Raw genomic sequence first — 55,880 nt, 5'->3', positions numbered from 1 at the left:
GGCCGACTGGCAACGGCTGACCTCGTTCGAGCGGGAGGTCTACAACGAGACCCGCCAGGACTACCACGCCGCGTTGCTGCTGGTCGCGACCCCGGACATCAAGAAGATCATCCACACCGGCACCAAGCTGATCATCAACAACCGAGGCAAGCAGCTCGGCCGGCGCGGGCTGATCGTCTCCGGCGCCAGCGGCACCGGCAAGTCCACCTCGATCACCCAGCTCGGCAAGAAGTTCCAGATCGACCTGGAACGGCGCAGCCCCGGAGTCCGTGACCGCATCCCGGTCGTCTACATCGTGGTTCCGCCCGACGCCACGCCGAAGATGCTGGCTGTCGAGATGGCGATCTTCCTCGGGCTGCCGGTCGCCCGCACCGACGGACCGCAGGCGGTCGCGCACAGCGTCGCCGCGGTGATGCGCCGGGTCGGCACCGGGCTGGTCCTGGTCGACGAGATCCACCGACTCGACCTGTCCACCCGCCAGGGAAAGAACGCCTCCGACCAGCTCAAATACTTCTTCGACACGATCAGCGCCACGTTCGTCTACGCCGGGCTCGACCTGGCCGAGACCAGCCTGTTCGACGGCGTCCGAGGCCGGCAGATCGCAGGCCGGTTCATCCCGGTCAACACCGGCCCGTTCACCCACCGCACGATCGAGGCGAAACGCGACTGGGCCAAACTCGTCGCCGCGATGGAGCACGCGCTGCGACTGCACCGCCACCAGCCGGGCACCCTGATCGAGCTCGCGCCCTACCTGCACGACCGCACCGGCGGCATGATCGGCAGCCTCGACCAGCTCATCCACGAAGCAGCCAACGACGCGATCAGCGACGGCACCGAGCGCATCACCAAGAGCCACCTGGACGCGGTGATCCTCGACCTCGCCGCCCAGGAGCAGTTCGTCCCCCGCCAGCGCAGCAAGCAAGCGGGGCCGCGATGAAGACCTGGCAGCAGCCAGTCCACCAACTCCCACTCCAGGTCCGCCCGGTCCGCGGCGAGACGGTGGTCTCCTTCCTGATGCGCCTCGCCGCCGCCAACGAGTACCGCCGGCCCACAACCCTGCTCCGGGCGCTCGGCGAGCCGAACCGCCCACTGGGGACCGGGCAGCTGGCCGACTTCGACATCGTGCTCAACGAACCCGCCAAGCGCCGCCTGGAGACACTGACCGGCCGGACCGTCACTGAACTGCGCAAAAGCCTGTCGATCCTCTGGAACAAGCCCAGCGACCGCATCCCCACCGACATCCCCGCGACCGAGGTCCAGCGGTCCTGGATGCTGCGTGACCACTGCGATCACTGCGCCGCCAGACTGCCCGGCCGACCCACGATCCGCGTCTACCAGCTGTCGTTCCCGCACATCTGCAAGCGCCACCAGCGCTGGATCGCGACGGAGAAGGAACACAGCTGGCTGGAGTTCGAGCCCAAGCAGGTCGACCTCACCGGCGCACCCGAGATCCTCCGAGCCCACAGCCGTTACGCCCGGCTCCGCGCCGAGATCGACAACCACAGCTGGACGGCGGACCAGCTCCGGGCCGCGACCCACGTCGCGATCGGCTGGGGCCGGACCAACTACACCAAGAACCGGCCACTGCACGACCGCTGGGACGCCCGCAAGAAGGCGATCAAGTGCCGGGGCTACGCGTTCAAGCCGACCGCGCTGCTGGTGTTTCCCGAGGCCGTCGCCCTGACAGAAGTCCTGACCGACCTCGAATGGCGCCGACACGTCGCCATGGTCCGCGACGAACGCCACCTGGACCGCTTCTATCAGCACGTCGCCCGCCGCCTCGACCAGCCGAAGTCCTACATCGCCAACCTCGCCCTCACCGACCACCAACCGGTCCAGCCTCACCGGAGACGCTGGGACTGGATCACCCGCGACCCGCTCGTCAACTGGACCCGACAGCTTCGCCACCAGCACGAGAAACTCCGCACCGAGTTCTGGGCCGAACACACCCGGAGCGCAGCTAGCACCACGCCCTTCCCCGAAATCCGCCACTTTGAGTGAGAGACGATGACCAGTGACGAACGAATCGCAAAATGGCGAGCCGCAGCTCAGCCCCAGTCAGCCTCGCCACTTTCAACGGGAAACGACACGAGCCGCCGGAACCCGGTCCCGGGGAGGTCCTGGTCCGGGTCGCCGCCACCACCTTCAATCCGTCCGAGGCCGGGTTGCGCCGTGGTCTGCTGCGGTCGATCGTGCCGGTCGTCCTTCCGTACACCATGGGGCTGGACGTGGCCGGGACCCTCGCGCAGGGTGACCGCGTGATCGGGCGCCTGGACGGGGGTGCCGCCGCGGATTTCGCGGTGGCGCCCGCGAACGTGCTGGTCCCGGTTCCGGACGGGGTGCCGTTGGAGGACGCGGCGGCGCTGCCGATCGCCGGGCTCACCGCCTGGCAGGCCGTCTTCGAGCACGCGGCGGTCGCCGAAGGTCAGCGGGTGCTGGTGAACGGCGCCGGGGCGATCGGCCGGTACGCCATCCAGCTGGCCCGGCACGCGGGCGCCCACGTCGTGGCGGCCACCTCCGCGCGCGGCGCCGCGGCGGCCCACGGCGCCGGGGCGGATCGGGTGATCATCGGCTGGGAGGAGATCGAGCCGGTCGACGCGTACATCCACCTGGTCCCGGCCGATCCGGTGCACACCGGCCGGATCCGGCCGGGTGGTGTGCTGGTGTCGGCGACCACCCCGGCCGATCGGCTGCCGGTGGGCCCGTTCCGGGGCGTGCACTTCATCGTCCGCAACGACACCGCCGACCTGGCGGCGCTGCTCGCGCTGGTCGCCGACGGCACGGTCCGGATCGACATCGCCGGGCGGCGCCCGCTCACCGACCTGGACGCCGTCCACGCGGAGGCCGATGCCGGCAAGCTCACCGGGAAGACGCTGCTGCTGCCCTGACCGGCCAGGGACACCCCAATCGAAACGCTTCGCTACGGTGGGCCGGTGCACAACCGGATCCTCGCGATGTCGGCGCTCGCCGCGTCGGCCTTCTGCTACGTGGCCACCGAGACGATGCCCATCGGCCTCCTGTCGCTGATCGCGGATGACCTGGGCGTCTCCCGCGCGGCCGTGGGACTTCTCATCACCGGGTACGCCGTGACGGTCGCGATCGTGACGATCCCCCTGACCTACGGCACCCGGAACGTCCCGCGCCGCCGGCTCCTGGTCGTCCTGCTGCTCGCCCTCACGGCGGCGAACCTGCTGTCCGCCCTGGCGCCCACCTACGGGGTGCTGCTCGCCGCCCGGCTGGGCGCGGCCCTCTCCCAGGCGATCTTCTGGGCCGTGGTGGCGCCGGTCGTCGCCGCCATGTTCGACGTGACCGTCCGCGGCCGGGTCAGCGCCGTGGTCTTCGCGGGCGCCTCGCTCGGCCCGATGCTCGGTGTCCCGGCCGGCACCTGGCTGGGCCAGCAGTACGGCTGGCGGTCCGCGTTCCTGGCCCTCACCGGGCTCGCGCTGGCCGCCTTCGCCGCCCTGCTCGCCGGTATGCCCGACGTGCGCGTCGCGGAGACCCACGCGGCCACCGGCACCAACCCCGACGCCCGCCGGTACGCCGTGATCGTCGCGGTCACCGCCCTGTCGGTGGCCGGGCTCTACACGGCATTCACCTACACCGAGGTGTTCCTGACGGCGGTGACCGGTTTCGCGGCCGGCGCCGTCGCACCCCTGCTGCTGGCCCGCGGCGTCGCCGACTTCGCGGGCATCGCGGCGGGCGGCTACGCCGGCGACCGCTGGCAGCGCGGCGCCGTCACCGGATCGGTGCTGCTGGTCGCGGCGTCCCTGCTCGCCCAGTACGTGGCCGGTGGCTCCCGCCCGGCGACCGCGGTGCTGCTGGCCGTCAACGGGTTCGCCATCGGCTCGCTCACCCCGGCGCTGCAGAACCGGGTCATGGAGGTGGCGCCCGGCAGCACCGACATGGCGTCGGCCGGCAACTCGGTGGCCTTCAACATCGGCATCGCGGGCGGCTCGCTGACCGGCGCCGTGGTGCTCACCGAGGCCGGCGCCCGCGCCACCGCCCTGACCGGGGGACTGCTGGCCCTGCTGGCGTTGCTGGTCTTCGCGGCCGAGCCGCTGATCGTTCGCCGGACCCCGGTGACGATCCGCGGGTGATCGCCCTGGCAAGCTTCCGAGTCGTGGAAGCATTGAGGCTGACTCTTCTCTTCATTCACCTGGTCGGGTTCGCGCTGCTGCTCGGCGGCGCCATCACACAGTTCCTGTCCGGAAAGTTCCGGATCAACCCGGCGATCCTGTGGGGCTCCATCATCCAGCTGGCCAGCGGCCTCGCGCTCGCCACACCGTTGCGCGGCGGTGGCGACGACGAGCCGGACCCGATCAAGCTCGGCGTGAAGCTGCTCCTCGCCGTGATGATCTTCATCATGGTCTTCATCCCACGCAAGCGCGACGAGATCAACAAGGGTCACTTCATCGGGATCATCACGCTGACCCTGGTGAACGCGGCGGTCGCCGTCTTCTGGCACTAGGGTCACCGGCCCGCCGCCGCTCACGGCCGTGAGCGGCGGCAGACGGCGGTGGAGGCGACCGGGCCGGCCCGCCCGGCCACCGGTCCGAGCCCGGCGGGCGCGGCACGGGCGGGAGCGGGCAGTGGGCTCGCGCCGCACGGACGGGACGGTCCGGGTGGGGCGGGACGAGGTTCCGCGTACCGGAGATCAGGGTTTTGATTCTCGGCAGTACATGATGTAGCCGGCGTCGAAGCCGCGGTCGAAGCCGAGCGTGAACCCGCGGGTGTAGTCGGTGGCCTGGAACGTCGGGGCCCGGACCGGTTTCGTGCAGGCGACCTGAGCCGTCGTCAGACCCTTCGCGAAGCCGTCCTTGTAACCCTGGCGGAACTCCTTGCCGCCGGCGGGCGCGGCGGTGGCCGGGGCGGCCGGGGCGAGCGCGACCGCGACCAGGCAGAGCGCGATGCCGAATCGTCTGGCCCTCATCCTCGGGAATCTACGCCCGGAGGGCCGGTCGTGTCCGGGGAACGCGGGATCCGCCCTTACCATGATCCCCGCCGCCGGTGTGAGGCAACCTGGGAGTCTGCTCACCGCCCGCGAACTCCAGTGTGATGCGCACATCCGGGACGTGCGCGCTGCTGCGGGCGCCGGTAGTCTCGGTGGGATTTCGCGGGGCCCCAGCCTGCTTGATCATGCCCACGGCAGGGGCTCAGGGCCGTTGCGTAGGATTCCGGGCCGCACGACCCAAACGAGGGGAACCGAGGAGCACGATGCCGCTCACTCCAGCTGACATTCACAACGTGGCCTTCAAGAAGCCGCCGATCGGGAAGCGCGGATACGACGAGGAAGAGGTCGACGCCTTTCTGGACGAGGTGGAGGGCGAGCTGACCCGCCTCCTGGAGGAGAACGGCGCTCTCAAGGACCAGCTATCCCGCGGCGGTGGCGGTGGCGGCGGCAACCCGGCCGCGACCATGGTCCTCAACAACGAGTTCGCCGACCTGGCCGCCCAGCTGGAGCGGCTGCAGGAGGCCCGGGCCCGGGCCGAGCAGAACGCGCGGAACATGCAGGCCCAGCTCGAGCGGGCGCGCAGCCAGGCCCCGTCCGGCGCGATGCCGACCATCTCCGGCGACGACGACCGCAACTCGCGGGTGCTGATGATGGCCCAGCGCACCGCCGACGAGCACATGCGCGACGCGCAGCGCGAGTCCGAGACGGTGATCGCCAACGCCCGCGACAAGGCCGACCAGCTCACCAGCGAGGCGCAGCTCAAGGCGGCCACCATCGAGTCGGACGCCCGGCGCAACCACACCGAGGCGATGGACAGCCTGGTGGAGAAGCGGGCCGCCGCGCTCGACGAGATCGATCGGCTGGGCCAGCTCGCCACCTCCTACCAGGAGGCGCTGACCAACCACGTCCAGCAGCAGCTCATGGACCTGACCGCGGCGCCCGAGCCGGGCGGCCGCGACATGTGATCCACCGCGTGAGGAAGGCCCGCCCCGGCAACGGGACGGGCCTTCTCTCGTCAGTGCGTCACGCCTCCGGGTGGTCGGCGTGCTCGTCGCCGCCGTCACCGGTGTTGAACGTGCCCTGCGGGCCGGCCGGAGCCGGCAGCGTGATCGGCTTGCCCGGAACCTTCCTACCCGGCACCCCGTTCACCGACTCGGTCGAGAAGGCGTAGGTGAGCTGGGCGAACGCGATGAGATCGCTGTTGATCTCCAGCGCCTTCGGGTCCAGGTTCTCGATGTCGTCACACGCCTGGTGGTAGCACGGGTCGAACGACTCGCCCGCCGTGCCGCCCCAGATCGCCTGCTGCTCCTCGGTCTTGACCACCTCGGCGCCGGTGAACAGACCGCCGGACGGGATGCCCGCCTCGATGAACGCCTGGTAGTCGGAACGGCCGGAGAACTCGGCGTCGTCGTACGGCTGGCCCTTCCAGGTGTAGTACGACTCGTACAGGTCCTCGATCGCGGTCGAACCCTCCGGCACCACGACCGGCGCCGGGAACGACGACTGGTCCGCGTCGTACACCTGGAAGATGTAGTTCGGCGAGCCGACCATGTCGTAGTTCAGGTACAGCGCGATCTTGTCCTTCTCCGCCTGCGGCAGCTCCTCGACGTACGCCGTGGAACCGATCAGGCCCTCCTCCTCGGCGCCCCAGAAGGCGAACCGCAGGCTGTTCTGCGGCTTGCTCTTGGCCAGGGTCAGCGCGGTCTCCAGGATCGCGGCCGAGCCGGAACCGTTGTCGTTGATGCCCGGGCCCTCGGTCACGCTGTCCAGGTGGGAGCCGGCCATCACGATGTTGTTCTTGTTCTTGCCGGGCAGGTCGGCGATCACGTTGTAGTCGGTCCGGGTCTCCGACGGGAGCACCCGCACCCGCGCGGTCGAACCGGCCGCGGCCAGCGCCGAACCGTCGGCGAAGCTCGCGCCCACCACCGGGATGGTGACGCCCGACGCCTCACCCAGGGTGCCGACGATCAGGCCCTCACGGGTCGGGTCGTTGCCCTGGTTGAAGATGACCACGGCCTCCGCACCGGCCGCCTGTGCGTTCTGCGCCTTGACCGCGAAGGAACAGGCCGCGCCGTCCGGTGTGGTGCCGCCGCGCTGGATGAGAGCGATGTCGTTGGTGCCCGTGAAGTTCAGGCCGGTGAAGTCGTCGGCCGAGCAGCCGCTGGTGCTGGCCCGGTCGCCGGTCAGGTTCACGTCCACCGGGATCACCGTGCCGGTGACGTCACCCGGCAGGCTGTTGGTGAAGGCGCCGGTCGCGTACTTCGCGTTCACCGGGGTCAGCTGCTGCAGCAGCGCCGGGTAGTTGAAGGTGAACTCGAACGGGTCCAGAGTGACCTTGTAGCCGGCCTTGCGGAGCAGCCATGACACGTAGCGGACGCTGTTCGCGTACCCCTCGGTGCCGGCCGCGCGAGTGCCCGGGTAGTAGGCGTCGTCGTTCTTGTCCGCGATCCGCTGGAGCGCCTCCAGGTGGTCCATGACGCCGTCCAGCGTCACGCACTTCAGAACCTCGGCGTACGTGTCGTTGGCCTGCCTGGCGCACGAATCGTGCTTCCCACCGTGCCCGCTGCCGCCCGCCGACGCGGCGGTGGCCGGAGCGACGGTCAGCACCGCGGCGACGGCCGCCGCACCGATGACACGGAACGAACGACGCCGGGTTGGCGTCACGTCGTCGTGACTCATCTATGTGTTCCCCCTGTCCTTTTCGGAACTGGGATCACCGTAGAAGACAAGGGCGTCGATGGCCAGGCCCTTGCCACGTGGGCGAACAGCGGACCTCGCTCGAAAAGTGCACATGCTCCGAGTGTGACCGGACTTGATCGTGGCGAGGGCCGTTCGAGAGGCGGCCCGGAGAAACGGCGCCGGAGGAAGCGTGATGCTGCCGGGGTGGGCGGCCGCCGCCCACCCCGTGAGTGGTGGGCGGCGGCCGTCGACCCGGTGGCCGGTCAGCGGCGGCGGACCAGTTCCACCCGGTAGACGGTCTGACCGGCGCCGTCCTCACCGACGGTGGTGACGGTGTGGGTACGGCCGGAACGGGTGACCGAGACCTCCGCGTACGGGTCGGTGGCGACGGCGGTGACGCGGGCACGGGACGGGTCCCGGACCGCCACCCGGTAGGAGGTCACCGCCGGGTCGAAGCCCGCGATCGGCTTTCCGCCGACCAGGAGAGCCGCAACGGACGCGTCGGTTCCCAGGCCGGGCGCTTTCGCGTACACCTGGAGCTCGGAGACGGTGAGGTAGCCGTCGGGCGTGGGTGTCAGGCGCAAGCAGAACGGGCCGGGGGTGAGCGGGATGTCGACGGCGAGCGAGGTGACCGTGATGGGCGACCCGGTCGCCTCGCAGTCTCCGGAGACCGACGGCGTGCCGGCCTGGACGGTGGCGGCGATGCCGCCGCCGGACGCGTTGTCCCGGTAGAAGTGCAGCACCGCCCGCCCGGCCGACACCCCGGCGGGGAGGCCGGCGGTGAGCGTCTCGACCGGGTTGCGACCGGACGGTTTCCAGTTGGACCAGGCCTTGTCGGTGGTGTCGCCGTTGGTGAGCCCGGCTGTCGAGTAGCCGCCCTCGGTGTAGGAGGCGGTCACGGTGACGCCGTCGATCAGCCCTTCGGAGGGCGTGGTGACCTGGACACGGGCGGTGGCGGGCAAAGTCTGGCCGGGTACGACGGTCGCGGTTCCGCTGACGGTGACCACACCGACCGTGTCGAAGGCGCCGTTCTTCCAGGTCACCGGCAGGGTGGCGGTTCCGCCGTGGCGTCCGGTGGCGGTGACGGTGGCGGGCATGGCCGGGATGCCGCCGGCGTAGGCCTTGGCGCGTGCCGGTTCGGTGGCGGTCCACACGTCCACCGCGACCTTGGCGATGGCCGGAACCGCCCGGCCGAGGGTGCCGGTGGCGGTGCCGCGCACGATCACGGTGCCGGGCTTCCGCCACTTCGCGGCGGGCGGGACGGTCCAGGTGACCGGAAGGGCGCGGCTTTCGCCGCTGGGCAGGACGGTGGTCACCGTCGCGGGCAGGTCCGGCGCGCGTCCGGGCACGGTGTGGGCCAGAGCGATCCCGGTACGCCCGACGGTCTCGTCCTTGAGCGTCCACCGCTGATGGGCGCCCGAGCTGGGCTGCCAGATCCCGACCGGTGATCCGTCCGCGGTGGCCTCGCCACTCACGTCGAGGAGCCGCCGCGCGCCCAGGTTGATCAGCGTGTACGTCCCGTCGCCGGTGGTCGACACGGTCCACAGCGCGGCGTCGTCGGCGGTCCCGGCGGCTTCGGTGACCGGCTTCCCGTCCCGGACGGCGAGCCGCTGTCCGGTGCCCGCGTTGATGAGCTCGTAGCGTTCGCCTTCGACGTTGCGTGCCGTCCACAGTTGGTCGGTGGCGGCCGTGTCGTCGGTGCGGATGACGAGGCCGCCGCCGGACGGGGTGAGAGACCGTTTACTGGCGACGCCTTCGAACCGGTAGACGTGGTCGGCCCGCAGGTGCGCGGTGTCGGCGGCGCTGACCCGGTCGATCAGGAACGTGGTGACCGACTGGGCGGGCACGGTGAGGGTGGCCTGGTGGCCGTTCACCCGGACCGGGGCGCCGTGGACCAGTTTGCCGCCGGCGCTGGTCACCACCGGCGTCACCTTCGCGCCTCTTCTGACCTTGAATCCGGACAAGTCGAGGGTGACGCTCTCCTCGGCCGTGCCCGGGTTCGAGTGCACGACCGTGGCGCCCGTGGCGTTGACCGCCGCCACACTGCGCGTGCCGCTGACCTTGACCAGTTGATCACCGGGCCGGATGTAGTGGGTGAAGTTCCGGATCGTGTCGAACTTCGTGTTCATCCGGATCGGGCAGGTCGCCGGCGTGTCCGTCGCGGAGCAGTCGAACGGCACGTGGATGGCGCCCCATTGCAGGTTGCCCTCGGCCACCATGTTCTTCGCGTCCTCGACCGGCTGCCACAGCACCCACGCCGACGGCTCCAGCTCCCGCAGATCGTCGATGATCCGCTGAGCCATCCCGAGGCCCGAGTCCATGCCGGTGAAGTCCCTGCCCCAGCTGCCCTCGACCTCGCTCATCCACAGCGGCTTCCGCTCGGCCTTCGCGATGTCCCGCACGGCGGTCCGCTGCCCGGTTCCGTACGTGTGCACGTTGATCCGGTCGACCGCGTCCCGGGCGGCGGGCGTCAGCCCGTACCAGTCGGTGATGAGCCTTCCGGGATTGGTCTCGTCGGGAGCCGCGATGGCGCGGTCCGGGGCGGCCCGCCGCAGCGCCTCGATCACCGCGGCCTGGAGCGCCGGCCCGGCGTGCGCGCCCTCCTGCCGTCCGCCGGTGGGCTGCCCGTCGGGCCCCAGGGTGGTACGCCAGTAGTCGGTGTTCGGCTCGTTGAGCGGCTCGATGGTGTCGACCGTGATGCCGTGCGCCTGCTCCAGATGCTCGGTGACGCGGACCAGGTAGGTGGCGAAGTCGTCGAGCGTGTCGGCGCGGATCTGGTCGGTGTTGGCGTTGAAGCCGCCGCTGACATATCCGCTGACGGTCTGGAACCAGGGCGGCGAGTTGCTGAACGTCTCCCAGGAGGTGACCCGGTCCTTGACCCGGTCGACCCACCAGCGCTGATTCGGGTCGGCCGCCCAGTTCCAGTGTGCGGGGTCGTCCGGGTCCCACCAATCCTTGTCGGCGGGCCCGTAGGTGGCGGGCGCGTTCCACCAGCCGGGGACGTCACCGCCCGGGCGCAGGTAGGACCGTACGGTCGGCGCGTTGCCGCCGCCGATGTTGTAGCGGGCGATGTTGAGGTTCAGCCCGTCGGCCCCGAAGAGCAGGTCGGCGAGCCGGTTGCGGATCTCGTCGGGGTAGCCGCCGGTGGCGTGGGCGAGCCAGGCGAGGCTCGTGCCCCAGCCCTCCCACTCGGGTCCCCGGTATCCGGGATCGATGCTGATCGTGGTGGTGGCCGCGGCGGCGGTGGCTGCCGGTGGCGCGGCCAGGGGCGAGACGGCCAGAACCGTGGCCGTGAGGAGCGCTCGAATCTTCATCGCAGTCCTAGCGTTCGGTCGGCTGCTCTCAGCGCGGTTCCAATGCCGGTGGAGCAGCGCTGAGAGCCTGCCGGGGTGGAGCGGAAGCGAGGATGTTTACGTAAACATCAGGTGACGTGGATGTCAATGCGGGCGGGCCGGAGCAGGTGCTCCGACCCGCCCGTACGTCAGACGGTGATGCCGCCGCCGTCCAGGTGAGCGTCACGCACCTCGTGCACGATCGTGCCGGTGCGCGCCTCCCGGATCCGGATCAGGATCCGGTCCTTCCGGCCGTCCAGGACGGTGACCTGAAGCCGGTAGCCGCTCCTGCCGTCGATCGTGCCGGCGCCGAAGAACGTGGCGGTCGGCCCGAGGACGAGCGCCGGGGTGAGAGCCGACGAGGTGAAGACCCCCGCGGGGGAGCTGACCCATGCCGACCCGCCGCCGGGCTTGGCCAGGAAGGCGAAGTCGGTCGTCCCGCTCCAGCCGCTGCCGGCGACCTGCGCGGCGCGCGGCTGGTACACCGTCACGAACGGCAGCACCGCGGTGACCCGGGCGTCGCTGTCGTCGCGGACCGTGACCGACGGCCGGTAGACCCCGGCTTTCGCGTACCGGTGGCGCAGCGTGCACACGCCCCCGGCGAGCGTGCCGTCCGACGTGGCGCCGTCGCCCCACGCCGCGGTGCAGGTGAGGACGTCGCCGCTGCCCGGGTCGCTGACCGGGACGGTCCGGACCACCTCGGTCTTCGTGGCGACCGGCGCGTCGGGGGCGGGATGCCCGCTCGGCACGGTGACCACCGGGCCCGCGTTGACGACGGTGATCGTCGCCGAGTCCCGGCTGCGGCCCGCGGTCAGCGTGACCGTGTGGGCGCCCTCGTCGGCGCAGGTCACCGTGGTCGCCGCCGCGTGCGGGTCGGCGAACACGCAGCCTTCACCGCTGGCGGTCCACGTCGCCTGGTTGGCGTCGTTGGAGACGGTCCCGGCCAGCGTGACGGCGCTGCCCTCGGCCCCGCCGGCGTCCGGCCCGGCCGACACGATCGTCACCGGGTCGATGCTCTCCAGCGTCGGCACGACCGGCTTGATCGAGCCGTCCGCGGCGAACTCCAGCCGGTCGATCGTGGTCTCCCGGTGGGTGCCGTCACCGCCCGGCATGGCGAACCGGTGGTAGGCCACGTACCAGTCGCCGGGCGAGGAGGCGCCCGGGACCCGGACCACCGAGTGATGGCCGGTGCCGAGGATGCCCAGCGACGTGTCCTTCGAGAGGATCACGCCGACCCGGTCGCTCCACGGCCCGAGCGGGGAGGAGCCGGTCGCGTACGCCACCCGGTAGTCGGCGCTGCGGGTGTCGTTCTCCGACCACATGAAGTAGTAGACGCCGTCGCGCTTGATGACGAAGCCGCCCTCGTTGTAGTTCGTGGGTTTGTACGTCTTCACCAGCGACGGATCGAACGACACCATGTCGTCGTTCAGCGGCACCTGGTACGAGTTCCCGTTGCCCCAGTACAGGTACGACTTCCCGTCGTCGTCGGTGAACACCGCCGGGTCGATCATCTGCCCGGAGTAGGCGCCCGCGGCGACCAGCGGCTTGCCGAGCGCGTCGGTGAACGGCCCGGCGGGGGAGTCGGCCACCGCCACGCCCAGATGCTTGGCCGTGTTGCCGGTGGCCATGCCGCCCGAGAAGTAGAAGTAGTACTTCCCGTCCCTCTGGGCGATCGCCGGCGCCCACGCGCTGTCGTCGGCCCAGCTCACGTCCGGCCCGAGGTCCAGGATCACCCCGTGGTCGGTCCAGTCGACCAGGTTCTTCGACGACCACGCGTGGAACCGGGCCCCGGACCAGCCGGCGAATCCGTCGGTGGTGGCGTGGATCCAGAACGTGTCGCCGAAGACCGAGATGTTCGGGTCCGCGTTCAGCCCCGGGAGGATCGGCGACTTCATGACCAGCGCCTTGACCGTCCAGTCACGGGAGGTCCCGTCGGCGGCGGTCACCGTGTAGGTCACCGGCGAGGTGAAGTCCCGGGCGCCGGCCGGGCTGATGGCGCTTCCCTTCGCGAGTGTGAAGGCCGGGGCCAGAGACGTGACGTCGGTCCCGGGCTTGAGCGGCAGCGTGACCGTCGCCGCCGCGTCGTCGATGATCGCGCCGACCTTCAGCGAGTCAAGATCAACAGCGCCGATCGATACGGTACGCCCGGCGAGCTCCAGAATCTCCGACGGCGACAGGGCCACATCGTAGATCCGGAAGTCGTCCACCTCGCCGGCGAAGTACGGGTCCGCCGCGTAGAGCGACCGGCCCACGTAACCGCTGTACGCCTTCGTCGCGTCGTACAGGTCGGAGGGTTTGACCGTGACCCCGGTCGCCGAGGCGATCCGCGTGCCGTTGAGGTACATGCCGGCGTTCGCCCCGTCGACGGTGACCGCGATGTGCTGCCAGCTGCCGCCCGGGAGCGCCGCGTTGTGCGGCAGTTTCGACTCCGCCGACCAGGATCCGGTGGTGATCGCCGAGTAGAGCACGTTGCCGCCGTTGCGCGGCCCGGTGAACAGGTACTTGTCGCTGCCCGGGCCGAGGCCGTAGATCCACTGGTTGACCGTGGTGGACGCGGTCCACTTGGCCCACACCGAGACCGTCACCGCGCTCGCGCCCTTCAGCACACCGTTCGGGATGGTGACGTAGGGCGAGTTCGAACCGCCGGACATCTTGAACGAGCCGTCCTGCACGCCGGTCCCCCAGGCGGGCGTGCGCTCGTAGACGCCGTTGAAGTCGTTGCCGGAGGTGTCCCGGGCGACCGTGCCGCTCGTCTCGTCGAACTGATAGCGCAGCCGCAGGCCCACGGCCGGGGTGGGCGGCTCCTCGTACTTCGCGGAGATCCGGTCGTACTCGGCCTTGGTCACCGGAAGGACCGTGCCGTGGCGGGGACGCGACGGCAGGCTGTAGGTGGGCTCCGGGGTCCACACGCCCGAGTCCAGGTCGGTCGTGGAGAACGGCACGTAGCCGCGGCCGCCGTACTCGTCGATGAACAGGTACCACTTGTCCTCGGTGTTGGACTTGAACACCAGCGGGCCCTCGCCCCGGGCCAGCGCGCCCGAGCCGATGCACTCGGCCACGAAGTCCCAGTCCGTGTCCAGCAGATCGGCCGACTTCTCCTGGATGAGGAACTTGCTGCACGGCGAGGACGACGAGTTGTTCCGCTCGTCCTTGGTGATCCGGTGGTGGACACCCTCGTGCTCGACGATCGTGGAGTCGATCACCGAGTAGCCGGGATCCTTCCACACCTTCGGCTCGCTGAACGTGCGGAAGTCGCGGGTGGTCGCGTACATCATCCGGTTGTAGGAACTGCCGGTGTGGTTCGGATCCGAGGTCTCGTAGAGCTTCGAGGCCCAGAAGACGACGTAGGCGCCGAGCCGCTTCGAATAGAACGCCTCCGGCGCCCAGGTGTTGCCGGCCGTGTCCGGGGAGACCTTCACCAGCCGCTGGTCGGTCCAGTCGACCAGGTCGGTGGACTCCCAAACCATGATCGACTTGCTGCCGGTGCGCTGCGAGGCGTCCCAGTCACCGTTGCCGTAGATCTTGAGGTCGGTGGCGATCTGGTAGAACTTGTCACCCTCCGGCGAGCGGATGATGAACGGATCCCGCAGCCCGGTGGTGCCCTTCGTCGAGGTCAGCACCGGATTGCCGTTGTTGATCTCGCGCCAGCTCAGCGGGTTGTTCCCGTTGCTCAGCGCGTTGTGGATCTGCTCGCCGTTCGAGTACCCCTCGCCGGTGAAGTAGCTGAACAGGTAACCCTCGTACGGCGCCGCGGCGGGCAGCGGTGGAACCGTCGCGGTGAACTCGCGGGTGGCCGTCGCCGTGCCGTAGGTGACCGTCGCGGTCAGCGTGACGGTCTTCGGCGCCGTGCCCGCGGCGGGGCGGTGCACCTCGCCGGTGGCCGAGATGACCGCCGGGTCACTGGACGCCCAGGTCGCACCGGACGGCAGGGTGAGGTTTCCGCGTACGTCGTCGATGTCGTGCACGACGAGAGCCGCGGCCGCGGCGCGTGCGTTGGCCGCGTCGTCGAACGCGGCCTTGACCGTGATCTCGAACGTCTTGGCGCCGGTGGCGTCGCCCCGGCTCAGCGTCGCGGTGAGCGTGGCGTGTGCGTCCGGTTCCCCGGCCGCCGGGCGGGTGATCCGCCCACCATCGGTGATCACGCCGGAGTCGTCGCTGCTCCAGGTCACCTTCGAACCGTTCGGCGCGGTCGCCGGCAGGGTCAGGTCCGCGGTGACCCCGCTGGTGTCGCCCAGGTCGAGCGCCGCCACATCGCCCGCGACCGCCTCGGCGTTCGCGGGCGCGGCCAGCGTCTTCACCTCGGCCGCGGACAGCGCCCGGTCGTAGACGCGGACGTCGCGCAGGTTGCCCTTCAGGTTGCGGTCGCCGGTGTAGACCGAGCGGCCGAAGTAGTTGGCGGTGGTCGAGCCGCCGCCGATCGCGCTCGGCAGGACGCTGATCGCGGTGTTGGTGGCCACCGCGGCGCCGTCCTCGTAGAGCGTCCCGGTCGTGCCGGTCTGCGTGTAGGTCACCGTCTTCCAGGTGCCACGGGCCAGGTTGTAGCCGGTGGCGGGCCGGGTGTTCTGCTCGCCCGACCAGTTGCCCAGCGAGATCGCGTTACGGAACGCGTTGCCGGTGGCGAACAGGTAGCCGTTGCCGTACCCGGTCGTGGTGTCGGTGTTGCCGAAGCCGTAGAGGAAGTACGGCGTCGGTTGCGCACTGTCGATCTTGACGTCGAAGGAGACGCTGACCGAGTCCAGATCGCGCAGCAGGTGGTCGGGCGCCTTGATGTAGGTGTCGGTGCCGTTGAGGCCCAGGCCCTGGCCGCCGGACCAGGACGGGGCGCCGAGCACAGCGCCGTCCCGCCCGTTGCCGGAGGAGTCGGTGGCCACCGTCCCGGCGGATTCGTCCAGCTTGTACCACAGAAGCAGGCCGTCGGTGGCGGCGGCCGCGGGCGGGGGTGCGATCAGGGTTCCGGCCAGCAGCGCCAGGCCGGCAAGGGGCGCTAACAGAAGCCTCGAATGCATGTCTCTCCTTGCTGAGGACAGCAACGTAACGGGGATGTTGCCAGAGTGTTAGCGCTCACAGCGGCAACGTCAAGGGTCCGATGTGGCCACCGACCGCTACGCTCACTGACCGTGAGTGACACGCGCGGCCGGCGCCGCGACGCGGAGGAGAACCGGGACCGGATCCTGCGAGCGGCCCGCACCCTGCTCGCCCGTCAGCCCGCCGCCAGCATGGACGACCTGGCCCAGGCAGCCGGCGTGGTCCGCCGCACCGTCTACGCCCACTTCCCCAACCGGGACGCGCTGCTCGCCGGACTCGCCGACCGGTGCGCCGCCGACCTGCTGGACGCGCTCGCGCGGACCGACCGGGACGTCCTGGAGCCGGAGGTGGCGCTCGCCGACTACGCCCTCACCGTGTGGGCGGCCGGTGAGCAGTACCGTCTGCTGATCTCCCTGGCCGAGAGCGACCTCGGCATGGCCGGGCTGCGTGACCTGCTCCGCCCGGTCTCCGAACAGGGCTATCGGCTGCTGGCCCGGGGCCGGGAGCAGGGCCGCTTCGCCACCCACCTGCCGCTGCCGGTGCTCAGTCAGGTTCTCCAGGCGATGACGCTGGCGATGATGCGGGCCGTCAACGACGGAGTGTGGGCCGACGACGGCACCCGCTCCGCGGCCGGACTGCTCGTCGCCGCGGGACTTGCGCCCCGGGCCGCCGAGGAGGCGATCCGCCGGGCTCGGGAATCGCGCCACAACCCGTTGCGCCCGGTCTGACGCGGCACTAACCTGCACATGCTTGTGCAGTTTCGCCGTCCGTTCGGAGTGGCCCCGTGAACACCGTGCTCGCCGGGATCGTCATCGTCTTCTTCGGTGTCCAAGGCGTCGTCCGCCTCGCCGCCGAGCGCGAGGAGCAGCTCGCGGCGGCGTACCACTTCGGGGTCTCCATCGGTGAGTACCGCAAGTTCTCGGCCCTGCTCCTCGCCGGCAGCCTCGGCGTCGCCGCCGGGCTCGCCGTCCCCGTGCTCGGCGTCGCCGCCGCCGTCGGCCTCATCGTGCTCATGATGATCGCCGCCGGCCTGCGCTGGATCTGCCAGGACGGAGCGTGGCGGATCGCGGTGCCGCTCGTCGTCGCCGCGCTCACGGCCGGCTACCTCACCACCGCCTGAGGAATCCCCGGTGGTGGCCCGGTGAACGCCATCGCGTCCATCCTGGATCCTGCGGCAACCACCACGGAACGGCGCCCTCGATCACGGGGTGGGGAACGGGTGGCGGAGCGGCTCGTAGGTGGCGTCGTAGGTGCGCGGGCCGATCCGGGGCAGCAGGATGTCACGCAGCCAGACGGGCAGGGCGGCGGCTCGGGAGAAGCGGTCGGTGGCGGACCGCACATGGGCGATCCGGGCCCGGCGCAGCGTCTCGTAGCGGGCGCCCACGGAGTCCCAGTCACCGTCGGCCAGCAGGTCGGCCAGGACCAGGCCGTCCTCGACGGCCAGGGCGGCGCCCTGCGCCCAGACCGGGGCGGTGGCGTGGGCGGCGTCGCCGACCAGGACGCAGCGGCCGGCGGACCAGGCGCCGGTGCGGACCTCCTCCACCGGGGAGTGGTAGAGATCGGACAGGCCGTCCAGCACCCGGCGGACCGGGGCCGGATAGCCGCCGAACGTGGTCCGGAGCCAGGAGGCGTCGGCGCTCACCGCGCCGCCACCGGTGGCGGAGGCGTAACCGTAGACGGTGTCCTCGTCCACCGGGATCAGCAGGAACGCGCCGCCCCGGCCGGACCAGACCGTCCAGCAGTCGACGCCCGGGTTGGGGGCCATGAAACGCCAGCTCGCGGCGCTGAGAAGGGCCGTCTGTGTGCCGGCGGCCGCCGACGGCAACGCGGTGGCCCGGACCACCGAGCGGACGCCGTCGGCGCCGGCGACGAAGCCGAACGCCCGGCGGGCGCCGTCGCTGAACGTCGCCTCGGCGCCGTCGCCGGCGGACCGCACCGCGGTGACCTCGAGCGGCCGCCGGACCGGGGCGTCCAGTCCGTCGGCCAGCAGGGCGAGCAGGTCGGAGCGGCGCACGCAGCGGGGCCGCGCCTCCGGGCCCCAGAACGCGTCCTCGTCGACGGCGAAGAGCAGCTTGCCGCGGGCCGACCGGTACTCCCGCCGCCGGGTGGGACGGCCGAGCTTCTGCAGTCCGTCGGCGAGGCCCAGGGCGGCGAACGCGGTCACCGCGTTGCCGGGCAGATTGATCGCGAGGCCGCCGGCGTCGGTGTCGCTGCGTTCGGCGACGGTGACCGGCACGTCCCGGCGGCGCAGCGCCCGAGCCAGGGCGAGTCCGGCGATGCCGCCGCCCACCACAAGTACGTCCATGACGATCCAGGGTCCCCTTCATCGGCCGCCATCGCTGGATGAGTGGCGTCAACCGGACAGTTCAGCGGCCGATCCGCGCGAACCCGGACCCCGGAACCGGCCGGTCACTTGCGAACTCGGAAACGACGGCAGGTCAGCCGCCAGGTGGCGTCGTGCCGGAGCACCCCGGAGCCGGCCAGCACCGTCGCCCACCGGTCGTCGTGCAGGTAGCAGAACACCTTCCAGTCGCGCTGCGTGGCGGTCTCCCACTGGAAGATCTCGCGTTCGCCGCGGGGTGGCCCGGTGGCGTCCCGGAACGGTTTCTGCATCAGCCGCTGCGCCTGCTCGGGCAGATGGCCGAGGAAGTCGCGCAGTTCCTGGGGCAGCCGGTCCAGCCCGGGCGACGTGGGCATCCGCTCGATCCCGGCGCCGCCGCCGGGCGCGCCGGGCCCCGGACGGGACCCGGCGGACTCGTCGACCGTCTTGGTGAGGATGCCTTCCGGGTCGAAGCGGATCAGTTCGGCGAAGTCGTGGGCCCGGCCGTTGGGGGTGGCCTTCACCAGCGCCTGCTCACCCAGGAGCATGGCGGTGACGAGACCGTCGTCGACCCGGGCCCAGCGCTCCAGGGGCTTGCCGGCCCGGCGGGTGAGGACCCCGCGGACCTCCGGGTTCAGCCGGTTCCACGCCTCGTCGGGGTCGACCGCCGGGAAGAACTCGATCTCGCCGGGCCGGTGCACCGGGACCGGCCGGCCGGGGCGCCGGGAGCCGTCCGGCCGGTCCCGGCCGAGGGCCCGTTCCCGGGCGATGGCGCGCTCCCGCTCGGCGGCGCCGCGCCGATCCTCCCTGAACCGTTCCCGCTCGTCGGACACCTGTCCCACGGTATCGACGGATGTTCTGTCCGTCAGTACCCGATCAAGCGATGTGCACTCGGGGCATCGTCCACTCGACGGACCCACAACGGACAGTTTCGGTACTCAGATGTGTTCTGCCCCTGTTCAGACCACTCTGTACCTGCCAGGCTGACGGCCGAGCAAGGAGGATGAGATGGCTGGTTTCCGGGAGATGCAGCAGCAGGAGGCGGAGCAGGTCGCCGCCGGCTGGAAGTCGATGGTCGGCATGATCGAGCACGTGAGCGCGGGCCGCCCGGTTCGGCCGGTGGAGCCGACCATCATGTGCCGGCCGGGCGAGGAGCAGTACGGCACGCTGCCCGTGGACGTGAGCCTGTACTGCGGCGCCGATTACTCGTACTCGGGTGGCACCTTCGCCGCGGGCGGGCTGCTGTTCACCGCCGCCGCGATGGCCGCCGGCGCCGCCTATCACGCGAATCAGCGGCGCAAGGCGGAGGAGGCGTCCCGTCCGCAGTGGCGCCCGTGGGGCCGGTTCCCGGCGATCATCACGAGCCGGCGGGTGCTGCTCATGATCGAGCAGTGGTCCAGTTACGAGCTCGAGCACCTGCTGATGATCGAGCCGAGCCCGATGCAGTACTCGGTGGCGCTGCACTTCGAGGGCTCCTACCCGATCATGCTGCGCGGCCCGTGGGTGCCGTGGGCGACCGTCACCCTGTGCGGCGCGCTGTTCGGCAAGCCGTGGCCGCCCGGCTTCGTGCCGCCGCCCGAGTTGCAGGGCATCGGCGTCCCCTCCGCGCAGGTGGTCCAGCGGGAGCTGCCACCCGGCCGGTAGCGGAGGCGCGGGCGGCTCCCGCGCGGGTGGTCCAGCGGAAGACGCCGGCCGGTAGCGGAGCCGCAGGGCGCGGGCGGCTCCCGCGCGGGTGGTCCAGCGGAAGACGCCGGCCGGTAGCGGCGCGGCAGGGCGCGGGCGGTCGCCACGCGGGTGGTCCAGCGGGAAGGGCCGGCCGTCAGTTCGGGGTGAGCAGCCCCTGGAGGCCGACGATCATCGCGATGATGCCGAAGACCGCGACCAGCAGCGCCGGCCCGGTCGGGTCGGCGGGGGCGGCCGCCGCGACTTCGGGCCGGGCCGTGCCGGCGGGAGCCGCCGGGGTGGTCACCGGCTCGGTCCTGACGAGCGGCTTGCGCCCGGTGAGCCGCTCCCACGCCAGGATGACGCCGACCGCGATGCCGACCACCTCGAAGTGGAACAGGTGCGGCCCGGAGATCAGGTGCACGAGCAGGAAGTAGCCGCCCGCGACGAGGGCGGCGATCCCGGCGAGCCAGCGCCACGGGGCGATCTTCGCGGCGGCGTTGGCGATGGCCGGGAACCGGCCGAGGAGCCCGACGGCGAGCAGCAGCCCACCGACGATGTTCGCGATGTCGAGGAGCAGGGCCATCAGCATGGCGGCAGCATATCTTGGAGCGCTCCCAAACGCACGGCGAGAGCATTGACTCTATAGATCCACAGCTATACGTTTCCGGGTGTGCCCCTGCGGCGACGCACCCTGCTGGCAGCCGCCTCCCCGCTGCTGCTGATCGATCCCCACCCGCCCCCACGCCCCCGCTGGATCCACTCCTGGACCGCCGCACCCCAGCTCACCGAGCCGTACGATCTGCCGCCGGAGCCGTTCGCCGGTGACACCGCGATGCTGGTGAACACCACCGTGCGCCAGACCGTGCGACTGTCGCTCGGCGGGCGCCGGCTGCGGGTGCGGTTCTCCAACGCGTTCGGCGCCACCGACCTGCCGATCACCGCGGCCGCCGTGGCGCTGCCGCTGGACGGGCGGCCCGGGGCGCCCGGCATCGAGCCGGACAGCTCCCGGCGGCTGACCTTCGGCGGGCGGCTGGAGGTGACCGTGCCGCCGGGCGCCCAGATGATCTCCGACCCGGTGGACCTGCCGGTCGTCGCCGCACAGAACCTGACGATCACCGTCCATCTGCGGGACGGGCAGGACGGGGCCGGGCTCACGTCGCATCCGGGGTCGCGTACCACCTCGTGGTTCATCGAGGGTGACCGGCACGCCGACCTGGAGTTGCCGGGGGCCGTGCCGGTCAACCACTGGTACCTGATCAGCGCGGTCGAGGTCACCGCCACCGGCGCGGCCGGGCTGGTGGTGCTCGGCGACGCGCTCACCGACGGCCGCGGCACCACGCTCAACGGCAACGACCGCTGGCCTGACCAGCTGCTTCTGCGGCTGCGGCGGCCCGGCCTCGCGGTGCTCAACCAGGCGTCCCGCGGCAACCGGGTGCTGCGCGACGGCCTCGGCCCGAACGCCCTGGCCCGCCTCGACCGCGACGTGCTGTCGCTCAGCGGCGCCCGGTGGCTGATCGTCTTCGAGGGCGTCAACGACCTGGGCATGACGGCCGCCACCAGCGAGGCGCAACGCCGCGTCGTGGCCGAGCTGATCGGCGCCTACCGGCAGATCGCGCTCCGCGCGCAGGCGTGCGGCCTGCGGATCTTCGGCGCGACGCTCACCCCTTTCGGCGGCAACATCTACGACGACCGAGCCGGGGTACGGGAGGCCGCACGCCAATCGGTGAACCAGGCGATCCGGTCCGGCCTGTTCGACGGGTGTGTGGACTTCGACGCGGCGGTACGCGACCCGGCCGTGCCCGGCCGGCTGCGCCCGGTCTTCGACGCCGGTGACCACCTGCACCTGAATCCGCGCGGTCACGCGGCGCTGGCCGCCACCGTCTCTAGCTGGCTCTTCGCAGCAGCGGCCGGGTGAGCCACGTCGCGGCCAGCGCCACCAGGCACAGCACCGCCAGGCTCAGGAACCCGGACCGGAACGATCCGGTGGCGTCCTTGACGGCGCCCAGCGCGTACACGAACGCGAAGCTGCCCAGATTGGCGCAGAAGTTGCCGAAGCCGCTGATCAGGCCGGCGCTGCGGGCGCCCAGCACCTGCAACGGCAGCGCGAACAACGGCCCGAAGTAGACCTGGATCGCCACCGAGATCAGCGCCACCACCCCGAGCACCCCGAGCATGCCGGGCACGTAGGTGAGCAGCGTCAACCCGGTCGCCAGCACGGCCAGCGAGCCGCCGATCACCGGCAACGGCCGGTTGATCCGGTCGGACAGGTAACCGCCCAGGTAGTTGACCGGCGCGCTGATCGCCGAGGCCAGCGCCGCGACCAGGCCGGCGGTGGCCAGCGACTGCCCGCGGTCGACGACCAGATAGGTGGGCAGCCAGAACGTGAAGCCCTGCGCCACGGCCAGCCGGGTGAACTGGATGACCCCGGTGAGCTGCATGATCCGCTGCCGGATCAGCCCCGGCAGTTCGGCGAGCCGGACCGGGTCGCCGAGCCGCCGCCGCGGGGCCGGACCGGCCAGGAACCGGTAGAGCACCAGGGCCAGCAGCCCGAACCCGGAGAACAGCAGGAACAGCAGACGCCAGCCGAGCGGGCCGACGAGCAGCGGGCCGACCGCGCTGAGCAGCACGTTCGAGGAGAAGCCGCCGACCACGTACAGGCCCATCGCGGTGGCTCGCCGGCCCGGTGGGAACAACTCGGTCATCAGCAGCATGCCCGGCGTGAAGACCAGGGCGCGGAAGACACCGGCCAGCGCCTGATCGATCAACAACAGGGAGTACGAGTCGAGCACGGCGAAGAGCGCCGACAGGATGTTGAGCCCGAGCAGCCCGGTCAGGAACAGCCGGCGCGGGGTGAACCGGTCCGCCAGATACCCGGACGGCACCTGCATCAGGGCGTAGGTGAGGTTGCTCGCGGCGGCCAGCGTCCCGGCCTCGGTGAAACTGAGGTCCAGGTCGGCCCGGATCAGCGGCAGGAACAGCCCGATCCCACCGAAGATCAGCCCGATCGTGCTCTGGCAGACGACCAGCAGCGTGATGAGCGGCCGTCGCCGGGCGCTGTCGGTGATCGTCATTCGCGGATCGTAGGCGGCTACCGTGACGGCATGCCTGACAGTATCGACGTGCCCGGCTATCTGGCCCGGCTGGGCCTGACCGGGTTGGCCGGTCATCAGCCGAGCATCGAGGCGCTGGACGCGCTGCACCGGGCGCACGCCGAGCGGGTGCCGTACGAGTGCCTGGAGATCCACATCGGGCGGCCCACCACGGTCTGCCCGTCCGAGTCCGCGGCCCGGATCGTGGCCGGCCGCGGCGGTTACTGCTTCCACCTCAACGGGGCCTTCTCGGCGCTGCTGCGCGAGCTGGGCTATGCGGTCACCCGGCACGTCGGCGGGGTGCAGGGCAACACGACGCTGCCGGCGGGGGCGTCCGCCAACCATCTGGTGCTGACCGTCTCCGGCCTGCCGTCGGACGCCTGCCCGGACGGTGTCTGGCTGGTCGACCTGGGCATGGGCGACGGCCTGCACGGCCCGCTCCCGCTGGTCGCGGGCGAGCACACCGACGGCCCGTTCCGGTACGCGCTGCGCCCGTCCGAGGCCGAGCCGGGCGGCTGGCGGTTCGACCACGATCCGCGCGGCAGCTTCCTCGGGATGGACTTCCGGGCCGCGCCCGCCCGGATGTCGGAGTTCCGGGACAAGCACGAGGAGCTGTCCACCTCACCGGACTCCGGTTTCGTGCGGGTGGCCGCGGTCTGCCGGCGCGACGCCACCGGCTTCGACGTGCTGCGCGGGCGCACCCTGACCCGTACCGAGGCGGAGCCGGTCCGCACCGAGCTGTCCACCGCCGGCGAGTACTTCGGCGCGCTCGACGGTGTCTTCGGCATCACCCTGCCGGCCGGGGACCGGGAGATCCTCTGGGCGCGGGTGACCGAGGCGCACGAGAGGTGGCTGGCCTCAGCCGCCGGTTCGTAGCCGGGCGCCGGGGCCGGGGCGGGGCTGGATCTCCCGGTGTTCGGTGAGGTGGTGGCCGTCCGCGCAGTGGGCTTCCAGGTGCAGCTCGGCGCCGCAGTCGCGGTGGGCGTAGCGGATCGGCGGGCCCTCCGGGTCGGCCAGGTAGCGGTTGCCCCACTCGGCCAGGGCGATCAGCACCGGGTAGAGGTCGAAGCCCTTCGGGGTGAGCCGGTACTCGTGGCGGACCCGGGCGCCCGGCTCCCGGTAGGGCTCGCGCCGGAGCACGCCGTTGTCCACCAGGCCGGCGAGCCGGTTGGTGAGCACCTGCCGGGGGATGCCGGTGCGGGTGCGCATGTCCTCGAACCGGCGCACCCCGGTGAAGATCTCGCGCAGCACCACGAGGGTCCATTTCTCGCCGAGTACGCCCATCGCCCGCTCGATGGTGCAGTTGTCGAACGACCAGTCGAGCGGCGAGGGCGTAGTCATGCGATGAAGGCTAAGTCTCGTTGACAGACGCAGCAAGGGTCTGCAAGCCTGCATCCATGACGCAGACTCAGGATGCCACCCGTACCCGTACGTTCGGCTGGACCGACCCGGCGGAACACGCGCATCTGCTGGGCCGGCGCAGCGGGATGGAGATCCTGCGGGCCATGGCCACCGGCGAGATCCCGCCGCCACCCGTCATGCACCTCATCGGCGGCGAGGGCATCCACGCCGAGGAGGGCGCCGTCACCCTCACCCTGCAGCCACAGGAGTTCCACTACAACCCGCTCGGCAGCGTCCACGGCGGCATCCTGTCCACACTGCTCGACACCGCGGCCGCCTGCTCCGTGCACAGCACGCTCCCGGCCGGGGTCGGCTACACCAGCATGGATCTCAACGTGAGGTTTCTGCGCCCGGCCACCATCGCGTCCGGCCGGCTCACCTGCGCCGGCGCCGTGCTCCAGCGCGGCCGCCGCACCGCGCTGGCCGAGGCCCGCATCACCGACTCGTCCGGCCGCCTCATCGCACACGCCACGTCCAGTTGCATGATCTTCGAGCTGCCCGCCGTCTGACCCACCGCTCACGCCCGGCGGGCGCGGCACGGCCCGGGCCGGGCAGGGGCTCGCGGGTCTTCCGCGGCGGGGGCGCGTAGGCGTACGAGAAATGAAAAGAAAGTGACGGTGAGTGGGGCGGCAAGCGTGTCACTCACCGTTTTCTGTGCATTCGGCGGAGCGCTCGAATGCGCAGGGTAACCGCAACGAATCACCCTGTTAATGCGCTTTGTTCCGTCTGTCACATTGGCTGTTCTGCACTCCAAGGGACCCTAGGCGAGTCTCGCCCGCGCGCGCACCATGTCCGGCGTCCCTCGTGAGTTTGGAGATAGCTGAAATGCAATCGCTCCGCCGTCGTGCGCTGTTCACCGCGGGCGGCGCCATCGCCGGCTCGATGGCCCTTCCGGCAGCCGCCTCGGCGACCCCCCGCACCTCGTCCGACCCGCTGGCGGCGCTGCTCGCCGGCAACCGGCGGTTCGTCGCCGGCCGCTCCCGGCACCTGCACCAGAGCCTCGCCCGGGTGCACGATGTCGCCGCCGGGCAGAACCCGTTCGCCGTCGTCCTCGGCTGCGCCGACTCGCGGGTCCCCGCGGAGATCCTCTTCGACCAGGGCGTCGGCGACATCTTCGTCAACCGGGTCGCCGGCAACGTGATCGACGACCTGCTGCTCGGCAGCATCGAGTACGCGGTGGAGGAGTTCACCCCGCCGCTGATCATGGTCCTCGGGCACGAGCGGTGCGGCGCCGTGTCGGCCACCCTGTCGGCGATCCGCACCGGCGCCGAGGTCCCCGGCCACATCGGCGCCATCGTGGACTCGCTCACGCCGATCGTCGCGCCGTTCGCCGACGATCCGGACGGCGTCGAGAAGGCGGTCCGCGCCAACATCCGCGCCCAGATGCGGGCCCTGGTCGAGCAGAGCGAGATCGTCCGCCACGCCGTCGAGTCCGGCGAGACCACCCTGGTCGGCGCCCGGTACGACCTGGACAGCGGCGTGGTGACCCCGCTCCGCTGAACCGCCCTTGCCCGTCTGGTGTAAGCAGACGGCGTGAAAGACGACAAGTACGGTGCCGCCCGGCGGCGGCAGGACTCCGTGCCGCCGCCCCACCCGGCCGTCATCGAGAAACGACGTGACGGGCGCGTCCCGGTCCGCACCCTGCTCCTGCTCGCCGTCGCCGGCCTGCTGCTGTTCTACGCCGGGAGCACGATCGGGCGCCACACCGGCCCGGACTACCAGACGTCCAGGATGAAGGGGATCGCGACCGTCGAGAAATGCGAACGGCGCGGTCCCCTCACCCTGCTCGGCGGCTTCGGCCACTACGACGCCTGCTACGTGTGGGTGCAGTGGGACCGGGGCGAGGCGGAGCGGGTCCTGATCGAGGACCCCGGCTTCTTCCGGGGCGAGCGGCCCGGCGACACGATCCGGATCGGCTACGGCATCGCCCGCCCCGAGATCGGCTACCAGCCGGTGCTGGAAGTGCTGCGGTACGTGCTCGGTGGGATCGGAGGGGCGATGGTCCTGCTGGCCGTGCTCGGGACGGCGAGCCGGGTCATGGAGTCGCGGAAGAGGTGAGGTCGTCCGCCCACACCGGGGCGTAGAGCGCCTCGGGCTCGCAGAGACCGGTCAGGGCGAGCGCCTGCCGGACGTGCCCGCGGGCGTTCACGATCTCGTAGCCGTGGCCGCCGCGCAGCGCCCGCGTGTAGCCGATCAGCAGCAGATCGATGCACTCGCTCCCGATGGACTCGATGCCGTCCATGTCGATGACGATGCGGATCCCGCGGCGGCCGACGGCGAACACATCCCGCATGGCGGCGCGCAGGACACGATGGGCGTCCCGGTCGAAGTCGCCGGTCAGGCGCAGGTGGACGGTCGAACCCGTACGGTGAGTGGTTCGCCGGATGTCGTAACGCGGGTCGGTCATGCCCTCCATGTACCCGCGTCAGATGTCCTGGAGTCAAACTGACAGTGACGACGTGACCGAGCCAACACCCGAGCAGGGTCACTCTGTGTGCATATCGGCCGTCCGGGTGCGGCCGCGTCCACATCGAGCGGCAGCCGCCGGGGCCCGGCGGCCGACGGCTCGGGCGCTCAGCTTCGCCGCTGGGTGAGCAGGCAGCCGGCCGACTTGCCGAGCTTGCGCAACCCGGACAGGTCACCGGCGCCCCACACCGCCTTCTTCGACGTGATCGTGTGGTACATGATCTGGTTCTTGTCGTTCTGCTCCGGGTGGGCCAGACCGACCGCGTGCCCGATCTCGTGCATCAGCACCGCACCGGTCGTGCCGCCGCCGTGCGCCCCGAAACCGCGGGCCATCGACTTCACCCCGGTCGCGTTGAGCACCACGGCGCCCGTCACCATCATCAGCGCGTCACCGCCGGACGGCGTGTACGCGGTCTGCCACGAACCGCCGCCCATGCCCAGCGACCGTGTGCCCGCCGGAAGCCACCTGCTGTGCTTGCCGGGGGTGGCCCAGGCGACCACGATCTCGGTCCCGGCCGGGTACTCGCCGTTGTAGCCCTTCTGCGCCTGCGGGATCACCGAGGTCGTCCCGGCGTACCGGAAGGACAGCCCGGTGGCCGTGGCGATCCGGGCGAACGCCGTCCGCACCTCGGCGAGCGAGTTCTTCGGCGCCCGGTCCAGGTTGACCCGGTAGTCGACGGCGCCGCCGCACGGATTCCAGCGGGCGATCAGACGGTCGCCGTTGGCCTGGCTCATGAAGGCGTACGACCGGGCGTTCCCGGCGGCGGCCATCGCCACCCCGGGCTGGGCCAGCAGCAGCGACGACACGGCGGCGAGCAGGACGAGAACACGCTTCACGCGGGCCATCCGATCGGGGGAGAGGGGAGTCCCACTCTGCGGCCGGATCGTTGCCGGCTCCGGTCGCCGCCGGGTGCGGGACGGTAGCGGCGGCCCCGCGAGCCGCATTCACTCGCGCGCACCTCGAATCACCCGCAAGGGAGGGTCCGGGCGCGTCGTTCTCCGCCCACGCTGAGGAAGGTCCATCTCCCGGCCGGGGGTCTCGGGGTCTCCCGCGTCCCGTGGCCGGGAGCCCGGTCCACAAGCCCGGCGGAGGGGGTCCGCGGTGACACAGGAACGCACGACAGGGAGACGCCGAGCCCAGAGCCGGTTCCGGCTCGGCGGGTCCGGGGTGCAGCCGATGTTGCTGATGTTCCCCCTCGGGCTGTTCTGGATGGCCTTCGTCTTCGACCTGGCCGTGCTCCTCGGTGCGCCGTCCCTGATCGGAACGGTCGCCTTCTGGAACCTCGTGGCCGGTCTGATCGGTGGACTGCTGGCCGTGCTGGCCGCCGGGGTCGAGGCCTTCACCGCCCCGAACCCGGAGGCCGCCCGGATCTTCTTCCTCGCCCTGCTCCTCGACGTGGGTGTGCTGATCGTCTTCGCGGTGCTCACCCTCATGCGGGTCCGGGGCCCGGAACGGTCCGTCGACGGTGGCCTCCTCGCCCTGGAGGCCGCCGCGCTGGCCCTGGCGGGTTTCAGCGCCTGGTTCAGCGGCCGTCTCGCCGACCCGGCGGCCCCGGTCTCCGACCCCCGCCCACGACCACACCGGCGAGGCACCCCGGTTCCCGGCCTCGACACGGATCCGGCCGGGCCCGAACCCGGCGGGTACGCGCCGCCACCCGCCCCTGGCCGGCAGGCGCCACCCGTCCCCGGCCGGTACCCGACCCAACCTGCGCCTGACCGGTACGCGACACCATCCGCCCCCGGCGGGCACGGCGACTCCCGCCGCACGGAGCCGCCGTCACCCGCCCGGTCCGGCGCCGGGGCGGCCGGGCAGCCATCACCCGCCCGGTCCGGAGCCCGAACGACGGAGCCGCCGCAGACCCCCTGGATCGGTGCCCACCGCAGGGGAACGAAACCTCCCGGACCGGCCGGCGCCGGGCGGATGGACCGGCCGCGAGCCGCCCCGCCGGGGCCCTGGACGGGCGGCTGGCGGGAGGATCCGTGGCAGGCGGGCCCACCGCCCGATCAGCACGGCGGAGCGGGCCACCCGGATCGGCCGCAAACGCCCCGCCAGACGGCGCGGGCGAGCGCCACCGACCCGCCGCAGCCGGGGTGGCCGGCTCCCCGGCCCAGTCCCGGGCGCCCGGTGGAGCGGCCACAGACCGCATGACCGTCCGGACGCGGCGGTGCACGCGGGTGGACTCGGTCGGCGCGGACGAACGTCCGGGACGGACGCTGACGCGCGGCGCTGCGGGAGACCGTCCCGCCCGGGAAAGGCCGTCGCGTGCCGGCGGCCGCTGTGTGATCGTGGGCGGATGCCGCAACCGACCCTGTACACCGAGCGGATGGTGCTCCTCCCGTTGACCGACGAGCACCTCGAACTGGAGGTGGAGCTCGACGCCGATCCGGAGGTGCTGCGCTACATCGACGGCCGGGCCCGTACCCCGGAGGAGGTGGCCGAGTACCACGCGCGGCGGATGGAGCTGGGCCGCCGGGTGGACGGGCTGGGCTACTGGGTGGCGGCCGAGCGGACCGGCGAGTTCGCCGGGGTGATGATGCTGCCACCGGCGGAGCGGCCGGGGGAGGCCGAGCTGGGTTACCGGCTTCCGCGGAGACAGTGGGGCCGGGGCCTGGCCGCCGAGGCTGCCGCGGAGCTGCTGCGGCACGGTTTCACGACCGCCGGTCAGGAGCGGATCATCGCGCAGACCATGACGGTGAACGCCGGCTCCCGCCGGGTGATGGAGAAGTGCGGGCTGCGCCACGTGCGGACGTTCTTCCCCGACTACCCGCCGATCCCGGGCTCGGACGAGGGCGAGGTGGAGTACGCGATCACCCGTGCCGAGTGGCGTGCCCGCGCGCTGGGGGCTGGTTCGCCCCCGCGTCTCGATCTTCTGGAAGACTACGTCTCCGCGCGGGTGCGGCGACGAGAGGCCACGGATGACGACGATCGAACCGGTGCGTGACGACCTCCGGGCCGTTCCGTGACCGTCGTGGACTCTGTGAAGGTCCACTTCGATCTCCCGCGGACCAGCGAGGACTGGCCACCGGTGGAGATCGAGAGTCTCTGGGCCCAGCCGGTCGGCGACGACGTGGTGCGGCTCGGCAACGCGCCCTGGTTCGTCCGCGGTGTCGCCAACGGTGATCTGATCCGGGTGCGGCAGGACCGGGACGGCCGTCATTGGGCCACCGAGCAGGTCGAGTGGTCCGGCCGGTGCACGATCCGGGTGGTGCCGTTCGGCAGTGGCCCGTTGCGTGGTTCGGTGCAGCGGGTGCTGGACGCCTTCGAGCCGTTCGGGGTGACCGGCGAGGGCATCCGGCGGTTCGGTCTGGCCGCCCTCGACGTGCCGGCGGACGCCGACCTGGCCGCGGTCCAGCGGGTGCTGCGGGCCGGCGCCCGCGACGGCTGGTGGGACTACGACGAGGGCTGTGTCGGTGACGACTGGCTGGCCGCCGCCTCCGGCTGAAGCCCGCCTCCTGGGAGAGAAACTGCGAACGTGGTTTGCGGTTTACAGTGGTGGGAATGAGCGACGCATCTCCGATCTGGACCCGCCCGGCCCGCGGCGCCCGCGGCCCCCAGCCCACCCACACCCGGGACGAGATCGTCACGGCCGCGATCGCCCTGGCCGACGCCGAGGGCCTGGCCGCCGTCTCGATGCGCGCGGTCGCCGCCGCCCTGAACACCGGCGCCGGATCGCTCTACCGCTACCTGTCGTCCCGCGACGACCTGCTCGACCTGATGACCGACCGGGTGGTGGGTGAGCTACGGCCCTATCCGGTGCCCACCGGGCCGCCGGTCGACGCGCTGATCGCCCTCGCTCAACGGCAGCGTGACATGTGCCGCCGGCACACGTGGATCATCGAGCTGCTGCCCCGCCCGACCGGCATCGGCCCGGAAGGCCTCGCCTGGTTCGACCACTGCCTCGGCGTGCTCGCGCCGGTGCCGTGCCCGGCCACCGCCAAATTCGAGGCGCTGGCCATGATGACCGGCGTGGTGACGCTCTTCGCGCGCGACGAGAGCGCCGCACCGCCACCCGCTTTCAGCGGGATCGACCTGACGGCCTTCCCTCATCTGATCGCCGCCTTCGCCGATCCCGGGCCACGCCGTCCGGACCTTTTCGACCGTACGCTGCGTGGCCTGCTCACCGCCCTCCTGACCGGCTGACGGCCCACCGCCGCGGGCAGTCCGCCTACCGCTGCGGGCAGTCCCCTCCATGGCCGCCGTCTCCGCGGCGCATTCCCGCCGCCCCTCGCCGACTGGATGCCAGCGCTGTCTCACGCGCGTCGAGGCAGCACTCACCTCAAAAGACCTAGAACCCGCCGCTTGACATCCATAGGAGCATCCCTGCTGGCTTATCAATGAAGGCTCGCTACCAGCGCATGTCCGGTCCGGCCCTGCTTTGCCAGGCCTCACGGCACGGGTGCCGGGCAGCAGAAACCGGACCTGGATCAGGGATTCGATGACCGGCGACGGCGATCGGCCGTGGCGGCGGCGGTCGGCGGTCCAAGACCGGTGAAGATCCGTCCGCTGCGGCGGTTGCGCATGTAGACGAGACGGTATTGCGTGGACGGTGTGCTCGTTGCTGGGCAAGACCGGCGAAGCGACCCGGCCGGCCGGTGACGGTTCCTCGGCGATCGCTGCTGACGGTGTTCCCTGGACTCCAGCGTGTGGCATCGGCCGGCCGCCACTCGGAACCACCGCCACGTTCACCGGCTGGCAGCGGATGCAGAGACGAGTCCCCGTTCGGGGAGACGGGACACGGATCTCGGCTATCTGTGTTCGGCAGACGTGACACCCGTAACGGGTGTCGTCACACCCACTACGGGTGTCGTGTTCTCCGAGCACACATCGCCCCGCACGCCGGCCCACCGGGCGGCAGGGCGGCAGGGCAGCAGGGCGCGCCGTTGGTGCGCTGGGGCGCCCGCCCGGCGGGCAGACGGGGCCGAGTGATTCGGCACGCACGCGGGGCCCTACGCGGTCGCTCACGATTGTCACAGCGGTGCTCGGGGCGCACCGTCGGTGTGCTGTGCGCGCCCGCCCGGTGGGCGTGCAGGCGGGCGGGGCGGGCGATTTGGCCAGCAGGGTCAGCCCTGAGCCTGCTGGCTATTTAAGGAAAGCCGGCTACCTGTGGGAAGGCCACGGCGGATGGGTCTTCACCTCCCTGTAGTCGCCGTCGCAGGCCATGGAATCCTTGATCCAGGTCCGATTTTCGCTGCCCGGCACCCCCGAGGTGAGGCCTGGCGGCCAGGGATCGGACTGAATATGCGCTGGTAGAGAGCCTTCTTGAATGGCCAGCAGGGTCAGCCCTGACAACCAGCCGAACAGGGGGCACGGCCGGAAGCGGGCCGGGAGAGTTCGGCCCACGAGGGCTGCTCGGGGTGCGGGCCGCCGGGCCGGATGCGGGCGTTACGGCCTGGTGTCGGACTCGGTGGCGACCGCGTCGCCAGGGCCGCGCGGAGGCGTACCGAAAAGGTTTATGAACGGGACCAGGAGCCGCAGCCGGCCGACAGGAAAGCGTGGTCGGTGGCGCGGAGGGTCACGCGCGGCGCGGCGCCGGGTCTGCTGAAACCGCTGGCCACGATCTTGCCGGCGCCGGATTGGCGTTCCCAGTAGCAGCCGTCGGTGTCGTCCGAGGTGTAGGCGCCCGGTTTGACGGCCGTGCCGACGCGGTGGGTGCCGTCGCCGAAGGCGGCGCTGTCCGGGGTGAGGTCGCGCGGCCCGCGCTGCATGGCCAGGCGCCACTTGGGTGCCAGCGGATGATCGGGGCAGAGGACCAGCGCGCCGCTCATCTCGCGGGACTGACGGACCGGCATGGCGTAGCCGGGTTCCAGGTATTCCTCGTTCGGGTTGACGTCGGCGCAGACGGCGAACAGGTCGGCGATGTCGTCGTCGGCGTAGTCGCTGGCCTGCAGCGCGGTGGCCTCCAGGTCGCTGGCCGGGCTGACGACCTCCTGGGGCTCGCCGTCGACCGCGGTGACATCACAGAACTGGCCGTTCTTCTGCCACGCGCCGCTGAAGTCGTGCCGTCCGCCGGCGCCGGGAGCGAAGGTGAACGACTCGCGCGGGCCGACGTTGCGGCCGAGGAAGCAGGTGACGCCGACGGTGCTGCCGTCCGGCTCCGGCGTGTTCTCGATGAGCTTGCCGAGCGGCTGCGAGGGTGGCGCCCCGGGTTTCGCCGTGTTCAGGCGGAAGGTCTCCAGGGCGGGCTCGGGTTCCTCGTCGTCGGCGGTGAGGATCACGAAGGTGGCCGCGCCCAGGGTCAGCAGGACCGTGGCGACGACGGTGGGGACGATCCAGCCCGATCGGCGTGACCGGGCGTGGTTCGGCTGGTGTGACGACAAAGTTCGGCTCCCCGGGGGCTTGGGGTGTTGATCTCGGCGTCCGGCAATGCATCAGCATGGATGTATTGGCACCCGGGGGCCAGCGCGGCGGGATGATCGTCGCCGCAATCGAGCCGTTCGGCCCACCTTCACCGTGCGTTCAACGGGAGGGTGACTGACTGCGGAGGATCGGAGGCGGGTGCCTAGGATGATCGGCATGGGTGATCCAGCAGAGGGTCCGGTCACCGCGGTGCGGGTGGAGTGGACCGGGGCGAGGTTCCGGCTTCATCTGGTGCGCGGCGCGGGCGGGATGAGTGTCGTCGACGGCGGAGCCAAGCCGGGTGACGCGATGTCGGCGCTGCTGGGCCTCGGTGTGCCGGCCGAGGAGGCCGAGCACTGCGTCCGCGAGGTGGAGCCGGGCTACCGCGCGTGAGGGCCGGCCCTGGACGGACCGGCCCCACGACCGCGCGTCAGGAGTCGAACGAGAAGCCGACGGCGTTGGCCGCCTTCAGGATGAGGCCGTCGCGGCCGCTGCGGTCGGCGCGGGCGATGGCGCCCCGGATGAGCTGCACGGCCGGGTAGAGCACCGGCTCCGGCGGCACCGGCAGCGGCTTGCGCCGGGCCATCTTCATCCGGGTACGCGCGGTGTCGCGCCCGTCCAGCAGGTCCAGCATCACGGTGGCGCCGTAGCGGGTGGCGGCCACACCGAGGCCGGTGAAACCGCTGCTGTAGGCCACCTTGCCGCCCATCGCCCGGCCCTGGAACGCGGCCAGTTGGGTGCACATGTCGATCATGCCGCCCCAGGCGTGGCTGAACCGGATGTCGCCCAGTTGGGGGAACGTCCGCAGGAAGTGGTCGGCGAGCCGGGCGAACGTCTCCGGATTCTGATCGTGCTCGGGCCGGATCGCGCCACCCTTGTGGTAAATGACGTCGTAACCGCCCCACAGGATCCGGTTGTCCGAGGTCATCCGGTAGTAGTGGAACTGCCGCGAGGTGTCCGAGATGCCGAACCGCCTGGTCCAGCCGATCTCCTCGATCTGGGTGGCGGTCAGCGGCTCGGTCATCAGCACGTAGTCGTAGACCGGCACGGTCAGCAGGCGGTTGCGCTTGAGCAGGGACGGGAAGCCGTTGGTGGCGAGGGCGACCTTGCGGGCGCGGACGCTCCCCGCCCACGTCGACGCCCGGATCGTGGCGCCCTGGTCCTTGATGTCGGTGACCGGGGTGTTCTCGTGGATCCGCACGCCGAGCCGCAGGCAGGCCGCCTTCAGCCCCCAGGCCAGCTTGGCCGGGTGCACCAGGGCGGCGCCCTCGTGCTGCATGAGCCCGGCCCGGTAGAGCGGCGAGCGCACCAGCGCGGCCAGTTGCTCCCGGTCGTAGTAGGTGGTCGACGCGGTGGCGGCGGCGCGCAGCTCCTCGACCTGGTGCGGTTCGGTGGCGACGGCGAGCACGCCCTCTTTCCGGAACTCGGCGTCGATGCCGTGCCGGATCAGCGCCTTCTCGAATCCGGCGAAGTTCTCCGCGGCGAGGTCGTCCAGGATGGGCAGCTCGTCGGCGAAGTGACGGCGCCCGTTCTCGGTGCCGTGGGTGAGGCTGGCCTCGACGAAGCCGCCGTTGCGCCCGCTGGCCGCCCACGCGATCTCGTTGCCCTCGACGAGCACGACGTCGCGGGAGGGGTCGGACTCCTTGGCGGTCAGGGCGGTCCAGAGCCCGCAGTAGCCGCCGCCGATGACCAGCAGGTCGGCCTCGGTCGAGCCGTTCAGGGCGGGCTCGGGAGTGGGCCGACCGGGGTCCTCCAGCCAGAAGGGGGTGCGGACCGCGCCGTCGAGGGCCTTGCGGATGCGTTTCTCGTCGGTGCGGATGTCCTGATCGTAAGCGGGGGGTACGGCCGCCATGGTGAGTCCCTTCCAACTCTCGAGACCGCCCGGTGTCAGCCGGTGTGGGCCTCGTGAACAGAGGATGCCGACGCCCCACCCTTATGTCAATGCGTTGACATAAGGGCGCTCTAAGGTGGTGACGTGTCAGGAGTGGAGCGTGTGCGCAGCGTCGGCGCCCGCCGCCGGAAAACCCGCAGCGGAGTGGTGCTGACCGAGGACCTGATCGTCGACGCGGCCCTGCGGCTCATCGAGTCGCCCAGTGGCGACCGTCTCAGCCTCCGCCGCCTCGGCGCCGAACTGGGCGCCGACCCGACCGCCGTGTACCGCTACTTCCGGGATCTGGACGCGCTGCTGCTGGCCGTCGCCGACCGACTGATCGGTGACGCCATCGCCGCCTTCGTGATGCGCGACCACTGGGTCGACTCGCTGCGTGACCTCGCCCACTCGCTGCGCCGGTCGATGCGGCAGCACCCGCGGCTCGCCCACCTCCGGGCGATCCGGGTCACCGCCGGCCCGCACGAGATGCGGGTCGTCGACACCGGCATCGGGATCATGCTGAGCGCCGGGTTCGCCCCGGCCGACGCGGTCCGCCACTACCGCGACTTCGTCGACACCGTCCTGGCCGTGGCGGCGGTCGACGCGGCCGAGCTCACCGACGAGCAGGAGGCGGCCGAGCAGGAGGCGTGGTCCCGGGTCTACGCCGCACTGCCCGCCGACGGGTACCCGAACGTGCACCTGGTTCGCGAGCACCTGCCGTCGATGTACAACTCGGCCTTTCCCGGGACCATCGAGAAACTCCTCGACGCCTTGGTTCAGGCGGCGCCCACTCCGGCGTAGGCGCCGTACCGCTCCGGGCTCCGCACCGTCTCGCCCGGTTCGGGCCGCCACAACGGCAGATGCACGAGACCCGGCTCCACCAGCGGGAACCCGGCGAACCAGGCGGCGATCTCGGCGTGCGACCGCAGCACGATCCCGGTGCCGGTACGCGCCGACAGCCGCTGCGCGTCGAGCACCTCGGGCGGCTGCCCGTCCGCGGTGGCGTGCGAGACCACCAGGAAGCTGCCCGGTCCGACGGCCGCCCGCAGCGTCGCGACCAGGCCGGCCGGGTCGTCGGCGTCCGGGACGAAGTGCAGCACCCCGGCCAGCAGCACGGCCACCGGCCGGCGGAGATCGATCAGGCCGAGCCGGGCGGTCTCGTGCAGGATCCGGTCGGTGTCCCGGGCGTCGGCGCAGATCACCCCGGTGCCCGCCACGCCGGCCAGGATCGCCCGGCTGTGCTCCACCGCCACCGGGTCCACGTCGACGTAGACCACCGCCGACCCGGGGGCCTCCGCCTGCGCGATCTCGTGCACGTTGCCGGCGGTGGGGATGCCGGACCCGATGTCCAGGAACTGCCGCACGCCCGACCCGGTCAGGAACCGCACCGCCCGCCGCAGGAACACCCGGTTGGCCCGCATCGTCTCGCCGATGTCCGGCGTCATCATCTCGATCTGCCGGGCCAGCTCCCGGTCCACCTCCAGGTGGTGGGTGCCGCCGAGGAAATAGTCGTACACCCGGGCGGTGCTCGGCCGGCTCCGGTCGATGCCGGCCGGCACCCAGTCCGTATCAGTCATGCACGCAGGTCTATCGGTCTTGCGCGCTCACGGCAACGGCCGCGGTCCCCGCGACGGGATCACGTCACTGGTAGCCGAACATCTTCGCGGCCAGGTCGGTCATGATCTCGCTGGCCCCGGCGCCGATGCCGAGGATCCGGGTGTCCCGGTAGTGCCGTTCCACCTCCGACTCGCGCATGTACCCCATCCCGCCGTGCAGCTGGACCGCCTCGTCCACCACGTACTTGCAGGCCTCGACCGCGGCGTTCTTGGCCAGGCACACCTCGCCGATCATCGGCTCACCGGCGGCGTGCCGACCGGCCAGCCAGCGGGTGTACTGCCGGGCCAGGTCGATGCGCTGCCGCATCTGGACCAGCTTGTGCCGGACCACCTGGCGGCTGATCAGCGGACGGCCGAACGTCTCCCGGGACCGGGTGTACTCCAGCGTGAGGTCGAGGCAGCGCTGCGCCACCGCGTAGGCGTGCACCGCCGCGATGATCCGCTCCGACACGAACGCCTGGCCGATCAGCGCGAACCCGAAATTCTCCGGGCCGACCAGGTTGGCGGCCGGCACCCGGCAGTCGGTGAAGGACAGCTCGGCGGTGTCCGAGCAGAGCCAGCCCATCTTGTCGAGCTTGCGGGACACCGTGAAACCGGGTGTGCCCTTCTCGATCACCAGCATGCTGATGCCGGACGCGCCCGGGCCGCCGGTGCGCACCGCGGTGGTGACGAAGTCGGCCCGGACCCCGGAGGTGATGAACATCTTGGCGCCGTTCACCACGTACGAGTCGCCGTCACGGACCGCGGTGGTGCGCAGCGAGCCCACGTCGGATCCGGCCTCCGGCTCGGTGATGCCGAGGGCGCCGATCTTCTCCCCGGCCAGGGTCGGGCGGACGAATCGGTCGATCAGGGCGGCGTCCCCGGAGGCGATGATGTGCGGCAGCGCGATCCCGTGGGTGAACAGCGAGGCGTGGGCGCCGGACGAGCCGCCCGCCTCCAGGAACGCCTCGGTGGAGACGACGGTGTCGACCGTGTCGCCGCCGTCGCCGCCCACCTCCTCGCCGAATCCGATGCCGTAAAGCCCGGCTTTGGCGAGGCGGGTGTGCACGTCACGGGGGATCTCGCCGGCCCGCTCCCAGTCGGTCAGGTGGGGCAGGATCTCCCGGGTGACGAACTGTCTCGTGGAGGCGGCCAGGGCGAGACGTTCCGGGGTGTCGAACATCAACTCTCCTTTGAGCGGGGACGTTCCACCAGGGTGGACGGATCACGGTGGCCGAGCAGGATGGCGGCCGCCCGTTTCCAGCGGCGGATGAGCAGCTCACGGCGGCCCAGATCGCCGCTGACGATGCCGGTCATGGCCAGGCCGGTGAGGACCTCGTAGCTGAACTCGACCACGGTCGGCACGCGGGGATCACCGGGCGAGCTGTCGCTGAGCAGATCGCGGGCCCGGTCGTGCAGAACGGTGAAGATCTCCTTCTCCACCGGGAGCAGCGCGGCGCGCAGCTCGGCGTCGGTACGGCACGCGTTCCACAACTCGAGCGCGGCCCAGAACAGCGGCGAGGAGAAGTGTCGCCAGATGATGTCGATCAGCGCGTCGAGGCGGTCGGCCTCGGGCGGGATCGCGGCGAGCTCGGCGGTCAGCGACTCCACGCGACGGCCCGCCACATACTGCACCGCGCCGACCAGCAGGTCGACCTTGGTCGGGAAGTGGTGCAGCAGCGTGCCGCGGGGCACGTCGGCGCGGGCCAGGACCTCGGCGGTGGAGGTCTCCGCGTAGCCGCGCTCGACCAGGCACTGCAGCGTGGCCTCCAGGACCTTGGCCCGGGTGGCCTCTCTGCGCTGCGCCTGCGTTCGTTTCACCGCTTTACCGTACGACCTGACGGTTAGTTGCGTCCATACAGCCGGCTGTCAGGGTTGGGCAGGCACTTGCCGTGACCCAGGTCACCCCTTTACCGTCAGGCCAGACTGTTAGGGGAGTGTCGATGCCCGCTGGAAATCTCACCCGGATGTTCGCCGTCGCGCGAGCGGCCGCGATCACCGCGCTGAGCCGTCGCCGGCCCGCGCCGGACGAGCCGCCGGCGGTCGAACCGCCCCGGACGTTCGCGTACCCGTGCAGCGTCGCGGTCGAGGCGAACGCCCACCCCCGGCAGGTCTTCGCGGTGCTCGCCGACCCGGCCCGGATGCCCGAGTGGGTGCTCCAGCACACCGGATGGATCGGAGCGCCACCCGCCGAGTTCGCCGACGGGGTGCGATTCCGGCAGCGGATCAAGCTGATGGGGGTGCCGAGCGAGGTCCGCTGGACGGTCACCGGCGTCGTCGAGGACCGGGCCGTCTGGTTCGAGGGCACCGCGCCGATGGGCATCGAGGTCGGCTTCTACCTGTCGGTGGCGCCGTCCGCGACCGGCTCGCTGGTCCGCTTCGACGGCGGCGTCGAGGGCGGGTCGGCGGACGGTCCGCTCGGGCCGATGGTCGCCCGGAACCTCGCCGACGCCATGCGCAGATCGCTCGCAGAGCTCGGGAAGGTGGCCTCGTCGGCGCGGGCCGAGCCGGTGCGGCGTACCGAATCGAGGGTCGCGCCGAGAACGAGCCGCGACAAGCCGGCGCCGATCCGCTGGGAACGCACCGGCGCCGACATCGACCCCTGGACGCCGGTGATCGTCGGGGTGGGACAGGTCTCCGAGCGATCCACCGACCCCACCGACGGTGACCCGGTCTCCCTCGCGGCCCGCGCGCTGCGGCTGGCCGCCGCCGACGCCGGAGCCCCGGGCATCCTCGCGCAGGCGGATCTCTCCGGCTACGTCGCGAGCGTCTCCTGGCAGTACCCGGACGGGGCGGCTCTGTTGGCGTCCGCGGTCGGCGCCCACCCCGCCGAGACCGTGCAGACCACCATCTTCGGCGGCGACGGCTCGTTGCGGCTGCTCAACGACGTGGCCGCGACCATCGCCGAGGGGCGCGCCTCGATCGCGCTGGTCGGCGGGGCGGAGGCGGCCGCCACCGCGGCGGCCGCCGAGCGTGCCTCCGCCGCCCTCGACTGGCCCACCCAGCCGGACGGCGCCACGCCGGCCCGCGTGATCGGCAGCGACGCCCCGGCCAACAACGAGCCGGAGACGGCCGCCGGCCTGGTCGCGCCGATCTACCTGTACGCCCTGATCGAATCCGCCGTCCGCGCAAGCCTCGGCCACACGCCGGACGAACACCTGGACCGGATCACCCGCCTCTGGGCGGGCTACTCGGAGATCGCCGCCGGCAACCCGCACGCCTGGCAGCCGGCGCCGCACACCGCGGAGGAACTGGCCACCCCGGCCGCCGCCAACCGGATGATCTCCGCGCCCTATCCCAAGCTGCTCACCGCGAACCTTCAGGTCAACCAGGGGACCGGCCTCATCGTGTGCAGCGCCGCCGCGGCACAGCAGGCCGGGATCGGCCAGGACCGCTGGATCTTCGTGCACGCCGGGGCGCACGCCACCGAACAGTGGTACGTCACCGAGCGCGCCGACCTGGCCGCCTCACCCGCCATCCGGGCGATCGGCGACGCCGTCCTCGGGCACACCGGGATCGGCATCGACGACGTCAAGCACATCGACCTGTACGCGTGCTTCCCGTCCGCCGTACAGATCGCCGCCCGGGAACTGGGGCTGCCGATCGACGACCCGGACCGGCCGCTCACCGTGACCGGCGGGCTGACCTTCGCCGGCGGGCCGGGCAACAACTACACCAGCCACGCGGTCGCCAACCTGGTCCCGCTGCTGCGTGCCGAGCCGGACAGCTACGGACTGGCCACCGCTCTGGGCTGGTATCTCACCAAGCACGCGGCGACCGTCCTGTCGGCCCGTCCGCCGCGCGCCGCCTACCGGGACATCGACGCCGACCCCCGGCTGCCCCGGCCGCCGGCCCGCCGTGCGCTGCGGTCGCACACCGGTCCGGCGATCGTGGAGGCGTACACCGTGCCCTATGAGCGGGACGGGTCGCCGGCCGCGATGATCGTCACCGCCATCACGCCGTCGGGTGATCGCGTCGTCCTCCGCACTTCCGACATTTCTGAAATATCGGAATTCTGGGAGCTGGAGGTGGACGGCGACCGGTTCACCGTGGCCGACCGTGGGCGGCACGAGCTGCCGCCGCCACCGGAACCGCCGCTGATCGTCGAGTGGCACGGCCCGGTCACTGTCTGGAAGCTGAACCGCCCGGCCGTGCGCAACGCCATCGACCTGGCCACCGCCCGGGCGCTGGAGAAGGCGGCCGACGACTTCGAGGCCGACCCGCAGGCCAGGGTCGCCGTCCTCACCGGCTCGGACACCGTGTTCAGCTCCGGCATGGACCTCAAAGCCGCGGCCCGCGGCGAATACCCGGTCACCGAGGGCCGCGGCCTGCTCGGCATCACCGCGAAACCACCCACCAAACCGCTGATCGCCGCGGTCGAGGGAGCGGCCCTGGCCGGCGGCTGCGAACTCGCCCTCGCCGCCGACCTGATCGTCGCCGCGGAGGACGCAGCGTTCGGCATCCCCGAGGTCAAACGAGGCCTGGTCGCCGTCGCGGGAGGGGTGCTCCGCCTCGCCCGCAGCCTGCCCCGCAGCACCGCCCTGGAACTGGCCCTCACCGGTGAGCTGATGCCCGCCCGCCGGTTGCACGAGCTGGGCCTGATCAACCGCGTCACGCCGCCGGGCAAGGCCCTCGACACCGCCCTGGAACTGGCCCACGACATCGCCGCCAACGCGCCCCTGGCCGTCCTGCTCTCGAAACGCATCGTCGACGAACACCGCGACTGGGGCGCCGCGGAGGCCTTCGACCGGCTCTCCGACATCGCCGGCGAGGTGATCGGGTCCGCTGACGCCGTCGAGGGCATCCGCGCGTACGCCGAGAACCGCGCCCCTTCGAAGGCCACCGCCCCCCGTCGTGAACCACCCCATATGGAAGGGCTGAACAGTTGAGCACGCTGCAAGCGGTTCTGCGGATGCACCAGATAGGAATCGTCAACCTTCTGCGCCCGGACCGGCTGATCAAGGCCGCCGGCAACAACGCCAAGCTCGGCCCCCAGGCCGCCCTCACCGAGAAGGCCGCGACCGAACACCCCGACCTGCCGGCGCTCACCGACGAGCGCGGCACCTGGACCTACCTGCAGTTCTTCCAGCGTTCCAACGCCCTCGCGCACGCCCTGCGCAAGGTCAGCCTGCCGGAGAAGTCGATCATCGGGGTGCTGGCCCGGGACCATCGCGGGCTGGCGCTGGCGATCGCCGGCACGGCCCGGGCCGGGCTGCGGCTGGCGATGCTCAACACCGGTCTCGCCGCCTCCCAGCTCGCCGAGGTGATCAAGCGGGAGAACGTCCGCTTCCTGATGTACGACAGCGAGTTCGCCGACGCCGTCGACGCCCTGCCGGACGACATCCCGCGGTACCTCAGCTGGGAGGACGACGGCTACGAACGGCCACCGGGACTGCTCAGCGTCGAGGAGTTCACGGCCGCCGAGCCGACCACGGTCCCGCTGCCGATCCCGGAGAAGCCGGGCGGGTTCATCATCCTCACCAGCGGCACCACCGGGCTGCCCAAGGGCGCGCCGCGTACCAAGGTGTCGCCGCTGGCCAGCGCCGTCATCGCGGACCGCATCGACTTCCCCCGGCAGGGCACCGCGGTGATCGCGTCCCCGCTGTTCCACGCCACCGGGTTCGGCGCCTGGACGGTCGGGTTGTCGCTGGCCAACCACGCCGTGCTGCTGCGCCGCTTCGACCCCGAGCGGATCCTCGCCGCGATCGCCGACCACAAGGCGCACATGCTGGTCGCGGTGCCGACCATGCTGAACCGGATCCTGGCCCTCGGCCCGGACGTGATCGCCAAATACGACACGTCCTCGCTGAAGACCGTCTTCCTGGCCGGGTCGGCCCTGCCGCCGGAGGTGTGCGTCCGCTTCCAGAACACCTTCGGCGACGTGCTCTACAACGTCTACGGCTCCACCGAGGTGGCGGTCGCGTCCGTGGCCCAACCGCACGAGCTGCGCAAATCCCCCGGCACGGTGGGGAAACCGCCGGTGACGGTGCAGGTGGCGCTCTACGACGCCGAGGACCGCCGGATCAGCGCGCCGGACACCAAGGGCCGGGTCTTCGTCCGTACCGGCATCCCGTTCGAGGGCTACACCGACGGGCAGCACAAGCAGATCATCGACGGTTTCATGGCCACCGGCGACCAGGGACACTTCGACGCCGACGGACTGCTCTACATCGACGGCCGCGACGACGACATGATCATCTCCGGTGGGGAGAACGTCTACCCGCTCGAGGTGGAGAACCTCCTCGCCGAGCGGGCCGACGTGATGGACGCCGCGGTCATCGGCGTCGACGACCCGGACTTCGGCACCCGGCTGCGGGCCTTCATCGTCCCGACCGAGGACTCCGCCCGGGACCCGCAGGAGATCCGCGAGTTCGTCCGCGCCAACCTGGCCCGCTACAAGGTGCCCCGGGACGTGATCTTCGTCGACGACCTGCCGCGCAACCCGACCGGCAAACTGGTGCGACGGGAGCTGCCCACCGGCCCCCTCTAGATCAGTCCAGGTCCACGATCTCCCGGCCCAGCGGCCAGAACGCCACCGGGACCAGCTTGAAATTCGCGATCCCGAACGGGATGCCGATGATCGTGACGCACTGCGCGACACCGGCGACCAGGTGGGTGAGGGCCAGCCACCAGCCGGCCAGCACCACCCAGAGGATGTTGGCGAGACCGGACGCCACCCCGGCGTCCGGCTTGCTGACCACGGTCCGGCCGAAGGGCCACAGCGAGTAGACGGCGAGCCGCAGCGCTGCCACCCCGAACGGGATCGTGACGATCAGCGCGAAGCAGACGAGCGCGGCCAGACCGTACCCGATCGCCAGGACGAAGCCGCTGCCGAAGATGAACCAGAGAACATTGAGAATGAACCGCACACCCACAGGATGACTCCCGCCCGCCACCGGAGGGTTCCGGGCGCGTTTGATCGTATGTGCCCTCGACGCTGACCCGCCGCCGAGCCGCGGTGATCGCCCTGCTGGTGCTGCTGCCGGCCGCCGTGCTCGCGGCCGGGACCGCCCTTCGCCCGGCCGGGCCGGCGCCCGCCGTCTGGGTCACCCCGGCGGCGCCGCCCGTCCCGCCGCCGCTGCTGCTGGCCGGCTACGACTTCGACGGCCCGCGCCCGTGGGACGACGTCTCGCGGCACGGACATCACCTGACCCCGTTCGGCGGCAACCGGGCCCGCCCACGACGCGTCCCGCACGGCGCCGGCCGGGCCGTGCAGTTCCCACGGCCGTGCGACCGCGAGCCGTGCCCGCGGCTCATCCTGCGGGTGCCCAGCACACCGGCGCTCAACCCGGGCGCCGCGCCGTTCAGCTACGGCGCCACCGTGCGGCTGTCCGCCCGGGACACCACGGCCGGCCAGAACGTGCTCCAGAAGGGCTACGCCGCCGAGGGCAGCCAGTACAAACTCCAGATCGACGGCCGGCGCGGGCACCCCAGCTGCGTCATGCGCGGCGAGGACTCCCGGGCCATCCACGTGGCGCTCGCCCCGATCGGGGTGGCCGACGGAGACTGGCACCGGCTCGAGTGCCGCCGGACCCGTACCGACCTCATCCTGCTGGTCGACGGCTCGCCGCACGCCGCCGTCCGGATCCCGCCGGGGCTGCGCGTCGACAACGCCATGTCCCTCAACATCGGCGGCAAGAGCGCCCACGCCCACAACGACCAGTTCCACGGTGCCGTCGACGACATCTTCCTTTCAAAACCCTGATCCCGTACGCGTGACAAGCACCGCCGCGACCAGACCCGCCACGCCGCTCACCCGCCGGGAAGGCGCCTCGACCGGCCGGCTCCGGTTCCGGGTGATCCTCCGGATAGCGTGAACTCATGTCCATGGACGACGTGATCGGCGGATCGCTGCGCGAGCAGTGGGAGTTCTTCCTCGACGAGCACCGTCAGGCTTTGCACGACTGCCTCGACGGTCTCACCGAGGAGCAGGCCCGGCGGCGTCTGGTGCCGTCCCGGACCACGCTGCTCGGGCTGGTCAAGCACGCCACCTTCGTCGAGAAGGTGTGGTTCGACGAGGCGATCACCGGGCGCTCCCGGGAGGAGATCGGCATCCCGGCGACTCCGGACGAGTCGTTCGTCCTGACCGCCGAGGACACCATCGACAGCGTCCTCGCCGAGTACCGGGAGACCTGCGCGGCCTCCCGGAAGGCCACCGCGCCGCTCGGGCTGGACGACGTCGTCACCGGCAACCGGCGCGGGCCGCTGCCGCTGCGCTGGATCTACCTGCACGCGCTGCGAGAATTCGCCCAGCACTGCGGGCACGCCGACATCCTGCGCGAGCAGATCCTCACCTAGCTAGGCGAAATCGCGGTACTTGATCTTTGCCCGGCGGCCGTCCGGGTGGTGCCAGACGACGCCCTCGAACTTCGGGTGCGCCAGCAGCCACGACCGCAGCCCGTCCAGGTCGCGGGGCACGTCCAGGCGCTCGGCGTCGTGGTGCGCCACCAGCGCGTGTCCGCGTACACCCTCGGGGTTGCCGTTGATCTTCTCGCCGATCAGCTCGTAGGTGCCCGGTGCGCCGGTGAACGAGGCGGCGGCCTCGGCGTGGTACCTCGCGTAGGCGGACTGCGCGATCGGCTCCCAGCCCATCGTCTTGCCGGTGACCTCGTCGGTCATCACCGGCCGGTAGCCGGGTGGGCGGGTCCGGCCCGGCCGCACCTCGCGCCGCGCCCACCACGTGCCGTCCGCGTCGAGCAGCACACAGGTGCCGTCGTATTTGCGGGTGGCGACCCCCTCGCCGTCGAGGACCCACCGGCACTCGGGGTCGGCCTCGGGCAGGACGCGCCTACGGTCCTGCGGATCACGCTGGAACAGGGTGGGGATCTTCCGCATCGCGCCATCGTAGAGCGACCCGGCAGCTTCCAGATCATGAATTTCAGCGCCCTGCGGACCCGAACCCGGCCCCGGGCCGGGCCATCGAGCTCAGCCCGGTGGGCGCGGCACGGGGCGTGCCTGGGCAGCGAGATCGCGCCGTACGGACGGGACGGGCCGAATCGGGCGGGGCGGGGTCACGCGTACCGGAAATGGGTCAGCGGGGCAGGTGATGGGCCCAGCCGGGCGGGGGCACGCGCACCGGGATGGGGTCAGCGGAGGCAGGCGACGGTGCGGTGGCCGGTGGTGTCGTCGGCGGCGATGCCGTGGGTGATGCCGGTGAAGCCGGGCCAGCGTTCGGCCAGGATCTGCTCGTGCCGGAGGAAACGGACGATCGACGGGCTGACGCGCTCGCCCGGGACCAGCAGCGGGATCCCCGGCGGGTACGGGGTGAGGAGCACCGCGGTGGTGCGGCCGGCCAGCTCCCGCACCGGCACGTGCTCCACCCGGCCGGCCGCCATGGCCGCCCACGCGTCGGCGGGCAGGGTCACCTGTTCGGCCGGCTCCGTGTAGATCGCCGTGGTGAGTTCGGCCAGGTCGGCGTCCCGGTAGGTGTGGTGCAGGGCGTCGCAGAGGTCCTTCAGGCCGAGGCGGGCGTACCCCGGAAAGGTCGCGGCGAAAGCCGGCATCAGGCGCTCGATGGCCGCGTTGCCGTCGTAGGCGCTCTTGAAGCGGTGCAACTCCGCGACCAGGGAGTTCCAGCGGCCCTTGGTGATGCCGATGGTGAAGAGGACGAACAGCGAGTACAGGCCGGTCTTCTCCACCACCACGCCGTGTTCGGCCAGGTAGCGGGCCAGGACCACGCCGGGGATGCCCGGGTCGCTGTATCGCCCGTCCACGGTCAGCCCCGGTGTGGTGAGCGTGACCTTGATCGGGTCGAGCATCGTGAAGCCGTCGTCGATCCGGTCGAAGCCGTGCCAGCCGGCGTCCGCGGTGAGTTCCCATTCGGAGCGTTCCGGCAGACCGGTACGCGGTGGCGTGTCCGGCCCCCAGACGCCGAACCACCATTCCGGCCGCTCCGTACCGATCCGGATGATGGTGCGCCGGAACTCCATCGCCTCGGTGATGGTCTCCTCCACCAGGGCGCGGCCCCGCCGGCCGGCCATCATCTCCGCGGACACGTCGCAGCTGGCGATGATGGCGTACTGCGGGCTCGTGGACGTGTGCATCCGGTACGCCTGGGCGAAGACCCGCTCGTCGAAGTGCCCGCCGGCGGTGTCCTGCACGAGGATCTGCGACGCCTGGGAGAGCCCGGCCAGCAGTTTGTGGGTGGACTGGGTGGAGTAGACGACGGTGCCGGCGGTGCGGTCGCGGTCGTTGGCGACACCGTGCATGCCCTCGTACAGCTCGTGGAAACCGGCGTGCGGCAGCCAGGCCTCGTCGAAGTGCAGGGCGCCGACGACGCCGTCGAGACTCGCCCGCAGCTCGTCGGCGCGGTAGATGATCCCGTCGTAGGTGGACTGGGTCAGTGTCAGCAGGCGGATCGGCTTGCTCTTGTCGGCGATCAGCGGGCTGGCCTCGATCTTCTCGCGCAGCGCCGCCTCGGTGAACTCGCTGCGCGGGATCGGCCCGATGATGCCGGCCTTGTTGCGGGTCGGCATCAGATAGATGGGTACGGCCCCGGTGAGCACGATCGCGTGCAGGACGGACTTGTGGCAGTTGCGGTCCACCGCGACGATGTCGCCCGGCCCGACGAGCGAATTCCACACGATCTTGTTCGAGGTGGAGGTGCCGTTCGTGACGAAGTACAGGTGGTCGGCGCGGAACGTCCGGGCGGCCAGGCGCTCGCTGTCGGCGATCGGGCCGGTGTGGTCGAGCAGCTGACCCAGCTCCTCGACGGCGTTGCACACGTCGGCGCGCAGCAGGTTCTCCCCGAAGAACTCGTGGAAGAGGGTGCCGACCGGGCTTTTCAGGAATGCCGTGCCGCCGGAGTGTCCGGGACAGTGCCACGAGTAGGCGCCGTCGTTCGCGTACCGCATCAGCGCCGCGAAGAACGGTGGGGCCAGCCGGCCGAGGTAGTGGTTCACCTCCCGCTGGATCTTGCGGGCCACGAAGTCGGGGGTGTCCTCGTACGCGTTGACGACCCCGTCGATCCGGGACAGCACCGACTGCGGAACCCGCCGCGCCGTCAACTGCTCGCCGACGAGCAGGATCGGAACCCGGTCGTTGTGTGCCCGGACGGCCTCAACGAACTCGGCCGCGGCGCGGACGGCGGCGATGTCGGCGGGCTCCTCCGGTTCGTCGGGGGAGCGGCGCACGGTCAGGCGCAGCTCGTACAGGACGGCCGAACTCGACCGGGCGGCGTGCGCCAGCATGCCCAGGCGTGCGGTGTACCGCCCCTCGTCGTGAACCCGCCGAAGCTCCAGGCCGGCGTTCAGCAGGGCCGCTTCGAGCAGCTCCAGCGGCCGGTGCGTGCCGGCCGGGCCGTCCACGGGCGTGACGATCGTGACCGGGAACGACAAGGCGGACGTCCTCTCGGCGGTGTAGGGGCGCGGTGACCCGGGCCTGACCCGCCGCGGGCGCCGACAGGCGGCGCCCGGGCCACGCCACCGGCCCCGTGACCGGCAGGGCAGACCCTAACCAGCGCGACGGCCCGGCGGCGGGGGAATCCCGGACCGGTCCCCGAGCCGGGTGACATCGCCGCCCCGGCGGTCACACGTCGATCAGGAGCAGGCCGTCGCCGATCAGGCCCACGTCGGGTTCGCCCTGGTAGGCGCCGACCCGGAGGGTGCGCTCGCCGTCGATGCGGAACAGTTGGCCGACCTCGAAGTCGTGTCCCTCGGCCAGCATCCGGGCCAGATGGTTGAGGATCATGGCGGTCTCCTCGATCCGCTCCGGCGGGACACCGGCGATCAGATCCGGACGACCGAACTTGATCATCCCTCGGGTGTGCACCGGATGACCGAAACCGGGACGGCTGCCGCTCTCCGCCACCAGACCGACATCGTGCTGGATCACGAACGGCCGGTGCGGGTCCAGTCCGGCCACCGCGTCACCGGAGTGCCAGATGTGCGTATACACATCCAGCACGGCGAACGCGCCCGCCTCGGCGAGCAGCCCGGCCACCGCCCAGCCCAGCTGGAGATGGGTCAGGTCGGCCGGGTCGTCCACGATCAGCCGCACCGAATAGCACCACCTCGCGGCGTCCAGACGGTCCGCGCCGGGCAGCTCCCGGGCCGCGGCCTCCCGCAGCGGGCCGGAACGCCACCCGTCGAACCACTCCGGATCATCCTCCTGCCGGTGCTGGCGCAGGTCCAGAGCGGCCATCGGCGCCGACGGCGGGGCGCCGACCTTGAGGTCGAGGCCACTCAGCACGTCCTGTTCGGCGAAGACGACGAACATCGCCGACGCCGGCCGGCCGGTGGGGCGGAACGCCGGGCGCTGCCACGGCTCGATCAGAGTGCTCACCTGATCATCCTGTCAGCGTTCGCCCCGGTAGGTGATCCGCGCCGCGAACCTCGCCGACCGCTTCCGGCTCAGCGGGACGGAGCCGGTCGACCGGGCTTCGTACAGTGCCGGGATGAAGATGAGCTTCGATGTGGGGGCGGAGGAGCGCCACACCGTGGTGTTCTCGTTCAACAAGTTCTGGGGCGGGCTGTCCATCACGGTCGACGGGTACGACGTCGTGCGCACCGTGAAGGTCGCGTCCGCCGAGCTGGTCAAGCGGTACGACTTCGTGGTCGGGGTCCAGGAGCGGCATTACGTGACGATCGAGCACCACCGGAAGCTGCTGTTCGCCGGGCTCCGGGACCAGCCGGTCCACGCCTACGTCGACGGGGTGCTCCTCGCGCAAGGCGTCGCCTGAGCTTATCCCGGCCTTAACGTTCACACAGCGTGCCCATAGCGATCCCCGCGGGAAGGTGACCCGGTCCGAGACGACAGGAGGGGAAAGCCATGAACAGGACGGCAACCGCGGCGGTGTTCGCCGCCGGATCGCTGGTCGTGCTGGGTTTCGGGGGAGCCGCGCTGGCGGGCGGCGCCGAGGGCGTGCGGCCGGGGGCGCTTGTCTCACCATCGACTACGGTGAGTGAGCCGGCGGGTCCGAGCGGTGCGCCCAGCCCGGCCGGAAGCTCCACCGCGCCGGCCGGTGGCGACGTGACCGCCGACGAGGCCCGGGCCATCGCCCTGCGCGCCGTGCCGGGCGGGACCGTCGAATCGGTCGAGCAGGAGACCGAGCACGGCCGGCTCGTCTGGGAGGTGGACGTGCTGGCGGGCGGCGTCGAACACGACCTGGACGTGGACGCCACCACCGGCGAGGTCACCCGGCACGAGACCGACGACGACAGCGACAGCGACGACAGCGACAGCGACGACAACGACAGCGACGACGACGACAACGGTCGCGACGACGACTGACGCGGTTCCGGGTACACCGTGTGCGAACCGGAAGCGGCGCGCGTACCCGGCAGGAGTCAGGGACCGGCGATCTCCAGCCGGACCACCGCCCCGCCGGAACCCGGAGGGTTGATCTCGAAGACGGCCGCCACCTGCCGGGCGATGTCCAGCCCGAGCCCGGTGGAATCCCCACCGGAGGCGCCGCGCCGCGCGGCGCCTCCGGACGGGAAGCCGGGTCCCCGATCCGCGACGGTGAGGACCGCACCGCCACCCTGCCGGGCGGCGAGAGTGACCGCCAGCGGCGTCCCGTCCGGGGTGTGAGCGAACACGTTGCCGAGCAGCGCGTCGAGCGCGGCGGCCAGATCGTCGGCGGCGACCGCGACCGGCACCGGCCCGGACGGCAGATCCCGGCGGACGTCGCGCCCGGTGTCCTCGGCAAGCACCGCCCAGAACGCCACCCGATCGGTCGCCACGGCGGTCGCGTCGCAGGTCGCGGCCGGCGCACCGGCCCGCCGAGCCTGCCGGATGACGGCGGTGACCACACGGGCGACCTCGTCGGCGGCGGCCGCCACCCGGGCCGACTCCTCCGGGTCGCGCAGCGACTCGGCCTCCAGGCGCAGCGCGGTCAGCGGGGTGCGCAGGCGGTGGGAGAGGTCGGCGACACGTTCGCGTTCGGTGGCGAGCAACTCCTGGATGCGGGCGGCGAGATGGTTGAGCGCCCCGGCGACCTCACGCAACTCTGGCGGGCCCGCCGGGTCGGCGCGGGCGGTCAGCTCGGCGCCGGCGAGCCGCAGCGAGACCGCCGACAGCTGAGTGATCGGCGCGATGATGGCGCGGGCCAGCCGGTCGGCGACGAACAGGCCCAGCAGCACGAGCGCGGCGCCCAGCCCGGCCAGGGTGGCCCACGCGCGGGTCACACCCCGGGTCAGCTCGGCGTCGGTGACCACGGTGCGGATCACCGTGACCCCGGCCGCCCCGAGCACCGGCACCACCAGCTCCTGACCGTCGTCGGTGATCACGGTGAGAGCCTCGCGGCGGGCGGCGGCGAGGCGGACCGCCGCGGTGGGCGCGGCGGGAGCGCCGAGAACGCTGCCGTCGGGCAGAAAAACCGTCACCGGTACGGGCTGAGCCGACACCGTGAGCCGCAACCCGTCGGTGTCGCCGGCCCCGGCCAGCGGCACGATCGACTGGACCACGTCGTCGGCGCGGCTCAGCGCCCGGTCGGCGGCCACCTGCCGGACCAGCAGCGCCAACGGCACCAGGAACGCCAGCAGCACCAGCACCGTGGTGGCGGCGACCAGAAGAGTGAGGCGGGCTCTCACGCCGGCTCGCTCAGTCTGACCCCGACCCCACGGACGGTGTGCAGATAACGCGGCTCCTGCGCGGTCTCGCCGAGTTTGCGCCGCAGCCAGGACAGGTGCACGTCGACGGTCTTGTCGGCCCCGCCGTACGGCACCTGCCACACCTCGCTGAGCAACTCCCGTTTGGTGACCACCTGACCGGCGTGCGAGGCCAGATGGTGCAGCAGATCGAACTCGCGCGGGGTGAGTTCGACCGCCGCCCCGTCGAGGGTGACCGAGCGGGCCGCCTGGTCGATGCGCAGCCCACCGACCTCGAGCACCGGCGGCGGTTCCCCGGGCCCGGCGCCGCGCCGCAGCACCGCCCGGATCCGCGCGTCGAGCTGCGCCGCGGTGAACGGTTTGACCACGTAGTCGTCGGCTCCGGCGTCGAGCAGCCGGACCATCTCGGTCTCCTCGTCACGGGCCGTCGCCACGATCACCGGGATCCGGCTGACCGCCCGCAGCATGCGCAGCAGCTCCCGCCCGTCGAGGTCGGGCAGGCCCAGGTCGAGGACGATCAGGTCCGGCCGCTCGGCGAGGGCGGTCTGCAAACCCTCCATGGCGGCCGCCGACGCCGCGACCGCGTGGCCGCGTTCCCGGAGGGCACGCAGCAGCGGGGTACGGATCGCCGGATCGTCCTCGATCAACAGGAGTCTCGCCACGGCTGCACGGTAACCGCTGGATCCGCCGCAACCGTGCTTCTTAACCGTCCCTTAGCGGTGTGCGGTGCCCGGCTTATCGTCCGGCGGCGGATAGTGGCGGGGTGCGCCTCATGGACCGGTTCGGCCGGCTGCCCCTGGTCATCGTCGCGGGATGGATCGTCGCGGCGGTGCTCGCCGTGCTGGTCGGGGTCGTCGGGATCGGCCTGGTCGGGTCCGGTCTGGTGTCCCGGCAGGGCGCCCCGATCAGCGAGGACGAGGTGGAACGGGCGCTGGACGGGCTGGGCGGCGCCTCGCCTACCCCGCCGCCGGCCACGTCATCCACCGCCACCGCCCGGGGCCGGTCGTTCCCGACCCGGGGCGGCACCGTGGTGGCCGACTGCGAACGGATCCTGTCGATGTCCCCGGCGCAGGGGTTCGCGGTCCACGACCAGGACGACGACGAGGGCGAGTTCCGCTCGGTGCGCGGCAAGGTGAAGGTCGAGGTCGAGCTCACCGGCTGTGACCAGGGGACGCCCCGGCTGGAGATCAGCGAGGAAGCCAGCTGACGTCCGGCTTCGGCCCGAGGACCAGCTCGTTCATGATCCGGATCAGCTCCTCGCGGGTCACCTCCGCCCGGGTCGTCACCCGCAGGATCCGGGTCCCGCCCAGATCGATCCGGGCCGAGGAGGCGACCCGCCCGCGGCAGGTGGCCGCCGGATCGTCCGGCGGCGGGGAGATCGCGTCCCCGCAGTCCTGGATCTCGCCGCCCATGAGCACCGTTCCCGGTACGCCCCGCAGGGTGGCGGGCTCGCCCTTGGGCGTCGAGACCTCCCGCAGCAGGGTCACGTCGAGCCGCCCCTCGCCGGACTCCAGGCTCAGCGACTCGGTCCAACCGGACCGGTCGCCGTTGATGGACGCGGTGACCGGTCCGGTGAGCCGCTCCGGGAGCCACCCGAAGACCAGCGACACGGCACAGACCGACGCGCCGTCCGGCTCGATCGAGTCGGCGACGCGCCGGGCGGTCTTGGCCCGGTCGGCGGCTTTGACGACGAAGACGCCCAGCAGCATTCCGTCACCGGCGTCGAGGAAGATCTGGAGGGGCTGCTCCGGATCGGTGGTCTGCCAGCAGCGGCGGCCACCGATCGTGCCCTGGGTGCGGCCGGCCAGCGCGTCCTCCGTACGTGGCTGAAGGAAGAGGTGGATCAGGTCGGTGTCGTCGTCGCCGCGCTGCCACGACCGGGTCTGCCGGCCCGGGCCGGTGCCGGGAAGCGTGGCGGTGCGGCCGGTCTCGGCATAACCCGTGGGCACCCAGCCCACCCGGTAGAGCAGCGGAACCCGGGTCTCGGCGGGAGTCTTCGAAACCGTCGGCGACGGGGTGGGCGGCGCGGCGACCGGCGCCGCCCTCTCCGCGGCCGGCCGGAGGAGCACCGCCGTCCCCGCGGCCGTCCCGGCCACCGCCGCGGCGGCCACCAGCAGCCCCCGCCGCTGCCGGCGCACCCGAGCGAGGGCTGCGATCCCGGCGGCCACCGGCCCCGGATCGTGCGCCCGGTCGGCGATGGACGTCAGCGCGTCACGCAGCATCTCGTCGTTCATCAACCTCTCCTACGTTGGTCGCTTCCACTCGGAGCCGGGCGAGGGCGCTCGACGCGTACACCCGGACCGTAGTCAATGAGCGAAAACCGCCAAGTCCGGCTTCGACCGGCGCATTTTCGCCGCAGCCCTCGGACAGGCCGCCTGCTGGACCCGGCGAATTTCGCCCAGTACGGCATCACCGGCCAAGACCTCGACGAGATGCGGACCCGGTTCGCGGCGTGGCGTCACGATCTACTCGCCGAGTCATCGCCGGAATAGCCGCGCAGCGGGCAATCGCCCGGCGGCGGGTGGTCACCCGACGAGCATCGGCTGTTCGGCAGACTGGCGCGATGAGTTCTCGAAGCCGACGCCCCGCAAAGCGGGGAACCAGCCGGGCCCGCCGCCCAGATCTCACCATCGTGCCCGGCACGGGGAGCAGGCGTGCGGTTGCCCCGGCTGCGCAGAAGGCGGACCGGACCCCGAACGGATGCTGACCGGCCTGGTCGATGACGCGTCCGCGTTGGCCGAGGTCGATGATCCGCTCGAAGCGGAGCTGGCCGGTGCTTTGTTCGTGGCGATGAGCCGGGCCGGCGGCGAGGAGATGATGGCGGCGTTCGCTGGTGCTTTCACCCGCTGACCAACAGGCCACGAATAGATCGCCGCTCGTTGACGTGCCTGCCACACCGGGCCGACCCATCAACGAGCGACGTGGCCGAGATACCTTCTTCGTTGGCTCGGAGGGCCCGGCCGGTGGACGCGGTGCGTCCCGACCGGCCGGGGTGTTCCACGGCCACGGCACGGGGATGCCGTAGCCGGTCACTCACCGGGTTGCGGACCGGGGAGCGACAACCAGCAACATCCGGACATGATCCCGCTGACCAGCAACGAGATCCGGTGCCTCATCAACGTCCTGCCCATCCAGGCCACCCGCAGCGTCGTCGCCCACCGTCTGCGCTGGTCATGCTGGCGACGCCGGCACCAGGCGCGAGCAAGACGAGCCCACTACACCCGCCGTCTCAACCTCGAACTGCAGCCATGATCAGAATGGTGGCTGCCGCCCCAGCCGCAGGGAAGGGCGTCGATGAGAACCGTCTTGTCGGGGATATCCACCGTTCGGCGGAAGATCGCCTCTCTATGCTCCTCCGCGTGACCACGGTGACGACGAAGCAGATATCGACGGCGCGGGGATGCGTTCTCGGGCTTGTGCTTGGTGACGCGATCGGTGCCGTCGGCGCCGAGGTGCCGTCCGCCGGCCCGTTGAGCGCCACCACCGGCGCCCAGCTCGCCTGCTTCACGATCGAAGGTGTGATTCGAGCGCACGTCCGCGCCACTCACCGGGGCATCTGCCACCCGCCGAGCGTCGTCTGGCATGCCTACACACGTTGGGCCGTCATGCAGGGGATCCCCGGTTTCAAGCCACGGCAGAAGGAGAACTGGCCCGACGGCTGGCTCGCTCAGGTGCCGGTGCTGGCCGCTCGGCGTGGTTCGGCGCCGGCCACTGTCACCGCGTTGCAGAACCGCACCATGGGCGAAATCGACAAGCCGGCCGGGGACAGCATCGGCGCGCATGCGCTGACCCGCGTCCTTCCCGTCGGGCTCACCGCCGAGTGGGTTCCGGAGCCGGCCCGTCTCGCCGCGGAGATCGCTGCGACCACTCACGCCGGGGAGGCGGTCCACGCGGCTGCCCTCAGCGCGGCGATCATCGCCGGCATCGCCAAGGGGCAGGGCATCGAGGAGGCCGTGCAGCAGTCGCAATGGGAGAGTATGAGCTTCCTGAAGCAGCCGGTCGAGTCGCCCGTCGCCGCTGCCGTGGAAGCCGCACGATCCCAGCCACGGCAGGCCATGAGGCTGGCTCAACTCGTACCCGATGCCCGGGCTGCGGCCGTGCTGGCCGGAGGCGTCTATGTGGCGCTCTGCTTCCCCGGACGCGACCAGATCCGTGATGCCCTGCTCTTCGCCGCGTCGTGCGGCAACGGAAGCGGAAGCCACGTCGCTGCGGTCGCCGGTGCTCTGCTGGGCGCTGCCCACGGAGCTGACGCCTTGCCGGTCGGCTGGGTTTCCCGGCTGGAGCTGGCATGGGTCGCCGACGTTCTGGCTCGTGACCTCATCGCCGAGTTCGTCGACCAGCCGTCCGGCACCGAGTACACCCCGGGCGACGATCCGCACTGGGGGGATCGCTATCCGGGCTGGTGAAAGGATGCGCTGATGGGGACGTTGCTGTGGTCGGTGTGCGGCCTGTCGGCGCCGGTACCCGCCTGCCCGGTCTCGGCCGGCCGCTGGTCGTAGCCGCCGAGTGGTCGGTGTGCGGCCTGTCGGCGCCGGTACCCGCCTGCCCGGTCTCGGCCAGCCGCTGGTCGTAGCCGCCGAGTGGTCGATGTGCGGCCTGTC

53 protein-coding genes (1 of these 53 running past the window's edge) are annotated in these 55,880 nt (G+C 71.6%); 30 read left to right on the top strand and 23 right to left on the bottom strand.

Translation table 11 applies throughout. The annotated features are described in order from the left end of the window. The 5 genes in view from AB0I88_RS15955 to AB0I88_RS15935 are tightly spaced (at most 45 nt apart) and all read left to right on the top strand, a layout consistent with a single transcriptional unit that may run on beyond the window. Positions 1-937, top strand: the 3' portion of a protein-coding gene (locus tag AB0I88_RS15955) for a TniB family NTP-binding protein (protein WP_361023898.1). Its footprint begins 110 nt before the window's first position; only the last 937 of its 1,047 coding nucleotides appear in the window; the start codon falls outside the window, past its left edge; it ends in the stop codon at positions 935-937. Continuing rightward, on the top strand, positions 934-2,001 hold the full coding sequence (locus tag AB0I88_RS15950) for a TniQ family protein (RefSeq protein WP_361023895.1): 1,068 nt from the start codon (positions 934-936) through the stop codon (positions 1,999-2,001). The genes AB0I88_RS15955 and AB0I88_RS15950 overlap by 4 nt, the downstream gene beginning before the upstream one ends. A 32-nt stretch (positions 2,002-2,033) precedes the next feature. Continuing rightward, on the top strand, positions 2,034-2,888 hold the full coding sequence (locus tag AB0I88_RS15945; protein WP_361023892.1) for a zinc-binding dehydrogenase: 855 nt from the start codon (positions 2,034-2,036) through the stop codon (positions 2,886-2,888). A gap of 45 nt (positions 2,889-2,933) precedes the next feature. Further along, on the top strand, positions 2,934-4,097 hold the full coding sequence (locus AB0I88_RS15940; RefSeq protein ID WP_361023889.1) for an MFS transporter: 1,164 nt from the start codon (positions 2,934-2,936) through the stop codon (positions 4,095-4,097). Between the two features lie 23 nt (positions 4,098-4,120). Beyond that, the gene (locus tag AB0I88_RS15935; protein WP_361023887.1) at positions 4,121-4,468 is read left to right on the top strand and encodes a hypothetical protein; all 348 of its coding nucleotides are present in this window, start codon (positions 4,121-4,123) and stop codon (positions 4,466-4,468) included. Positions 4,469-4,654: 186 nt separating this feature from the next. On the opposite strand, the gene AB0I88_RS15930 is transcribed toward AB0I88_RS15935, so the two are convergent. Then, on the bottom strand, positions 4,655-4,930 hold the full coding sequence (locus AB0I88_RS15930) for a hypothetical protein (protein WP_361023884.1): 276 nt from the start codon (positions 4,928-4,930) through the stop codon (positions 4,655-4,657). A gap of 284 nt (positions 4,931-5,214) precedes the next feature. On the opposite strand from AB0I88_RS15930, the gene AB0I88_RS15925 reads away from it, so the two are divergent. Beyond that, the gene (locus AB0I88_RS15925; protein ID WP_361023881.1) at positions 5,215-5,916 is read left to right on the top strand and encodes a DivIVA domain-containing protein; all 702 of its coding nucleotides are present in this window, start codon (positions 5,215-5,217) and stop codon (positions 5,914-5,916) included. A 58-nt stretch (positions 5,917-5,974) separates the two neighbouring features. Here AB0I88_RS15925 and AB0I88_RS15920 read toward each other — a convergent pair whose 3' ends face one another. The 3 genes from AB0I88_RS15920 to AB0I88_RS15910 form a co-directional block, all read right to left on the bottom strand. Next, the gene (locus AB0I88_RS15920) at positions 5,975-7,630 is read right to left on the bottom strand and encodes a M28 family metallopeptidase (RefSeq protein ID WP_361023878.1); all 1,656 of its coding nucleotides are present in this window, start codon (positions 7,628-7,630) and stop codon (positions 5,975-5,977) included. Positions 7,631-7,893: 263 nt separating this feature from the next. Continuing rightward, positions 7,894-10,944, bottom strand: a complete 3,051-nt coding sequence (locus AB0I88_RS15915; protein WP_361023875.1) for a glycoside hydrolase — start codon at positions 10,942-10,944, stop codon at positions 7,894-7,896. Between the two features lie 167 nt (positions 10,945-11,111). After that, positions 11,112-15,968, bottom strand: a complete 4,857-nt coding sequence (locus tag AB0I88_RS15910) for a family 43 glycosylhydrolase (protein ID WP_361023872.1) — start codon at positions 15,966-15,968, stop codon at positions 11,112-11,114. 111 nt (positions 15,969-16,079) lie between these two features. On the opposite strand from AB0I88_RS15910, the gene AB0I88_RS15905 reads away from it, so the two are divergent. Beyond that, a complete protein-coding gene (locus AB0I88_RS15905; protein WP_361023869.1) occupies positions 16,080-16,715 on the top strand; it encodes a helix-turn-helix domain-containing protein in 636 nt (211 codons plus the stop codon). A 56-nt stretch (positions 16,716-16,771) separates the two neighbouring features. Further along, entirely contained in the window at positions 16,772-17,107 is a 336-nt protein-coding gene (locus AB0I88_RS15900) for a DoxX family protein (RefSeq protein ID WP_361023866.1), read from the top strand. 81 nt (positions 17,108-17,188) lie between these two features. Here AB0I88_RS15900 and AB0I88_RS15895 read toward each other — a convergent pair whose 3' ends face one another. Continuing rightward, positions 17,189-18,298, bottom strand: a complete 1,110-nt coding sequence (locus AB0I88_RS15895; RefSeq protein WP_361023994.1) for an FAD-dependent monooxygenase — start codon at positions 18,296-18,298, stop codon at positions 17,189-17,191. Between the two features lie 98 nt (positions 18,299-18,396). Next, a complete protein-coding gene (locus tag AB0I88_RS15890) occupies positions 18,397-19,140 on the bottom strand; it encodes a hypothetical protein (RefSeq protein ID WP_361023863.1) in 744 nt (247 codons plus the stop codon). A 175-nt stretch (positions 19,141-19,315) separates the two neighbouring features. Between AB0I88_RS15890 and AB0I88_RS15885 the strand changes: the two genes are divergently transcribed. Beyond that, positions 19,316-19,951 (top strand): hypothetical protein, encoded by a 636-nt coding sequence (locus AB0I88_RS15885; RefSeq protein WP_361023860.1) that lies wholly within the window; start codon positions 19,316-19,318, stop codon positions 19,949-19,951. A gap of 175 nt (positions 19,952-20,126) precedes the next feature. Here the strand turns inward: AB0I88_RS15885 and AB0I88_RS15880 are convergent, their stop codons facing one another. Next, positions 20,127-20,561 (bottom strand): hypothetical protein, encoded by a 435-nt coding sequence (locus tag AB0I88_RS15880; RefSeq protein WP_361023857.1) that lies wholly within the window; start codon positions 20,559-20,561, stop codon positions 20,127-20,129. Between the two features lie 81 nt (positions 20,562-20,642). Here AB0I88_RS15880 and AB0I88_RS15875 point away from each other — a divergent pair, with 81 nt between their 5' ends. Then, entirely contained in the window at positions 20,643-21,887 is a 1,245-nt protein-coding gene (locus AB0I88_RS15875; RefSeq protein WP_361023854.1) for an SGNH/GDSL hydrolase family protein, read from the top strand. On the opposite strand, the gene AB0I88_RS15870 is transcribed toward AB0I88_RS15875, so the two are convergent. Then, complete coding sequence (locus tag AB0I88_RS15870) at positions 21,856-23,043, bottom strand: MFS transporter (RefSeq protein WP_361023852.1); 1,188 nt, start codon at positions 23,041-23,043, stop codon at positions 21,856-21,858. The two genes, AB0I88_RS15875 and AB0I88_RS15870, sit on opposite strands and share 32 nt — an antisense overlap. Positions 23,044-23,073: 30 nt before the next feature. Here AB0I88_RS15870 and AB0I88_RS15865 point away from each other — a divergent pair, with 30 nt between their 5' ends. After that, the gene (locus tag AB0I88_RS15865) at positions 23,074-23,937 is read left to right on the top strand and encodes an arylamine N-acetyltransferase (RefSeq protein WP_361023849.1); all 864 of its coding nucleotides are present in this window, start codon (positions 23,074-23,076) and stop codon (positions 23,935-23,937) included. On the opposite strand, the gene AB0I88_RS15860 is transcribed toward AB0I88_RS15865, so the two are convergent. Further along, a complete protein-coding gene (locus AB0I88_RS15860) occupies positions 23,920-24,402 on the bottom strand; it encodes a helix-turn-helix domain-containing protein (protein WP_361023846.1) in 483 nt (160 codons plus the stop codon). The two genes, AB0I88_RS15865 and AB0I88_RS15860, sit on opposite strands and share 18 nt — an antisense overlap. A 56-nt stretch (positions 24,403-24,458) precedes the next feature. On the opposite strand from AB0I88_RS15860, the gene AB0I88_RS15855 reads away from it, so the two are divergent. From AB0I88_RS15855 to AB0I88_RS15845, 3 genes are all read left to right on the top strand, one after another. Beyond that, the gene (locus AB0I88_RS15855; protein ID WP_361023843.1) at positions 24,459-24,971 is read left to right on the top strand and encodes a PaaI family thioesterase; all 513 of its coding nucleotides are present in this window, start codon (positions 24,459-24,461) and stop codon (positions 24,969-24,971) included. A gap of 316 nt (positions 24,972-25,287) precedes the next feature. Then, positions 25,288-25,962, top strand: coding sequence for a carbonic anhydrase (locus AB0I88_RS15850; RefSeq protein ID WP_361023840.1), 675 nt, complete (start codon positions 25,288-25,290; stop codon positions 25,960-25,962). 33 nt (positions 25,963-25,995) lie between these two features. Beyond that, a complete protein-coding gene (locus AB0I88_RS15845) occupies positions 25,996-26,520 on the top strand; it encodes a DUF6346 domain-containing protein (RefSeq protein WP_361023837.1) in 525 nt (174 codons plus the stop codon). On the opposite strand, the gene AB0I88_RS15840 is transcribed toward AB0I88_RS15845, so the two are convergent. Both AB0I88_RS15840 and AB0I88_RS15835 read right to left on the bottom strand, forming a co-directional pair. Next, complete coding sequence (locus AB0I88_RS15840) at positions 26,498-26,869, bottom strand: STAS domain-containing protein (RefSeq protein ID WP_361023835.1); 372 nt, start codon at positions 26,867-26,869, stop codon at positions 26,498-26,500. The genes AB0I88_RS15845 and AB0I88_RS15840 overlap by 23 nt on opposite strands. A 167-nt stretch (positions 26,870-27,036) precedes the next feature. After that, positions 27,037-27,765, bottom strand: a complete 729-nt coding sequence (locus tag AB0I88_RS15835) for a matrixin family metalloprotease (protein WP_361023832.1) — start codon at positions 27,763-27,765, stop codon at positions 27,037-27,039. Between the two features lie 340 nt (positions 27,766-28,105). On the opposite strand from AB0I88_RS15835, the gene AB0I88_RS15830 reads away from it, so the two are divergent. From AB0I88_RS15830 to AB0I88_RS15815, 4 genes are all read left to right on the top strand, one after another. After that, a complete protein-coding gene (locus AB0I88_RS15830; protein WP_361023829.1) occupies positions 28,106-29,077 on the top strand; it encodes a DUF2231 domain-containing protein in 972 nt (323 codons plus the stop codon). Positions 29,078-29,222: 145 nt separating this feature from the next. Next, on the top strand, positions 29,223-29,870 hold the full coding sequence (locus AB0I88_RS15825; protein WP_361023826.1) for a GNAT family N-acetyltransferase: 648 nt from the start codon (positions 29,223-29,225) through the stop codon (positions 29,868-29,870). Between the two features lie 27 nt (positions 29,871-29,897). Continuing rightward, on the top strand, positions 29,898-30,371 hold the full coding sequence (locus AB0I88_RS15820) for a DUF4265 domain-containing protein (protein ID WP_361023823.1): 474 nt from the start codon (positions 29,898-29,900) through the stop codon (positions 30,369-30,371). A gap of 56 nt (positions 30,372-30,427) precedes the next feature. Continuing rightward, entirely contained in the window at positions 30,428-31,069 is a 642-nt protein-coding gene (locus tag AB0I88_RS15815; protein ID WP_361023820.1) for a helix-turn-helix domain-containing protein, read from the top strand. A gap of 1,310 nt (positions 31,070-32,379) precedes the next feature. On the opposite strand, the gene AB0I88_RS15810 is transcribed toward AB0I88_RS15815, so the two are convergent. Next, entirely contained in the window at positions 32,380-33,246 is an 867-nt protein-coding gene (locus AB0I88_RS15810) for a hypothetical protein (protein ID WP_361023817.1), read from the bottom strand. Positions 33,247-33,442: 196 nt separating this feature from the next. On the opposite strand from AB0I88_RS15810, the gene AB0I88_RS15805 reads away from it, so the two are divergent. Next, on the top strand, positions 33,443-33,658 hold the full coding sequence (locus AB0I88_RS15805; protein WP_361023814.1) for a hypothetical protein: 216 nt from the start codon (positions 33,443-33,445) through the stop codon (positions 33,656-33,658). 37 nt (positions 33,659-33,695) lie between these two features. Here AB0I88_RS15805 and AB0I88_RS15800 read toward each other — a convergent pair whose 3' ends face one another. After that, positions 33,696-35,117, bottom strand: a complete 1,422-nt coding sequence (locus AB0I88_RS15800) for an FAD-dependent oxidoreductase (protein ID WP_361023811.1) — start codon at positions 35,115-35,117, stop codon at positions 33,696-33,698. A 123-nt stretch (positions 35,118-35,240) separates the two neighbouring features. Here AB0I88_RS15800 and AB0I88_RS15795 point away from each other — a divergent pair, with 123 nt between their 5' ends. Beyond that, positions 35,241-35,936, top strand: coding sequence for a TetR/AcrR family transcriptional regulator (locus tag AB0I88_RS15795; protein WP_361023808.1), 696 nt, complete (start codon positions 35,241-35,243; stop codon positions 35,934-35,936). On the opposite strand, the gene AB0I88_RS15790 is transcribed toward AB0I88_RS15795, so the two are convergent. The 3 genes from AB0I88_RS15790 to AB0I88_RS15780 form a co-directional block, all read right to left on the bottom strand. Next, on the bottom strand, positions 35,912-36,712 hold the full coding sequence (locus AB0I88_RS15790) for an SAM-dependent methyltransferase (protein ID WP_361023805.1): 801 nt from the start codon (positions 36,710-36,712) through the stop codon (positions 35,912-35,914). The genes AB0I88_RS15795 and AB0I88_RS15790 overlap by 25 nt on opposite strands. Positions 36,713-36,776: 64 nt before the next feature. Continuing rightward, on the bottom strand, positions 36,777-37,913 hold the full coding sequence (locus AB0I88_RS15785; protein ID WP_361023802.1) for an acyl-CoA dehydrogenase family protein: 1,137 nt from the start codon (positions 37,911-37,913) through the stop codon (positions 36,777-36,779). Then, on the bottom strand, positions 37,913-38,551 hold the full coding sequence (locus AB0I88_RS15780; RefSeq protein ID WP_361023799.1) for a TetR/AcrR family transcriptional regulator: 639 nt from the start codon (positions 38,549-38,551) through the stop codon (positions 37,913-37,915). The genes AB0I88_RS15785 and AB0I88_RS15780 overlap by 1 nt, the downstream gene beginning before the upstream one ends. A 122-nt stretch (positions 38,552-38,673) precedes the next feature. Here AB0I88_RS15780 and AB0I88_RS15775 point away from each other — a divergent pair, with 122 nt between their 5' ends. Further along, complete coding sequence (locus tag AB0I88_RS15775) at positions 38,674-41,619, top strand: crotonase/enoyl-CoA hydratase family protein (RefSeq protein WP_361023796.1); 2,946 nt, start codon at positions 38,674-38,676, stop codon at positions 41,617-41,619. Positions 41,620-41,642: 23 nt separating this feature from the next. Continuing rightward, complete coding sequence (locus tag AB0I88_RS15770; RefSeq protein WP_361023793.1) at positions 41,643-43,220, top strand: AMP-binding protein; 1,578 nt, start codon at positions 41,643-41,645, stop codon at positions 43,218-43,220. A gap of 1 nt (position 43,221) precedes the next feature. Here the strand turns inward: AB0I88_RS15770 and AB0I88_RS15765 are convergent, their stop codons facing one another. Beyond that, positions 43,222-43,605: a YccF domain-containing protein gene (locus tag AB0I88_RS15765; RefSeq protein WP_361023790.1), complete on the bottom strand. Its 384-nt coding sequence runs from the start codon at positions 43,603-43,605 to the stop codon at positions 43,222-43,224. Between the two features lie 50 nt (positions 43,606-43,655). On the opposite strand from AB0I88_RS15765, the gene AB0I88_RS15760 reads away from it, so the two are divergent. Beyond that, positions 43,656-44,435, top strand: a complete 780-nt coding sequence (locus AB0I88_RS15760; RefSeq protein WP_361023787.1) for a LamG domain-containing protein — start codon at positions 43,656-43,658, stop codon at positions 44,433-44,435. A gap of 122 nt (positions 44,436-44,557) precedes the next feature. Then, a complete protein-coding gene (locus AB0I88_RS15755) occupies positions 44,558-45,028 on the top strand; it encodes a DinB family protein (RefSeq protein ID WP_361023991.1) in 471 nt (156 codons plus the stop codon). Here AB0I88_RS15755 and AB0I88_RS15750 read toward each other — a convergent pair whose 3' ends face one another. The 3 genes from AB0I88_RS15750 to AB0I88_RS15740 all read right to left on the bottom strand — a co-directional run bounded on the left by AB0I88_RS15750 (position 45,029) and on the right by AB0I88_RS15740 (position 49,012). Then, positions 45,029-45,565, bottom strand: a complete 537-nt coding sequence (locus AB0I88_RS15750) for a hypothetical protein (RefSeq protein ID WP_361023784.1) — start codon at positions 45,563-45,565, stop codon at positions 45,029-45,031. It abuts the gene before it with no gap. A 251-nt stretch (positions 45,566-45,816) separates the two neighbouring features. After that, complete coding sequence (locus tag AB0I88_RS15745) at positions 45,817-48,066, bottom strand: arginine/lysine/ornithine decarboxylase (RefSeq protein WP_361023781.1); 2,250 nt, start codon at positions 48,064-48,066, stop codon at positions 45,817-45,819. Between the two features lie 190 nt (positions 48,067-48,256). Then, positions 48,257-49,012 (bottom strand): hypothetical protein, encoded by a 756-nt coding sequence (locus AB0I88_RS15740; RefSeq protein ID WP_361023778.1) that lies wholly within the window; start codon positions 49,010-49,012, stop codon positions 48,257-48,259. Between the two features lie 112 nt (positions 49,013-49,124). Here AB0I88_RS15740 and AB0I88_RS15735 point away from each other — a divergent pair, with 112 nt between their 5' ends. Both AB0I88_RS15735 and AB0I88_RS15730 read left to right on the top strand, forming a co-directional pair. Further along, complete coding sequence (locus tag AB0I88_RS15735) at positions 49,125-49,409, top strand: hypothetical protein (RefSeq protein WP_361023775.1); 285 nt, start codon at positions 49,125-49,127, stop codon at positions 49,407-49,409. An 89-nt stretch (positions 49,410-49,498) separates the two neighbouring features. Further along, positions 49,499-49,960, top strand: coding sequence for a PepSY domain-containing protein (locus AB0I88_RS15730; protein WP_361023772.1), 462 nt, complete (start codon positions 49,499-49,501; stop codon positions 49,958-49,960). A gap of 56 nt (positions 49,961-50,016) precedes the next feature. On the opposite strand, the gene AB0I88_RS15725 is transcribed toward AB0I88_RS15730, so the two are convergent. Continuing rightward, positions 50,017-51,261: a HAMP domain-containing sensor histidine kinase gene (locus AB0I88_RS15725; RefSeq protein WP_361023769.1), complete on the bottom strand. Its 1,245-nt coding sequence runs from the start codon at positions 51,259-51,261 to the stop codon at positions 50,017-50,019. Continuing rightward, the gene (locus AB0I88_RS15720) at positions 51,258-51,941 is read right to left on the bottom strand and encodes a response regulator transcription factor (RefSeq protein WP_361023766.1); all 684 of its coding nucleotides are present in this window, start codon (positions 51,939-51,941) and stop codon (positions 51,258-51,260) included. Before AB0I88_RS15720 ends, AB0I88_RS15725 begins: the two co-directional genes overlap by 4 nt. Before the next feature lie 110 nt (positions 51,942-52,051). On the opposite strand from AB0I88_RS15720, the gene AB0I88_RS15715 reads away from it, so the two are divergent. Continuing rightward, positions 52,052-52,486 (top strand): hypothetical protein, encoded by a 435-nt coding sequence (locus AB0I88_RS15715; protein ID WP_361023763.1) that lies wholly within the window; start codon positions 52,052-52,054, stop codon positions 52,484-52,486. Here AB0I88_RS15715 and AB0I88_RS15710 read toward each other — a convergent pair. Then, a complete protein-coding gene (locus tag AB0I88_RS15710) occupies positions 52,467-53,513 on the bottom strand; it encodes a hypothetical protein (protein ID WP_361023760.1) in 1,047 nt (348 codons plus the stop codon). The two genes, AB0I88_RS15715 and AB0I88_RS15710, sit on opposite strands and share 20 nt — an antisense overlap. 466 nt (positions 53,514-53,979) lie before the next feature. Here AB0I88_RS15710 and AB0I88_RS15705 point away from each other — a divergent pair, with 466 nt between their 5' ends. The 3 genes from AB0I88_RS15705 (at position 53,980) to AB0I88_RS15695 (ending at position 55,685) form a co-directional block, all read left to right on the top strand. After that, positions 53,980-54,129 carry a hypothetical protein gene (locus AB0I88_RS15705; RefSeq protein WP_361023758.1) on the top strand — a complete coding sequence of 50 codons (150 nt, stop codon included), beginning with the start codon at positions 53,980-53,982 and terminating at the stop codon, positions 54,127-54,129. Between the two features lie 228 nt (positions 54,130-54,357). Further along, positions 54,358-54,531: a hypothetical protein gene (locus AB0I88_RS15700; RefSeq protein WP_361023755.1), complete on the top strand. Its 174-nt coding sequence runs from the start codon at positions 54,358-54,360 to the stop codon at positions 54,529-54,531. Between the two features lie 107 nt (positions 54,532-54,638). Beyond that, complete coding sequence (locus AB0I88_RS15695) at positions 54,639-55,685, top strand: ADP-ribosylglycohydrolase family protein (protein WP_361023752.1); 1,047 nt, start codon at positions 54,639-54,641, stop codon at positions 55,683-55,685. Positions 55,686-55,880: the final 195 nt, after the last annotated feature.

Source organism: Actinoplanes sp. NPDC049802 (genome assembly GCF_040656595.1).
Taxonomy (GTDB): domain Bacteria; phylum Actinomycetota; class Actinomycetes; order Mycobacteriales; family Micromonosporaceae; genus Actinoplanes.
Note: the sequence above shows the minus strand (reverse complement) of the source record. Positions and strands in the feature narration are given on the sequence as shown.

What these genes read in the sequence shown, in the direction of transcription:
- AB0I88_RS15950 (WP_361023895.1), top strand. Translation starts at nt 934, where the DNA reads ATGAAGACCTGGCAGCAGCCAGTCCACCAACTCCCACTCCAGGTCCGC.
- AB0I88_RS15945 (WP_361023892.1), top strand. Translation starts at nt 2,034, where the DNA reads ATGGCGAGCCGCAGCTCAGCCCCAGTCAGCCTCGCCACTTTCAACGGG.
- AB0I88_RS15930 (WP_361023884.1), bottom strand. Translation starts at nt 4,930, where the DNA reads ATGAGGGCCAGACGATTCGGCATCGCGCTCTGCCTGGTCGCGGTCGCG.
- AB0I88_RS15925 (WP_361023881.1), top strand. Translation starts at nt 5,215, where the DNA reads ATGCCGCTCACTCCAGCTGACATTCACAACGTGGCCTTCAAGAAGCCG.
- AB0I88_RS15920 (WP_361023878.1), bottom strand. Translation starts at nt 7,630, where the DNA reads ATGAGTCACGACGACGTGACGCCAACCCGGCGTCGTTCGTTCCGTGTC.
- AB0I88_RS15915 (WP_361023875.1), bottom strand. Translation starts at nt 10,944, where the DNA reads ATGAAGATTCGAGCGCTCCTCACGGCCACGGTTCTGGCCGTCTCGCCC.
- AB0I88_RS15910 (WP_361023872.1), bottom strand. Translation starts at nt 15,968, where the DNA reads ATGCATTCGAGGCTTCTGTTAGCGCCCCTTGCCGGCCTGGCGCTGCTG.
- AB0I88_RS15885 (WP_361023860.1), top strand. Translation starts at nt 19,316, where the DNA reads ATGGCTGGTTTCCGGGAGATGCAGCAGCAGGAGGCGGAGCAGGTCGCC.
- AB0I88_RS15880 (WP_361023857.1), bottom strand. Translation starts at nt 20,561, where the DNA reads ATGCTGATGGCCCTGCTCCTCGACATCGCGAACATCGTCGGTGGGCTG.
- AB0I88_RS15870 (WP_361023852.1), bottom strand. Translation starts at nt 23,043, where the DNA reads ATGACGATCACCGACAGCGCCCGGCGACGGCCGCTCATCACGCTGCTG.
- AB0I88_RS15865 (WP_361023849.1), top strand. Translation starts at nt 23,074, where the DNA reads ATGCCTGACAGTATCGACGTGCCCGGCTATCTGGCCCGGCTGGGCCTG.
- AB0I88_RS15860 (WP_361023846.1), bottom strand. Translation starts at nt 24,402, where the DNA reads ATGACTACGCCCTCGCCGCTCGACTGGTCGTTCGACAACTGCACCATC.
- AB0I88_RS15855 (WP_361023843.1), top strand. Translation starts at nt 24,459, where the DNA reads ATGACGCAGACTCAGGATGCCACCCGTACCCGTACGTTCGGCTGGACC.
- AB0I88_RS15850 (WP_361023840.1), top strand. Translation starts at nt 25,288, where the DNA reads ATGCAATCGCTCCGCCGTCGTGCGCTGTTCACCGCGGGCGGCGCCATC.
- AB0I88_RS15840 (WP_361023835.1), bottom strand. Translation starts at nt 26,869, where the DNA reads ATGACCGACCCGCGTTACGACATCCGGCGAACCACTCACCGTACGGGT.
- AB0I88_RS15830 (WP_361023829.1), top strand. Translation starts at nt 28,106, where the DNA reads ATGTTGCTGATGTTCCCCCTCGGGCTGTTCTGGATGGCCTTCGTCTTC.
- AB0I88_RS15825 (WP_361023826.1), top strand. Translation starts at nt 29,223, where the DNA reads ATGCCGCAACCGACCCTGTACACCGAGCGGATGGTGCTCCTCCCGTTG.
- AB0I88_RS15815 (WP_361023820.1), top strand. Translation starts at nt 30,428, where the DNA reads ATGAGCGACGCATCTCCGATCTGGACCCGCCCGGCCCGCGGCGCCCGC.
- AB0I88_RS15805 (WP_361023814.1), top strand. Translation starts at nt 33,443, where the DNA reads ATGGGTGATCCAGCAGAGGGTCCGGTCACCGCGGTGCGGGTGGAGTGG.
- AB0I88_RS15800 (WP_361023811.1), bottom strand. Translation starts at nt 35,117, where the DNA reads ATGGCGGCCGTACCCCCCGCTTACGATCAGGACATCCGCACCGACGAG.
- AB0I88_RS15790 (WP_361023805.1), bottom strand. Translation starts at nt 36,712, where the DNA reads ATGACTGATACGGACTGGGTGCCGGCCGGCATCGACCGGAGCCGGCCG.
- AB0I88_RS15785 (WP_361023802.1), bottom strand. Translation starts at nt 37,913, where the DNA reads ATGTTCGACACCCCGGAACGTCTCGCCCTGGCCGCCTCCACGAGACAG.
- AB0I88_RS15775 (WP_361023796.1), top strand. Translation starts at nt 38,674, where the DNA reads ATGCCCGCTGGAAATCTCACCCGGATGTTCGCCGTCGCGCGAGCGGCC.
- AB0I88_RS15770 (WP_361023793.1), top strand. Translation starts at nt 41,643, where the DNA reads ATGCACCAGATAGGAATCGTCAACCTTCTGCGCCCGGACCGGCTGATC.
- AB0I88_RS15755 (WP_361023991.1), top strand. Translation starts at nt 44,558, where the DNA reads ATGGACGACGTGATCGGCGGATCGCTGCGCGAGCAGTGGGAGTTCTTC.
- AB0I88_RS15750 (WP_361023784.1), bottom strand. Translation starts at nt 45,565, where the DNA reads ATGCGGAAGATCCCCACCCTGTTCCAGCGTGATCCGCAGGACCGTAGG.
- AB0I88_RS15735 (WP_361023775.1), top strand. Translation starts at nt 49,125, where the DNA reads ATGAAGATGAGCTTCGATGTGGGGGCGGAGGAGCGCCACACCGTGGTG.
- AB0I88_RS15730 (WP_361023772.1), top strand. Translation starts at nt 49,499, where the DNA reads ATGAACAGGACGGCAACCGCGGCGGTGTTCGCCGCCGGATCGCTGGTC.
- AB0I88_RS15715 (WP_361023763.1), top strand. Translation starts at nt 52,052, where the DNA reads ATGGACCGGTTCGGCCGGCTGCCCCTGGTCATCGTCGCGGGATGGATC.
- AB0I88_RS15710 (WP_361023760.1), bottom strand. Translation starts at nt 53,513, where the DNA reads ATGAACGACGAGATGCTGCGTGACGCGCTGACGTCCATCGCCGACCGG.
- AB0I88_RS15705 (WP_361023758.1), top strand. Translation starts at nt 53,980, where the DNA reads ATGCTGACCGGCCTGGTCGATGACGCGTCCGCGTTGGCCGAGGTCGAT.
- AB0I88_RS15700 (WP_361023755.1), top strand. Translation starts at nt 54,358, where the DNA reads ATGATCCCGCTGACCAGCAACGAGATCCGGTGCCTCATCAACGTCCTG.